Source organism: Halopseudomonas formosensis, assembly GCF_900115905.1.
Lineage (GTDB): Bacteria > Pseudomonadota > Gammaproteobacteria > Pseudomonadales > Pseudomonadaceae > Halopseudomonas > Halopseudomonas formosensis.
Genome location: NZ_FOYD01000004.1, coordinates 1 through 57671, shown reverse-complemented (window position 1 = coordinate 57671; position 57671 = coordinate 1). Strand labels below are relative to the sequence as shown.

General features: G+C 63.5%; 50 protein-coding genes, 5 tRNA genes and 1 pseudogene (1 of these 56 running past the window's edge). 17 read left to right on the top strand and 39 right to left on the bottom strand.

Translation table 11 applies throughout. The annotated features are described in order from the left end of the window. The 3 genes in view from BM046_RS07510 to BM046_RS07500 are tightly spaced (at most 32 nt apart) and all read right to left on the bottom strand, a layout consistent with a single transcriptional unit that may run on beyond the window. On the bottom strand, positions 1–882 hold the 5' portion of the coding sequence (locus BM046_RS07510) for a hypothetical protein (protein WP_090538483.1). Its footprint begins 111 nt before the window's first position; only the first 882 of its 993 coding nucleotides appear in the window; its start codon is at positions 880–882; its stop codon lies off the left edge, out of view. 32 nt (positions 883–914) lie between these two features. After that, positions 915–1349 (bottom strand): PaaI family thioesterase, encoded by a 435-nt coding sequence (locus tag BM046_RS07505; protein ID WP_090538482.1) that lies wholly within the window; start codon positions 1347–1349, stop codon positions 915–917. Beyond that, positions 1346–1804 carry a PaaI family thioesterase gene (locus tag BM046_RS07500; protein ID WP_090538481.1) on the bottom strand — a complete coding sequence of 153 codons (459 nt, stop codon included), beginning with the start codon at positions 1802–1804 and terminating at the stop codon, positions 1346–1348. The genes BM046_RS07505 and BM046_RS07500 overlap by 4 nt, the downstream gene beginning before the upstream one ends. 132 nt (positions 1805–1936) lie before the next feature. On the opposite strand from BM046_RS07500, the gene BM046_RS07495 reads away from it, so the two are divergent. After that, positions 1937–2293: a hypothetical protein gene (locus BM046_RS07495; protein ID WP_177197816.1), complete on the top strand. Its 357-nt coding sequence runs from the start codon at positions 1937–1939 to the stop codon at positions 2291–2293. Between the two features lie 85 nt (positions 2294–2378). Here the strand turns inward: BM046_RS07495 and BM046_RS07490 are convergent, their stop codons facing one another. The 11 genes from BM046_RS07490 to sdhC all read right to left on the bottom strand — a co-directional run bounded on the left by BM046_RS07490 (position 2379) and on the right by sdhC (position 16000). After that, on the bottom strand, positions 2379–3125 hold the full coding sequence (locus BM046_RS07490) for a DUF599 domain-containing protein (RefSeq protein ID WP_090538480.1): 747 nt from the start codon (positions 3123–3125) through the stop codon (positions 2379–2381). 11 nt (positions 3126–3136) lie between these two features. Next, positions 3137–4447, bottom strand: a complete 1311-nt coding sequence (gene brnQ, locus BM046_RS07485) for a branched-chain amino acid transport system II carrier protein (RefSeq protein WP_090538479.1) — start codon at positions 4445–4447, stop codon at positions 3137–3139. A gap of 156 nt (positions 4448–4603) precedes the next feature. Then, on the bottom strand, positions 4604–5485 hold the full coding sequence (gene sucD / locus BM046_RS07480) for a succinate--CoA ligase subunit alpha (RefSeq protein ID WP_090538478.1): 882 nt from the start codon (positions 5483–5485) through the stop codon (positions 4604–4606). After that, positions 5485–6651 (bottom strand): ADP-forming succinate--CoA ligase subunit beta, encoded by a 1167-nt coding sequence (sucC, locus tag BM046_RS07475; RefSeq protein WP_090538477.1) that lies wholly within the window; start codon positions 6649–6651, stop codon positions 5485–5487. Before sucC ends, sucD begins: the two co-directional genes overlap by 1 nt. A 173-nt stretch (positions 6652–6824) precedes the next feature. Further along, positions 6825–8261: a dihydrolipoyl dehydrogenase gene (gene lpdA, locus BM046_RS07470; RefSeq protein ID WP_090538476.1), complete on the bottom strand. Its 1437-nt coding sequence runs from the start codon at positions 8259–8261 to the stop codon at positions 6825–6827. Positions 8262–8353: 92 nt separating this feature from the next. Next, positions 8354–9583 carry a 2-oxoglutarate dehydrogenase complex dihydrolipoyllysine-residue succinyltransferase gene (odhB, locus tag BM046_RS07465; RefSeq protein WP_090538475.1) on the bottom strand — a complete coding sequence of 410 codons (1230 nt, stop codon included), beginning with the start codon at positions 9581–9583 and terminating at the stop codon, positions 8354–8356. Between the two features lie 34 nt (positions 9584–9617). Next, complete coding sequence (locus BM046_RS07460; protein ID WP_090538474.1) at positions 9618–12452, bottom strand: 2-oxoglutarate dehydrogenase E1 component; 2835 nt, start codon at positions 12450–12452, stop codon at positions 9618–9620. Positions 12453–12759: 307 nt separating this feature from the next. Further along, a complete protein-coding gene (locus BM046_RS07455; protein WP_090538473.1) occupies positions 12760–13464 on the bottom strand; it encodes a succinate dehydrogenase iron-sulfur subunit in 705 nt (234 codons plus the stop codon). Positions 13465–13475: 11 nt separating this feature from the next. After that, positions 13476–15248, bottom strand: a complete 1773-nt coding sequence (sdhA, locus tag BM046_RS07450; protein WP_090538472.1) for a succinate dehydrogenase flavoprotein subunit — start codon at positions 15246–15248, stop codon at positions 13476–13478. Between the two features lie 3 nt (positions 15249–15251). Continuing rightward, positions 15252–15620, bottom strand: a complete 369-nt coding sequence (sdhD, locus tag BM046_RS07445; RefSeq protein WP_090538471.1) for a succinate dehydrogenase, hydrophobic membrane anchor protein — start codon at positions 15618–15620, stop codon at positions 15252–15254. Beyond that, positions 15614–16000 (bottom strand): succinate dehydrogenase, cytochrome b556 subunit, encoded by a 387-nt coding sequence (gene sdhC, locus BM046_RS07440; RefSeq protein ID WP_090538470.1) that lies wholly within the window; start codon positions 15998–16000, stop codon positions 15614–15616. The genes sdhD and sdhC overlap by 7 nt, the downstream gene beginning before the upstream one ends. Before the next feature lie 361 nt (positions 16001–16361). Between sdhC and gltA the strand changes: the two genes are divergently transcribed. Further along, the gene (gene gltA, locus BM046_RS07435) at positions 16362–17636 is read left to right on the top strand and encodes a citrate synthase (protein ID WP_090538469.1); all 1275 of its coding nucleotides are present in this window, start codon (positions 16362–16364) and stop codon (positions 17634–17636) included. Between the two features lie 198 nt (positions 17637–17834). On the opposite strand, the gene BM046_RS07430 is transcribed toward gltA, so the two are convergent. Further along, entirely contained in the window at positions 17835–18089 is a 255-nt protein-coding gene (locus tag BM046_RS07430) for a YkgJ family cysteine cluster protein (protein ID WP_090538468.1), read from the bottom strand. Positions 18090–18171: 82 nt separating this feature from the next. Between BM046_RS07430 and BM046_RS07425 the strand changes: the two genes are divergently transcribed. Then, on the top strand, positions 18172–18513 hold the full coding sequence (locus tag BM046_RS07425) for a DMT family protein (protein WP_090538681.1): 342 nt from the start codon (positions 18172–18174) through the stop codon (positions 18511–18513). Here BM046_RS07425 and BM046_RS07420 read toward each other — a convergent pair. Next, positions 18497–19369, bottom strand: a complete 873-nt coding sequence (locus tag BM046_RS07420) for an NAD(P)-dependent oxidoreductase (RefSeq protein ID WP_090538467.1) — start codon at positions 19367–19369, stop codon at positions 18497–18499. The genes BM046_RS07425 and BM046_RS07420 overlap by 17 nt on opposite strands. A 124-nt stretch (positions 19370–19493) precedes the next feature. On the opposite strand from BM046_RS07420, the gene ppnP reads away from it, so the two are divergent. After that, positions 19494–19775 (top strand): pyrimidine/purine nucleoside phosphorylase, encoded by a 282-nt coding sequence (gene ppnP, locus BM046_RS07415; RefSeq protein WP_090538466.1) that lies wholly within the window; start codon positions 19494–19496, stop codon positions 19773–19775. Positions 19776–19870: 95 nt separating this feature from the next. On the opposite strand, the gene BM046_RS07410 is transcribed toward ppnP, so the two are convergent. Beyond that, entirely contained in the window at positions 19871–20308 is a 438-nt protein-coding gene (locus tag BM046_RS07410; protein ID WP_090538465.1) for an acyl-CoA thioesterase, read from the bottom strand. A 144-nt stretch (positions 20309–20452) separates the two neighbouring features. Between BM046_RS07410 and BM046_RS07405 the strand changes: the two genes are divergently transcribed. Next, a complete protein-coding gene (locus BM046_RS07405; protein ID WP_090538464.1) occupies positions 20453–22723 on the top strand; it encodes an Orn/Lys/Arg family decarboxylase in 2271 nt (756 codons plus the stop codon). A 12-nt stretch (positions 22724–22735) separates the two neighbouring features. On the opposite strand, the gene BM046_RS07400 is transcribed toward BM046_RS07405, so the two are convergent. After that, positions 22736–23623: a LysR family transcriptional regulator gene (locus BM046_RS07400; RefSeq protein WP_090538463.1), complete on the bottom strand. Its 888-nt coding sequence runs from the start codon at positions 23621–23623 to the stop codon at positions 22736–22738. A gap of 115 nt (positions 23624–23738) precedes the next feature. On the opposite strand from BM046_RS07400, the gene BM046_RS07395 reads away from it, so the two are divergent. Then, positions 23739–24365 (top strand): glutathione S-transferase family protein, encoded by a 627-nt coding sequence (locus tag BM046_RS07395; protein WP_090538462.1) that lies wholly within the window; start codon positions 23739–23741, stop codon positions 24363–24365. 5 nt (positions 24366–24370) lie between these two features. After that, complete coding sequence (locus tag BM046_RS07390) at positions 24371–24802, top strand: VOC family protein (RefSeq protein ID WP_090538461.1); 432 nt, start codon at positions 24371–24373, stop codon at positions 24800–24802. A gap of 157 nt (positions 24803–24959) precedes the next feature. Here the strand turns inward: BM046_RS07390 and BM046_RS07385 are convergent. Next, positions 24960–25211: pseudogene (locus BM046_RS07385) on the bottom strand (hypothetical protein); the annotation flags it as partial. 108 nt (positions 25212–25319) lie between these two features. Beyond that, a complete protein-coding gene (locus BM046_RS07380) occupies positions 25320–25820 on the bottom strand; it encodes a DoxX family protein (protein ID WP_218150014.1) in 501 nt (166 codons plus the stop codon). A gap of 60 nt (positions 25821–25880) precedes the next feature. Here BM046_RS07380 and BM046_RS07375 point away from each other — a divergent pair, with 60 nt between their 5' ends. Further along, on the top strand, positions 25881–26459 hold the full coding sequence (locus BM046_RS07375) for a TetR/AcrR family transcriptional regulator (protein ID WP_090538460.1): 579 nt from the start codon (positions 25881–25883) through the stop codon (positions 26457–26459). Between the two features lie 18 nt (positions 26460–26477). On the opposite strand, the gene BM046_RS07370 is transcribed toward BM046_RS07375, so the two are convergent. The 7 genes from BM046_RS07370 to BM046_RS07340 all read right to left on the bottom strand — a co-directional run bounded on the left by BM046_RS07370 (position 26478) and on the right by BM046_RS07340 (position 30853). After that, a complete protein-coding gene (locus BM046_RS07370; protein WP_090538459.1) occupies positions 26478–26963 on the bottom strand; it encodes a VOC family protein in 486 nt (161 codons plus the stop codon). Between the two features lie 87 nt (positions 26964–27050). Beyond that, positions 27051–27803 (bottom strand): SIR2 family NAD-dependent protein deacylase, encoded by a 753-nt coding sequence (locus BM046_RS07365; RefSeq protein WP_090538458.1) that lies wholly within the window; start codon positions 27801–27803, stop codon positions 27051–27053. Between the two features lie 63 nt (positions 27804–27866). Then, positions 27867–27942 (bottom strand) — tRNA-Ala (locus BM046_RS07360). Between the two features lie 40 nt (positions 27943–27982). Then, positions 27983–28058: transfer RNA gene (locus tag BM046_RS07355), tRNA-Glu, on the bottom strand. Between the two features lie 106 nt (positions 28059–28164). Continuing rightward, positions 28165–28240: transfer RNA gene (locus BM046_RS07350), tRNA-Ala, on the bottom strand. 173 nt (positions 28241–28413) lie between these two features. Next, positions 28414–29880: a glutamate--tRNA ligase gene (gene gltX, locus BM046_RS07345; RefSeq protein ID WP_090538457.1), complete on the bottom strand. Its 1467-nt coding sequence runs from the start codon at positions 29878–29880 to the stop codon at positions 28414–28416. Positions 29881–29923: 43 nt separating this feature from the next. Then, the gene (locus BM046_RS07340; protein ID WP_090538456.1) at positions 29924–30853 is read right to left on the bottom strand and encodes a LysR family transcriptional regulator; all 930 of its coding nucleotides are present in this window, start codon (positions 30851–30853) and stop codon (positions 29924–29926) included. 118 nt (positions 30854–30971) lie between these two features. On the opposite strand from BM046_RS07340, the gene BM046_RS07335 reads away from it, so the two are divergent. From BM046_RS07335 to BM046_RS07315, 5 genes are all read left to right on the top strand, one after another. Further along, entirely contained in the window at positions 30972–32003 is a 1032-nt protein-coding gene (locus BM046_RS07335) for an HlyD family secretion protein (protein ID WP_090538455.1), read from the top strand. Continuing rightward, positions 31996–33531 (top strand): DHA2 family efflux MFS transporter permease subunit, encoded by a 1536-nt coding sequence (locus tag BM046_RS07330; protein ID WP_235818595.1) that lies wholly within the window; start codon positions 31996–31998, stop codon positions 33529–33531. Before BM046_RS07335 ends, BM046_RS07330 begins: the two co-directional genes overlap by 8 nt. Positions 33532–33698: 167 nt before the next feature. Further along, a complete protein-coding gene (locus tag BM046_RS07325) occupies positions 33699–34982 on the top strand; it encodes an NAD(P)/FAD-dependent oxidoreductase (protein WP_090538453.1) in 1284 nt (427 codons plus the stop codon). A gap of 125 nt (positions 34983–35107) precedes the next feature. Then, positions 35108–35479, top strand: a complete 372-nt coding sequence (locus BM046_RS07320) for a PA2779 family protein (protein ID WP_235818607.1) — start codon at positions 35108–35110, stop codon at positions 35477–35479. Next, a complete protein-coding gene (locus tag BM046_RS07315) occupies positions 35480–36412 on the top strand; it encodes a PA2778 family cysteine peptidase (protein ID WP_218150013.1) in 933 nt (310 codons plus the stop codon). Positions 36413–36422: 10 nt separating this feature from the next. Here the strand turns inward: BM046_RS07315 and BM046_RS07310 are convergent, their stop codons facing one another. Together BM046_RS07310 and BM046_RS07305 are read right to left on the bottom strand one after the other, a co-directional pair. Continuing rightward, positions 36423–37079 (bottom strand): glutathione S-transferase family protein, encoded by a 657-nt coding sequence (locus tag BM046_RS07310; protein ID WP_090538451.1) that lies wholly within the window; start codon positions 37077–37079, stop codon positions 36423–36425. A 22-nt stretch (positions 37080–37101) separates the two neighbouring features. After that, positions 37102–37863, bottom strand: coding sequence for a hypothetical protein (locus BM046_RS07305; RefSeq protein ID WP_090538450.1), 762 nt, complete (start codon positions 37861–37863; stop codon positions 37102–37104). 324 nt (positions 37864–38187) lie between these two features. Here BM046_RS07305 and BM046_RS07300 point away from each other — a divergent pair. Continuing rightward, positions 38188–38263: transfer RNA gene (locus BM046_RS07300), tRNA-Glu, on the top strand. A gap of 16 nt (positions 38264–38279) precedes the next feature. Further along, positions 38280–38355, top strand: a tRNA-Gly gene (locus BM046_RS07295). 241 nt (positions 38356–38596) lie between these two features. Here the strand turns inward: BM046_RS07295 and BM046_RS07290 are convergent. From BM046_RS07290 to BM046_RS07245, 10 genes are all read right to left on the bottom strand, one after another. After that, positions 38597–39955 carry an MBL fold metallo-hydrolase RNA specificity domain-containing protein gene (locus BM046_RS07290; protein WP_456236158.1) on the bottom strand — a complete coding sequence of 453 codons (1359 nt, stop codon included), beginning with the start codon at positions 39953–39955 and terminating at the stop codon, positions 38597–38599. Positions 39956–39960: 5 nt separating this feature from the next. Beyond that, entirely contained in the window at positions 39961–42297 is a 2337-nt protein-coding gene (locus BM046_RS07285) for a phosphoketolase family protein (RefSeq protein ID WP_090538448.1), read from the bottom strand. Between the two features lie 291 nt (positions 42298–42588). Beyond that, positions 42589–43719: an ABC transporter permease gene (locus tag BM046_RS07280; RefSeq protein WP_090538447.1), complete on the bottom strand. Its 1131-nt coding sequence runs from the start codon at positions 43717–43719 to the stop codon at positions 42589–42591. Position 43720: 1 nt separating this feature from the next. After that, complete coding sequence (rbbA, locus tag BM046_RS07275; RefSeq protein WP_090538446.1) at positions 43721–46447, bottom strand: ribosome-associated ATPase/putative transporter RbbA; 2727 nt, start codon at positions 46445–46447, stop codon at positions 43721–43723. Next, complete coding sequence (locus BM046_RS07270) at positions 46440–47540, bottom strand: HlyD family secretion protein (protein ID WP_090538445.1); 1101 nt, start codon at positions 47538–47540, stop codon at positions 46440–46442. The genes rbbA and BM046_RS07270 overlap by 8 nt, the downstream gene beginning before the upstream one ends. Before the next feature lie 108 nt (positions 47541–47648). After that, complete coding sequence (gene arcC, locus BM046_RS07265) at positions 47649–48563, bottom strand: carbamate kinase (protein ID WP_090538444.1); 915 nt, start codon at positions 48561–48563, stop codon at positions 47649–47651. A 2-nt stretch (positions 48564–48565) separates the two neighbouring features. Beyond that, positions 48566–49567, bottom strand: a complete 1002-nt coding sequence (gene argF, locus BM046_RS07260) for an ornithine carbamoyltransferase (RefSeq protein WP_090538443.1) — start codon at positions 49565–49567, stop codon at positions 48566–48568. An 18-nt stretch (positions 49568–49585) separates the two neighbouring features. Next, positions 49586–50815, bottom strand: coding sequence for an arginine deiminase (locus BM046_RS07255; protein WP_090538442.1), 1230 nt, complete (start codon positions 50813–50815; stop codon positions 49586–49588). 10 nt (positions 50816–50825) lie between these two features. Continuing rightward, on the bottom strand, positions 50826–52271 hold the full coding sequence (locus BM046_RS07250; RefSeq protein ID WP_090538441.1) for a YfcC family protein: 1446 nt from the start codon (positions 52269–52271) through the stop codon (positions 50826–50828). 275 nt (positions 52272–52546) lie between these two features. Next, entirely contained in the window at positions 52547–55024 is a 2478-nt protein-coding gene (locus BM046_RS07245) for a heavy metal translocating P-type ATPase (protein ID WP_090538440.1), read from the bottom strand. 541 nt (positions 55025–55565) lie between these two features. On the opposite strand from BM046_RS07245, the gene BM046_RS07240 reads away from it, so the two are divergent. Together BM046_RS07240 and BM046_RS07230 are read left to right on the top strand one after the other, a co-directional pair. Further along, positions 55566–56588 (top strand): IS110 family RNA-guided transposase, encoded by a 1023-nt coding sequence (locus tag BM046_RS07240; protein WP_090538439.1) that lies wholly within the window; start codon positions 55566–55568, stop codon positions 56586–56588. Positions 56589–56967: 379 nt separating this feature from the next. Next, a complete protein-coding gene (locus BM046_RS07230; RefSeq protein WP_090538437.1) occupies positions 56968–57504 on the top strand; it encodes a methylated-DNA--[protein]-cysteine S-methyltransferase in 537 nt (178 codons plus the stop codon). The last annotated feature ends 167 nt before the right edge of the window (positions 57505–57671 follow it).

The window sequence follows — 57671 nt, the reverse complement described above, 5'->3', positions numbered from 1 at the left end:
CAGCTGCTTGAGCACACCCTCATGGGTACGCCCGGACCAGGTGGTCAGGCGCACCACAGAGCCACTGAACAGCTCCGGCTCGTCCAGCATGGCCAGCAGACTGAGCTCGCGCCAGGCAGGTACCGGTCGCACCGCCTGTGCGGACCGGGCAGCAGCCTCGACCCTGGGCTGAAGCACCAGGGTGTCGCTGCGGCTGCGTTCGGTCATCCACTGTGGCAGCGTGAGCGGCGGTATTTCCCCGGTCAGCCAGGTGCTGTGGATGGTCGGCAGGTGCAGATGGATACGGCCGGCAGTCTGGGCCTGCTGCCCTCCCCGGAAATCCAGACTGAGACTGTAGTTGTCGGTGATCCGGCGCAGACCCGGTTCGGACAGGGCGCCGGTATGCCACTGCAGCACCAGCTCCGGCCACAACCCCTCGTCACTGGGCAGCCGCTCGACGGAAGATTCCAGCAGCAGCTCCCGGGCATTGCCGAAACGGATGGTCAGGGAGCGTCGGACACGGTCCCCGGTCCCCTCCTCGAATACCAGATCATCACCGCGCCAGAGGATGCGATTGGGGCGGAAGGGTTGTCCCATGATGGTACCGCGCAGATCCTCCGCTACTCCCGGCTCATCCAGCCAGTGGCCGGCCAGTAGCTCCTGCACGCGGTCGGGATGTCGCTGCTGCAGCAGGGCGCCGCCGGCCACCATGGCGAGGATCCCGAACAGCATCAGCAGCCGCGGTCCCAGCGGGTACCCCATGCCGCGCAGCAGCAGGGTCAGCGGCGCGAAAAACAGGGCCAGCAGCATCTTGCTGACCGAGCGACGCATGGTGGCAACCACCAGCCACACCCAGCCCGCAACCAGAGCTCCTGCGCCAGCGAGTATCATCAAGGCTTCCATGTCCGCCCTCTCCCTGAGCTGACTGACGCCCGTCAGTCCAGCTTGAAATGTGCCCGGGCCGTGGCAACCGGCTCTTCCGAGCGCGTCTGCCAGGCAGTTATGGCTACGTTACCCACTCGGCGGCCCTGACGCCATACCTGACAGGTCGCATAGGTATCGCGGGACAACCCGGCACGCAGGTAATCCACGGAAAAATCGATGATCTTGGGAAAGGTCGGGCTGTTCATGCTGACCATCAGCTGCAACATGGCCCCCAGCTCCATGAACCCCGCCAGGACCCCGCCATGCAACGCCGGCAGTATGGGGTTACCGATGTTGTCCCTGTTCAGCGGCAGGTGAAAGATCATCTCCTCGCCCAGCCGCATCACACGGATGCCGATCAGCCGCGCATAGGGGATCTGCTCGATAAGAGCGTCGTAGTCCCCGGTCTGGTGGGCCAGATGCACCAGATGTTCGATGTCGGTCATGCCTTGCCCCCGAGTTTGAATGACTTCAGGCCGTCCGGCCCGGGGCCCATCCGCATGAAGGTGCCGACCACATGGGCCAGGGGCTCCTCCCGCCGCTCCTGATAGGCCACACCCCGGGTGAAGATGACCGCCGGCGTAACCCGGTAGCATTCGGCGAAACCATAGATGGGCTTGCCCGGCTCGGCCGGATGCATGTAGTCGATACGCAGATCCAGAGTCGGACAGACTTCCAGCTCCTCCAGATAGCACACGGTGGAGATGCCGCAGCAGGTATCCATCAGCGTGGTGATGGCGCCGCCATGCACCACGCCGGTGACCGGATTGCCCACGATCAGTTCGCTGTAGGGCAGCTTGATCACCAGGCCATTCTCGTCGGCCTGCTCCACTGTCATGCCAAGCACCTGACAATGGCGCAGCACCGAAAGAAAGGTTTGCGCACGCTGTTGGATCGTCATCGGATAACTCACCGGGAAAAGTGCAGATTTTAACAGACCTGGCTGAATCTACTACGCTTGTTCAAGCATAGCGGGAACTCGGATGCGTAATACGTGACTAACCTGACGATGGATCATCACTTGGAGAACGAGATGAAGAAACTTTGTGCAACAGCCATGCTCATGGCCAGCCTGGGTCTGCTGGCTGCCTGTCAGGACAGCCCGGAAGACAAGATGGAGTCGGCCCGGGAGTCCATGTCCGACGCCGCCGAAAACATCGGTGATGCGATGGAGGATACCGGCGACGCCATCGAGCAGCGCACCGACGAGGCCTTCGGCAACGAACCGACCACCACCGAGCGCATTCAGGACAACCTGGACGCCGCTGGCGACCGGATCGGCGAGGCCTATGAAGACTCCGCGGATTATCTGGAGGAGAAAGGCGAGCAGGCTCGTGAATCCGCCGCCGAGGCCCGCGATAATATCGAGGAGCGTCTGGACCGCGAATAGATCCGACGTCTTGCTGTATCCCACGACAACACCGGCCGCTATCGCGGCCGGTGTTGTTTCATGAGCACCCTGCCCTTCCTATTGCCTATTGCTGCTCCGGAGGCGGCTCGGGGAAATGCGCCGGTGTGGCCATCAGCACTCCCAGCACCTCCGACTTGAACTCCCGCCGGTACAGCACGTAGACCACGCCTGCGGTAATGGCCATGAACACCCAGGGGTTGATGAACCAGCTGAGCATGGCCAGCGCGAAGTAGTAGGAGCGCAGTCCCAGATTGAAGGAGTGCGCGGCCATCGACAACACCTTCGCCGCCCGGCTGGAAAAGGCCTTGCGCTCGATCTCGCTGACATGTTTCTCACCCACCAGCGGCGCGGAGCCGAACAGCACCGACGCGAAGTTGTACTGACGCATCGCCCAGGAGAACGTGAAGAACGCATAGACGAAGATACCCAGCATGATCAGCAGCTTGATCTCCGAGATCTCACGACTGACCTCCGCCACGAAGGGCAGATCGCGCAGCAGGTTCTGCGCCTGGTCGGTTGCCCCCATGACGGTGATCAGGCCCGCCACGATCAGCAGGGTGCTGGAGGCGAAGAAGGAGGTATTGCGCTCCAGGTTGCTGATCAGGCTGGCATCGGCGATCCGCTGCTCGCGCAACAGCAGCCGACTCATCCAGTCCTTGCGGTACAGGTGCAGCACGCTGGCCAGGCAGGCGGTATCCCTGCCCCGGTGCCAGGCGTACCGGGTGTATCCCACCCAGCAGAACATGAACCAGCAGAACGCGAACAGGTTCAGCCAGAGTGACTCGGCATTCAGAATGCTGCTTATGGTCATGACATCTGAGATCAAGCGTTACCCAACCTGCCAAAACGAACACGATCCACGGCCAGTGCCAGAGCGAGCATGATCAACGCCGGTACCAGCCACCCCAATCCCTGAGACGAGAAGGGCAATGCACTCAGCCAGGCAGTATCCCTGGCCATGAACCCCGCCGTCTTCAGACCATCGATGATACCGAAGGCAAGTGCAACCAGCATGACAGGTCGCATGATATTTTCCGGGCGGGCCAGGTTGCGCGAGAACAGTCCCAGGCACACCAGGACTATGGCCAGCGGATAGAGTCCCACCAGTACCGGAATGGAGATGCGGATCAGGCTGTCCAGCCCCTGGTTGGAGACCGCCATGCAGAAAATGGTAAAGACCCAGACCACCTGGGCATAGCTGACCGGAAACTCGCGACTGAAGAAGGAGCCACAGGCAGAGATCAGCCCTACCGCCGTTGTCAGGCAGGCCAGGGTGATGACCACTGCCAGCAGGAAGCTGCCGGCATCCCCGAAGCGGTGCAGAACGAAGGCTGCAAGAATCTGGCCGCCATTGGCACCCTCCCCGACCAGCGAGCTGCTGGTGGCGCCCAGCCGGAACAGCGCCAGATACACCAGTGCCAGAGCAACGGCCGCGATGATAGCGGCGAAGATGGTATACCGGGTGACGATGTGGGTTTCCTGCACCTGGCGGTCCTGAATGGCGCGGGTGATCACCACGCCGAACACCAGGGCGCCCAGCGCGTCCATGGTCAGATAGCCCTGCAGGATGCCTTCGATGACCGGTGCATCACGATAGGCCGGGGTCGCCAGCGCCGGTTCACCCGCCGGGAAGAGCACCGCGGAGATACCCAGCACCGCCAGGGCCAGCAGCAGCACCGGGGTGATGATCTTGCCGATATTGTCGATCAGTCGCCCCGGCTTGAGTGCCAATGCCAGCACTATGGCGAAGTAGACCAGGGAATAGCCGAGCAGCGCCTGCCAGCTGTCTCCCACCAGGCTGACGATTCCGATCTCGTAGGAAACGGTGGCAGTCCGCGGCGTGGCGAACAGCGGGCCAATGGCGAGGTAGACCAGAATGGCGAGGACCAGGCCGGGCAATCTGCCGAGCGGTGCGGTAAGTTCCTGGATACCGCCCCCTACGCGCGCCAGGGCGACCAGCGTCAGCAACGGCAGGCCGACGGCGGTGATCAGGAAGCCCATGGCAGTGGGCCAGAGGTTTTCACCGGCCTGAAGACCGGCATTGGGTGGAAAGATGATATTCCCGGCGCCCAGAAACAGGGCAAAGGTCATGAAACCGAGGGCCAGAATGTTGGCCGGCGAGAGTGTCTTCATTGATTTTCTTCAGTCTGGAACTGTCCGGTAGAGACAGTAGTGGCGGCATTATAAACAAGCAGGTGGGCAAAGGGGGCGTTAATGGCCGGCTCACTCGGCCCGGCTGAAAACACAGAACCCCGCCGAGGCGGGGTTCTGTGCAACATCAGGCAACCGTTACTTCATTGCCCAACCGGTCAGCTCGGACAGTGCCTTGCCGATATCGGCCAGCGAACGAACGGTCTTCACACCAGCGTCTTCCAGTGCAGCGAACTTCTCGTCGGCGGTGCCTTTGCCGCCGGAGATGATCGCACCGGCGTGACCCATGCGCTTGCCTGCCGGAGCAGTAACACCGGCGATGTAGGACACGACCGGCTTGGTCACGTTGGCCTTGATGTAGGCTGCGGCTTCTTCTTCAGCGCTGCCGCCGATCTCGCCGATCATGACGATGGCTTCGGTCTGCGGGTCGTTCTGGAACATTGCCAGGATGTCGATGAAGTTGGAGCCCGGGATCGGGTCACCGCCGATACCGACGCAGCTGGACTGACCGAAACCGGCATCAGTGGTCTGCTTGACCGCTTCGTAGGTCAGGGTGCCGGAACGGGACACGATGCCGACCTTGCCCGGCATGTGGATGTGACCGGGCATGATGCCGATCTTGCACTCGCCGGGGGTGATCACGCCCGGGCAGTTGGGCCCGATCAGGCGCACGCCCAGCTCGTCACACTTGACCTTGGCGTCCAGCATGTCGAGGGTCGGGATGCCTTCGGTGATGCACACGATCAGCTTGATGCCTGCATTGGCAGCCTCCAGGATGGAGTCCTTGCAGAAGGGAGCCGGAACGTAGATCACGGAAGCGTCGGCGCCAGTGGCTTCAACGGCTTCACGCACGGTGTTGAACACCGGCAGACCCAGGTGGGTGGTGCCGCCCTTGCCCGGGGTTACGCCGCCGACCATCTGGGTACCGTAGGCGATGGCCTGTTCGGTGTGGAAGGAGCCCTGGGAACCGGTGATGCCCTGGCAGATTACCTTGGTGTTCTTGTCGATCAGGATGCTCATTACTTGCCCTCCGCCGCTTTGACGACCTGTACTGCAGCGTCGGTCAGACTGGTTGCTGCGATGATGTTCAGACCACTTTCAGCCAGTACCTTGGCGCCCAGGTCGGCGTTGTTGCCTTCCAGACGGACCACGACCGGCACCTTGACGCCCACGTCCTTGACTGCGCCGATGATGCCCTCGGCAATCATGTCGCAACGGACGATACCGCCGAAGATGTTGACCAGAACGGCCTGTACGTTGCTGTCGGACAGGATGATCTTGAACGCTTCGGTAACACGTTCCTTGGTTGCACCGCCGCCCACGTCGAGGAAGTTGGCCGGCTTGCCACCGTGCAGGTTGACGATGTCCATGGTACCCATGGCCAGACCGGCACCGTTGACCATGCAGCCGATGTTGCCGTCCAGAGCCACGTAGTTCAGCTCGAACTTGGCAGCGTGGGCTTCACGCGGATCGTCCTGGGACGGGTCATGCATGGCGCGCAGCTTGGGCTGGCGGTACAGGGCGTTGCCGTCGATGTTGATCTTGGCGTCCAGGCAGTGCAGGTTGCCGTCCTTCTTGATCACCAGCGGGTTGATTTCCAGCAGAGCCAGATCGTAGTCGGCAAACAGCTTGCCCAGGCCAACGAAGATGTTGGTGAACTGCTTGATCTGGTCGCCCTTCAGGCCCAGCTGGAAGGCCAGATCACGGCCCTGATAGGGCTGCGGGCCTACCAGCGGATCGATGGTGGCCTTGAGGATCTTCTCGGGAGTTTCCTCGGCAACCTTCTCGATCTCGACACCGCCTTCGGTGGAAGCCATGAAAACGATACGACGGGTGGAACGGTCCACAACCGCGCCCAGGTACAGCTCCTGGTCGATATCAGTACAGGCTTCAACCAGGATCTTGGAAACCGGCTGACCATTGGCGTCAGTCTGATAGGTCACCAGACGCTTGCCCAGCCACTGCTCGGCGAAGGCCTTGGCATCTTCCCGGCTCTTGACCAGCTTCACACCACCGGCCTTGCCGCGGCCACCAGCGTGAACCTGAGCCTTGACCACCCACTCGGAACCGCCAATGGTGTCACAGGCCTCGGCAGCTGCTTCCGGAGTGTCGACAGCGATGCCCTTGGAGACAGGAAGGCCGTATTCAGCAAACAGCTGCTTCCCCTGATATTCGTGAAGGTTCATTCTCTTGTACCGTTATTCGTATGAGTTTCATAACAGTGACGGTACCCGCCACTGCCACCGATCAGGCTGCGGGATGCAACCCGTATTGGCCGGTCCTTCGGCCTTGCCTTGGATGTCGGCAACCGACCCGGCGGCACATCGCGCTGGATGCACCACCGAGTCAGGAGGACTGGTTAACGCTTCTTGCGGTTGGCGATGTGGATGGCCTGGCCATTCACTGCCAGCGCAGCTTCCTTCATCGCTTCCGACATGGTCGGGTGGGCGAAGACCATCATGCCCAGATCCTCGGCACTGGTGCCGAACTCCATGGCGATGGCGCCCTGCTGCACCAGCTCGGCAGCGCTCGGCCCGATCACATGCACGCCCAGCACGCGGTCGCTCTTGGCGCAGGCGATGATCTTGACGAAGCCGGAGGTGTCATTGGCGGCCATGGCACGGCCGCTGGCAGCGAAGGGGAACACGCCGACATTGATCTCGACGCCTTCGGCCTTGAGTTGCTGCTCGTTCTTGCCAACCCAGGCTGCTTCGGGGTGAGTGTAGATCACCGAAGGAATCAGGTCGTAGTTCATCTGGGCCTTGTGGCCGGCAATGCGCTCGGCGACGACGACGCCTTCCTCGGAGGCCTTGTGGGCCAGCATCAGACCACGTACCACGTCACCAATGGCGTAGACGCCCGGTACCGAGGTAGCGCAGTTGTCGTCGACATAGACATAGCCACGCTCATCCAGGGTAACGCCGGAGTCGGCGGCCAGCAGATCCGTGGTGACCGGACGACGACCAACCGCCACGATCAGACGGTCGAAGGTCATTTCCTGGTCGCCCTTGGCGTCGGTGAACTTGACGGTGACTTCGTCGCCCTTGACCTCGGTGCCGGTAACCCGGGCACCCAGCAGGATGTTCAGGCCCTGCTTGGTATAGATCTTCATGGCTTCCTTGGCCAGCTGCTCGTCAGCGGCGACCAGGAACTTGTCGAGGGCTTCGATCACGGTGACCTCGGCGCCCAGACGCGACCATACGGAGCCGAGCTCCAGACCGATGACGCCCGCACCGATCACGCCCAGACGCTTGGGCACGGACTGGAATTCCAGGGCGCCGGTGGAATCGACGATGACCTTCTGATCAACCGGAGCCGGGGGAATTTCCACCGGACGCGAGCCGGAGGCCAGAATGACGTTTTCCGCGGCCAGCACTTCGGTGCTGCCGTCGGTCTTGGTGACTTCGACCTGCTTGCCGGCCAGCAGCTTGCCGTGGCCTTCATAGACGGTCACACCGTTGGCCTTGAGCAGACCCGCAACACCGCCGGTCAGGTTCTTGACGATCTGGTCCTTGCGGCCAATCATCGCCGCGACGTCGATGCTGACCTCGCCGGTGCTGATGCCATGGACGGCAAAAGCGTCCTTGGCTTCGTGGTATTTCCAAGAGCTGTCCAGCAGGGCCTTGGAGGGAATGCACCCCACGTTCAGGCAGGTGCCGCCGAGAGCCAGCTTGCCGTCCTTGCCCTGGTACTTCTCGATACAGGCGGTCTTGAGGCCCAGTTGGGCCGCACGGATGGCAGCCACATAGCCACCGGGGCCGGCACCAATAACGACTACATCGAATTTATCGCTCATAACCTTTCCTCTGTGTTCAGCTGCGGGGTAGGCAACTGTGGAGCGGACGCCGCCGGGGTTGCCGGCAGCGACCTGTTTGATAGCGTGTGATATCAGATGTCCAGCAGCATGCGTGCCGGGTCTTCCAGCAGATCCTTGATGGCCACCAGGAAGCTGACTGCTTCCTTGCCGTCGATCAGACGGTGGTCATAGGACAGGGCCAGATACATCATCGGCAGGATGACCACCTGACCATCCACGGCCATCGGGCGCTCCTGGATCTTGTGCATACCCAGAATGGCGGCCTGGGGCGGGTTGACGATCGGCGAGGACAGCAGCGAACCGAATACGCCACCGTTGGAGATGGTGAAGGTACCGCCGGTCATCTCTTCCATGGACAGCTTGCCGTCACGCGCCTTGCGGCCGAACTCGGCGATGGTGCCCTCGATCTGGGCCAGGTTCATGAACTCGGTGTTACGCAGTACCGGAACCACCAGGCCACGATCACTGGATACGGCCACGCCGATATCCTGATAGCCGTGGTAGACGATGTCCTTGCCGTCGATCGAGGCGTTCACCTCGGGGAAACGCTTGAGCGCCTCGGTGGCGGCCTTGACGAAGAAGGACATGAAGCCCAGACGCACACCGTTGTGCTTCTTCTCGAACAGGTCCTTGTACTTCTTGCGCAGGTCCATGATCGGCTTCATGTTGACTTCATTATAGGTAGTCAGCATGGCCATGCTCGATTGGGCATCCACCAGGCGCTCGGCGATACGGGCGCGCAGACGGGTCATGGGCACGCGCTTCTCGATGCGATCACCCTCACCCAGTACCACGCTCGGGGCGCTGGGGGCAGCTGCGGGCTTGGCTGCCGGGGCAGCTGCCGGGGCGGCTTTCTTCGCTTCGATGGCGTTCAGCACGTCTTCCTTGGTGACGCGACCGCCCTTGCCGGTGCCCTTGATCTGGGCCGGATCCAGGCCGTTCTCCTCGGCCAGCTTGCGCGCGGCCGGGTTCAGCAGGGGTTCTTCCGCGCTGTCGGCTTGCGCAGCGGCGGCCGGAGCGGCAGCCGGAGCAGCAGCGGCTTCGGCCTTGGGCGCAGCGGTTGCGCCGGCGTTCAGGGTGCCCAGCAGCTCGGCGCTGAGGACGGTCTCCCCTTCACCCTTGATGATCTCGGCCAGAACGCCATCGGCCTCGGCCAGCACTTCCAGAACGACCTTGTCGGTCTCGATGTCGACCAGCAGCTCGTCACGCTTGACCGCGTCACCGGGTTGCTTGTGCCAGGTTGCCACAGTGCCGTCAGCAACCGACTCGGGGAATGTAGGAGCCTTGATTTCTATTGCCATTGTCGATCCTTAAATAACTGTGTTGTGCAGCGGCTCAAGCGTAGAGCGCATCCTGCAGGAGTTTGGCCTGTTCTTCTGCGTGAACGGAGGGGTAGCCACCCGCAGGGGCCGCCGATGCCTCCCGTCCAGCGTAGTCCAGATACAGATTGCTGACGCTGTGCTGGCTCAGTACCCGACGCATGTGGTGCTGGCTGCAGTACCAGGCGCCCTGGTTCATGGGCTCCTCCTGACACCACACCACCTTGCGGACATTGGTGTAGGGTGCCAGTACCTCGGACAGGTCGTCTTCCGGGAACGGATAGAGCTGTTCGATGCGCACTATGGCGACGTTGTCCAGGCCGTCGGCGCGGCGTTTCTCCAGCAGATCGTAGTACACCTTGCCGCTGCACATGATGACGCGATCCACCTTGGCCGGGTCGATCTGATCGATCTCCGGAATCACGGTCTGGAAGGAGCCCTCGGCCAGATCTTCCAGGGTGGATACGGCCAGCTTGTGACGCAGCAGCGATTTCGGACTGAGTACCACCAGCGGCTTGCGCAGCGGGCGGATCACCTGGCGGCGCAGCAGATGATAGATCTGTGCCGGTGTGGTGGGTACGCAGACCTGGATGTTCTGCTCTGCACACAGTTGCAGGAAGCGCTCCAGGCGGGCGGAGGAGTGCTCCGGTCCCTGCCCTTCATAACCATGGGGCAGCAGCATGGTCAGGCCGCACAGACGGCCCCACTTGTGTTCGCCGCTGGTGATGAACTGGTCGATAACCACCTGGGCGCCGTTGGCGAAATCGCCGAACTGGGCTTCCCAGATGACCAGGGCGTTCGGGGTGGTGGTGGCATAGCCGTACTCGAAGGCCAGCACCGCTTCTTCCGACAGCAGCGAATCGTAGATATCGAACCGCGGCTGACCTTCGTACAGGTTGGCCAGCGGAATGTAGGCGCCATCGCCCTTCTGGTTGTGCAGCACCGCGTGACGGTGGGAGAAAGTGCCGCGACCCACGTCCTGCCCGGTGATGCGCACCGGATGCCCCTCGTGCAGCAGGGTGGCGTAGGCCATGGTCTCGGCGAAGCCCCAGTTCAGGGCCAGGCCACCTGCGGCCATCTTCACCCGGTCCTCGATGATCTTGGCAACCTGACGCTGAAGGACCAGACCGTCGGGCAGGTTGGTCAGGCGGTTGGCCAGCTCCTGCAGGGTCTTCAGGTCGAAACGGGTGTCGTGGCGTGCCGTCCACTTGTGGCCCAGGTAGGGTTTCCAGTCGACGAAGGAGGTGGAATCCGGCTCCTTGACCAGGCTCTTGACAACGTGATCGCCATTGTCCAGGGCGGTGCGGTATTCCTCAATGTAAGCCTGAACATCCTCCTCGGTGACCAAGCCGGCCTCGATCAGACGCTTGGCGTAGATCTCGCGGGTGGTCGGGTGCTTGTTGATCACCGCATACATGCGCGGCTGGGTACCGGAGGGCTCGTCCGCTTCGTTGTGACCACGGCGGCGATAGCAGACCAGGTCGATGACCACGTCACGCTTGAACTGCATGCGGTAATCGACCGCCAGCTGGGTGACGAACAGCACCGCTTCCGGATCATCGCCATTGACGTGGAAGATCGGCGCCTGAATCATCTTGGCGATGTCGGTGCAGTATTCGGTGGAACGGGCGTCTTCCTGGCGGCTGGTGGTGAAGCCGACCTGGTTGTTGACCACGATGTGGACGGTGCCACCGGTTTTGTAGGCCCGCGTCTGGGACATCTGGAAGGTTTCCATGACCACACCCTGACCGGCGAAGGCGGCGTCGCCGTGGATGCTGATCGGCAGCACCTTGTCACCGGTCGGATCCTTGCGACGGTCCTGACGGGCACGCACCGAACCTTCCACCACCGGAGAGACGATCTCCAGGTGCGACGGGTTGAACGCCAGCGCCAGGTGGACCTCGCCACCGGACGTCATGACGTTGGACGAGAAGCCCTGGTGGTATTTCACGTCACCGGAGCCCAGATCGATCAGCTTCTTGCCTTCGAACTCGTCGAACAGGTCGCGCGGATTCTTGCCCAGGGTGTTGACCAGTACGTTGAGACGGCCGCGGTGGGCCATGCCCAGCACGATTTCGGCAACGCCATAGGAGCCCGAACGCTGGATGATCTCGTCGAGCATGGGAATCAGGCTCTCGCCCCCTTCGACCCCGAAACGCTTGGTGCCGGGGTATTTGGTGCCCAGGTACTTTTCCAGACCCTCAGCAGCGGTCAGCCGTTCGAGCAGATGACGACGACTTTCGGCGGAGTGCTGCGGCTTGCCGCGTACGCTTTCCAGGCGCTGCTGGAACCAGCGACGCTGTGCGGAATCGACAATATGCATGTACTCGGCGCCGATGGTGCCGCAGTAGGTCGATTTGAGCGCGTCGAGAATTTCACGCAGAGGGGCTTCTTCCTTGCCGATCTGCAGTTCACCGGTACGGAACACGGTGTCCAGATCAGCTTCGGTCAGACCATACTCGGCCAGTGTCAGATCAGCGATAGCTTCCCGCTGCCACAGTCCCAGGGGATCAAGATTGGAAGCCTGGTGGCCCCGCATCCGATAGGCTTGAATCAGTCGCAGCACGCCGACCTGCTTCTTGTCGCGTTCGCTGCTTACCTGGCCGCCGCTGACCGCCTGGGGCCGACGGGGATTCTTTGCGAGCGACAGAAAGTGCTCGCGGATAGTGGAGTGGGAAATGTCCGACCCGGTCCCGCTGGTCTGGGGCAGCTTGTCGAAGTAGCTGCGCCACTCTTCGGCGACACTGTTCGGATCGTGCAGATAGAGCTCGTACAGCTCTTCAACGTAGGAGGCATTCCCACCTGACAGGTGAGATGTACTCCACAGCTGCTGCATTTCGCTGTCTGGCATTCTTGGTCACCCTCTATAAGGGGGACACCACCTGGCGCAAAGACCATTAATTGGCAATGGAATTGCCCTCCGGGCAGAACAGTCAGGAGGGGTCGCGGCATTGTCCCTGCCAATCGCCCTGCTCTGTCTGATTCCACGAAACCGGAATATTGCCGGCCCCGACAGATAGTTCGGGTGTTACCCGTTGCCCCTGTTGGTTAAGCTTTCTATAAACCGACTGCCGCTTTGTGGGCAGCAGTCCGAATCAATTCTCTACTGGCACCCTATGCCGGCGCCAGTAGAGCTTGGTCTGATGAGCTGAGCTCGATCAGGTTCCGCTTTGCAGCAGCATGTTGCGGATATGTCCGATCGCCCGGGTCGGGTTGAGACCCTTCGGGCAGACATTCACGCAGTTCATGATGCCACGGCAGCGGAAGACACTGAACGGGTCGTCCAGTGCAGCCAGTCGGTTCTCGGTCTCGGTATCGCGGCTGTCGGCCAGGAAACGATAAGCCTGCAGCAGCGCTGCCGGGCCGAGGAACTTGTCCGGGTTCCACCAGAACGACGGGCAGGAAGTGGAGCAGCATGCACAGAGAATACACTCGTACAGGCCATCCAGCTTCTCGCGCTGCTCCGGCGACTGCAGGCGCTCGATAGCGGGCGCCGGCGTGTCGTTCTGCAGATACGGCTGAACCTTCTCATACTGCTTATAGAAGATGCTCATATCCACGACCAGGTCACGGATTACCGGCAGACCCGGCAGAGGACGCAGGACCAGCTTGTTGTTCTTCACCACGCTGGACAGCGGAGTGATACAGGCCAGACCGTTCTTGCCGTTGATGTTCATGCCGTCGGAACCGCAGACACCCTCGCGGCAGGAGCGACGGAAGCCCAGACCGGCATCCTGCTCCTTGGCCAGCTGCAGAACGTCGAGCACCATCAGGTCCTTGCCTTCGGTGTCGATCTGAAAGTCCTGCATGTAGGGAGCCTTGTCGGTCTCCGGGTTGTAACGATAGATACTGACTTGCAACATACCGGATCCCCTTAATATGTACGGACTTTGGGCTCAAACGCAGGCACAGTCTTCGGCTTGAAGTTCACCGAACGCTTGGTCAGCTGCTTGGTCTGCGGGTGGTAGATGCTGTGGCACAGCCAGTTCTCGTCGTCGCGCTCCTCGTAGTCCTCACGGGCGTGGGCGCCACGGCTTTCCTTGCGACCTTCGGCGGCGATGGCGGTAGCCTCGGCCACTTCCAGCAGGTTCTGCAGTTCCAGCGCTTCGATACGGGCGGTGTTGTAGGCGTTGCTCTTGTCGTCGATCTTGACGTTGGCAATGCGCTCGCGCAGATCTGCCAGCTCCTGGATACCCTTCTGCATGTACTCACCGGTGCGGAATACACCGAAGTAGTTCTGCATGCAGTTCTGCAGCGCCTTGCGCAGCGGAGCCACATCCTCACCCTTGGTGCGGGTATTCAGGCCGGACAGACGGGACAGAGACGCCTCGATGTCGGATTCGGAAGCGCCACGGTACTCGATGCCTTCCTTCAGCGCGCTTTCAAGATGCAGACCAGCAGCACGACCGAACACCACCAGGTCGAGCAGCGAGTTGCCGCCCAGACGGTTGGCACCGTGTACGGATACGCAGGCCACTTCACCAACTGCGAACAGGCCTTCGACGATGCGGTCGTTGCCATCCAGATCCGGAGCGATGGCCTGGCCATGAATGTTGGTGGCGATGCCGCCCATCATGTAGTGGCAGGTCGGAACGACCGGGATCGGCGCGGTAACCGGGTCAACGTGGGCGAAGGTCTTGGACAGCTCACAGATACCCGGCAGGCGGCTGTGCAGCACTTCCTCACCCAGGTGGTCGAGCTTCAGCATCACGTGATCGCCATCCGGACCACAGCCGTTGCCGGCGAGGATTTCCTTGACCATGGAACGGGCAACAACGTCACGACCGGCGAGGTCCTTGGCGTTGGGCGCGTAACGCTCCATGAAGCGCTCGCCATGCTTGTTGATCAGGTAGCCACCTTCACCACGGCAGCCTTCGGTAACCAGTACACCGGCACCGGCAATACCGGTGGGGTGGAACTGCCACATTTCCATGTCCTGCATCGGAACGCCGGCGCGCAGGGCCATGCCCACGCCGTCACCGGTGTTGATCAGGGCGTTGGTGGTGGAGGCATAGATGCGTCCGGCACCACCGGTGGCCAGCACGGTGGCCTTGGAGCGGATGTAGACGGTCTCGCCGGTTTCCAGACAGATGGCGATGATACCCACGACAGCACCGTCCTGGTTCTTCACCAGGTCCACGGCATACCATTCATTGAGGAAGGTGGTGTTGTGCTTGACGTTGTTCTGGTACAGGGTGTGCAGCAGCGCGTGACCGGTACGGTCGGCGGCGGCACAGGTACGGGCAGCCTGACCGCCCTCACCGTAGTTCTTGGACTGACCACCGAAGGGGCGCTGATAGATGCGGCCCTGCTCGGTGCGGGAGAACGGCAGACCCATGTGCTCCAGCTCGAACACGGCCTCCGGACCTACGGAGCACATGTATTCGATGGCATCCTGGTCACCGATGTAGTCAGAACCCTTGACGGTGTCATACATGTGCCAGCGCCAGTCGTCGTTCGGATCAGCCGAAGCGATGGCACAGGTGATGCCGCCCTGGGCGGAAACGGTGTGCGAACGGGTCGGGAACACCTTGGTAACTACGGCAGTCTTGTGACCACCCTGAGCCAGCTGCAGCGCCGCGCGCATACCGGCACCACCACCACCGACGATGATGGCGTCAAAAGTCAAAGTACGAATATTAGCCATTGATCAAATACCCCACAGGATCTGTACACCCCAGACGAACAGCACGAACATCAGCAGACCGCACACCACCTGAAACAGGAAGCGCAGCACGGTTGCGAATCGGCCGAAAGCCATGGGGGTGAGGTAGTCGGTAGAAATAGTCCACATACCGACCCAGGAATGCACAGCCAGCGCCACCAGCGTCAGCAGACTGAAGATGCGCATGGCATTGTTGCTGTACAGGGCCTGCCACTGCTCGTAGCTCAGTCCCGGATTGAGGATCAGGTAGCCCAGCAGGAAGATGGTGTAGGCTGCCAGCAGTACGGCGGAAACGCGCTGCGCCATCCAGTCATACAGGCCGCTACGCGACAGGTTGGTGACGTTGGTTACCATATCCATACCCCCAGCAGAACAATCAGAACGGCGGCAACGACAATCAGCACCTGGGCGCCCAGTCGGCCACTCTCCAGCCCTTCACCAACTCCAGCGTCCATCAGCAGGTGACGGATACCGGCAACCAGGTGGTACAGCAGCGCGGACAGCACGCCCCACAACACCAGCTTGGCGATCGGATTTTCAAAACAGGCCTTTACTTGCTCGAAGCCGCTTTCGGAACTCAGAGACGTGTCCAGCATCCAAAGCAGGCCTGCAATGGCGATGAACAGAATGACTCCCGAGATGCGGTGAGCGATAGACGTATAGGCTGTGACAGGAAGTTTGATTGTCCTGAGATCCAGGTTGACAGGTCTTTTGCTATTCACGGCTATATTCACACTCGTTACCCTGTGGACAGGGCGGGATTATAGGAAGGCGCTTCACGCACCCAAATGACGCGCGGCATAGCTTCGAGGAAGAAGCCGAAAGGTCATTTTGCCGGCCAAGGAGTATAGTGACTCAGTCGTCAGATTACAACGCGACAAAGCCTTCCCATCGGCCTTTCCCGGCTTCTGCAACATTCCCACTGCGTCAAAAGCGCGCACGCCCTTTTTTCCATAAAACCTTTGCATGATTGCGATCAGAAATCTCTATAGACAGACTAAATCGCAGAATTGACAAACGGGTTTTTGACTTTATAGTGATGCGGGCCCTGCGTGGGGGGTCACACTTTCGATACAGCAAAACAGGAGGCCATCAATGGCTGACAAAAAAGCGCAGTTGATCATCGAGGGCGCTGCCCCCATCGAGCTGCCTGTCTATTCCGGCACTATGGGCCCGGACGTGATTGATGTTCGCAGCCTCACCAGCGAGGGTGTTTTCACTTTCGATCCCGGCTTCATGTCAACCGCGTCCTGCGAATCCAAGATCACGTACATCGACGGCGACAAGGGCGTCCTGCTGCATCGCGGCTATCCGATCGAGCAACTGGCCGAGAAATCCGACTTCCTTGAAGTGTGCTATCTGCTGCTCAAGGGCGAACTGCCCAGCGCCGAGGAAAAGGCCAAATTCACCGGCACCATCCAGGCTCACACCATGGTGCATGAGCAGCTCAAGAGCTTCCTCAACGGCTTCCGCCGTGACGCCCACCCGATGGCGATCATGTGCGGCATGGTCGGCGCGCTGTCTGCCTTCTATCACGATTCCCTGGACATCAACGATCCGATGCATCGTGAAATCTCCGCAATCCGCCTGATTGCCAAGATTCCTACCATTGCTGCGATGGTTTACAAGTACTCGGTCGGCCAGCCGGCAATGTACCCGCGGAACGATCTGAGCTACTCGGAAAACTTCCTGCACATGATGTTCAACTCCCCGGCCGGCAGCCGCGAGATCAGCCCTGTTCTGGCCCGCGCCATGGACCGCATCTTCGTCCTGCACGCCGATCACGAACAGAATGCTTCCACCTCCACCGTGCGTCTGGCCGGCTCCTCCGGTGCCAACCCGTTCGCCTGTATCGCAGCCGGTATTGCCGCCCTCTGGGGACCGGCACATGGCGGCGCGAACGAAGCCGTTCTGCGCATGCTGGATGAGATCGGCGACGTTTCCAACATCGACAAGTTCATCGCCAAGGCCAAGGACAAGGATGATCCGTTCAAGTTGATGGGCTTCGGTCACCGGGTCTACAAGAACTTCGATCCGCGCGCCAAGGTCATGAAGCAGACCTGCGACGAGGTGCTGGGCGAGCTGGGTATCAACGATCCGCAACTGGAACTGGCCATGAAGCTGGAAGAGATCGCCCTGAGCGACCCCTACTTCGTGGAACGCAACCTGTACCCGAACGTGGACTTCTACTCCGGCATCATCCTCAAGGCCCTGGGCATCCCCACCGAGATGTTCACCGTGATCTTCGCCACCGGCCGCACCCCGGGCTGGATCGCACACTGGCACGAGATGATCAGCAACCCGTACAAGATCGGTCGCCCGCGTCAGCTGTACACCGGCCACACCCAGCGCGATTACCCGAACCGGTAATCTGTCTGAGCATTAAAAAACCCGCTTCGGCGGGTTTTTTAATGCTCCCCAGGCAGGTGGCACATGAAATAGTAGGAGCATCGCCCTCGGTGCGAACCGGGCGGACATCATTCGCACCCGGGGCGGGGTGCTCCTACCGGGGGAGCGGGGGTGGCGCATGCGATTGCAGGAGCACCGCCCTCGGGGCGAACGGACTGCTCAGCACGCAGTCGCCTGCTCCCACCAGCTCAGTATCTGTATCGCCTGTTCGGCGCTGTCACCACACACCTCGGGATCCGCCATGAACCGGGAACACACGCTGGGGCGCTCGGGTTTGCCGAACAGGGCGCAGCGCTTGTCGGCGGTCAGATGGATACAGGCCACGCCTGCAGGTTTGCCCTGCGGCATGCCGGGAATCGGGGTAGTGATCGAGGGCGCCACGCAGCAGGCGCCACAACCTTCTCGACATTCCATATAGAAGCTAGAATCCTCGCTTTGCACAGGGCCCCTGGCGGCCCACCCTTCGCCTACTCCTACCGGGATCCAGACCATGCAGATACCCATCTGGGCACAGACCGCCCTGTTGTTGAGCCTGTCCAACATCTTCATGACCTTCGCCTGGTACGGACATCTGCGCACGCTGAACAGCAAGCCCTGGATCATCGCAGCGCTGGTCAGCTGGGGCATCGCCCTGTTCGAATACATGCTGATGGTGCCGGCCAACCGCATCGGCTATACCGAGCTGTCGGTGGCGCAGCTGAAGATAATGCAGGAAGTGATCACCCTGTGCGTGTTCGTGCCCTTTGCGGTGCTCTTCCTGCATCAACCCCTGAAGCTGGACTATCTCTGGGCCGGGCTCTGTCTGCTCGGCGCGGTGTATTTTATTTTCCGGGCTTGAGCCTGGCAATCAGACTGGAGGTATCCCACCGCCCTCCCCCCAGCTTCTGCACCTCGGCGTAGAACTGGTCGACCAGGGCGGTGACCGGCAGCTGGGCGCCGTTGCTGCGCGCCTCATCCAGCACTATGGCCAGATCCTTGCGCATCCAGTCCACTGCGAAACCGAAGTCGAACTCCCCGGCCAGCATGGTCTTGTGGCGGTTTTCCAGCTGCCAGGACTGGGCCGCGCCCTTGCTGATCACCGCCATGGCCGCTTCCCCGTCCAGCCCCGCGCACTGGGCGAAATGCAGCGCCTCGGCCAGACCCTGGACCAGACCGGCAATGCAGATCTGGTTCACCATCTTGGTCAGCTGCCCGTTACCCACCGGCCCCATCAGCTTGACCATGCGCGCATAACTGTTGATCACCGGGCGCGCCAGATCGAAGACCGCCTCCTCGCCGCCCACCATCACCGTCAGCTGACCGTGCTCGGCACCGGCCTGACCGCCGGACACCGGCGCATCGAGAAAACCTACTCCCTGCTCCCCGGCCAGACCGGCCAGCCGTCGGGCCACCTCGGCCGAGGCAGTGGTGTGGTCGACGATGACCGCGCCGCTGCGGGCGCCGGCCAGCACACCTTCGGGACCACTGATAACGTCGGTCAGATCATTGTCGTTGCCGACACAGATCATGATGAAATCCTGCTCGGTTGCCGCCTCGGCCGGGGTCGGACAGCTGCGACCGCCGTGCTCGGCAACCCATTGGCGGGCCTTTTCAGCGGTCCGGTTGTACACCGTAACCTCATGCCCGGCACGCGCCAGATGACCCGCCATCGGGTACCCCATGACGCCCAGACCGATAAACGCAACGCTAGCCATAGTTACTCCTGAATGGGTGTTCATTGATTTGCACGGGCAGAATGATAGCAGGCGAAGCCCCCTGTTCGGCGAATCCGGCCGCAGGCATAATTGGCGCCCATTTACTCACATCCGGAGTTCCGCCATGTTCAGCACCAACCAGTATTTCGACGGCAAGGTTGCATCCATCGCCTTCAGCCAGCCCGAAGGCCGCGCCACTGTGGGCGTCATGGCTCCCGGCGAATATGAATTCGGCACCAACGAACTGGAGATCATGCACGTGATCAGCGGCAAGCTGACCGTGAAACTGCCCGGCAGCGAACAGTGGCAGGACTTTGTCGCCGGCAGCCAGTTCACTGTCCCCGGCAACAGCCGCTTTCAACTGAAGGTCGAGCAGGATACTGCCTACCTCTGCGAATACCGCTGAGACAGACCCGTATTCCGGAAGGGCCGAATTCCATTCGGCCCATGGGTTCCCGCCCCTGTTGTGGGAGCCCCGCAGCCGGGGCGACTGCCAAGTCCCTACTTTTCGCCCACGATCGCCTTGCCATAACCATCCAGAAATTCCGCCGGCATGCGCCGCGGCCGCCCCGTACTCAGCTCCACACAGGCAAAGGTGGTATAGGCCCGCAACAGGGTGACGCCGTCGCCGGGGCGCAGCAGCTGGAAGCGCCGTGTCATGCGCAGCTTGCTGTCCCAGCTGACGATCCAGGTGCCCATCTGCAGCTCTTCGCCCTCGTAGGCGGAGGCCAGGTAATCAATCTCGTGGCGCAGCACCACCATGGCGCGGTTCAACTGCTGGTATTCATCCAGCCCCAGCCCCAGCGACCGGGAGTGCTGCCAGGCGCAGCGCTCCAGCCAGCGCACATAGGATGCATTGTTGGCGTGGCCCAGCTCGTCGATATCCTCCGGCTGTACCTGTACCTGCTCGATAAAGGGGGCTTCTAGATCCCAGCTCACGTTCGTCTCCCGGCCCGGCAGTGTTGGAAAGCGGAGAAGCATACCATTGCCGGCCCCGGCAAATCGCCCCGCAGCGCGTCAGCCGACTTGCCATCAACGCCGGCCCGCACGACACTGGGGGCACGAGCCGTTACAGGAGCTGGCATGTTCAAGCATCTGCACTTCCCGATTCTGGTCATCAATTCCGATATCGATCGCAACAACGTCGCCGGCCAGCAACTGGCTGAACTGTTCAAGGCTCTGGAGCAGGAGGGCTTCGAGGTGCTGGCCACCGCCTCCCTGGAAGAAGGCCGGCTGGTGGCCGAGGCCCACCGGGGGCTGTCGTGCATCCTGTTCACCCCCGAGAATCACCCGGACGGCGATCTGGGCCCGGAACGGCGCCTGTTCGATGCAGCCCATTCCCGCTCCCCCGAACTGCCGATCATGGCCCTGAGTACCACCCAGGCACTGGATACCCAGCTGCTCGGGCGACTGCGCGACCTGCACCAGCTGCGCGGCATCATCTATCTGTTCGAGGACACCATGCCCTTCATCGCCGGGCAGATCGCGCGCACCGCCCGGACCTATCTGTCCCAGCTGCTGCCGCCCTTCTTCAAGGCCCTGCTGACCTATACCGGTCGTGCCAGCTATTCCTGGCACTCCCCGGGCCACGGCGGCGGCGTGGCCTTTCGCAAGAGCCCGGTAGGCCGTGCCTTCCACGACTTCTTCGGCGAGAACACCCTGCGTTCGGATCTGTCGGTATCGGTGCCGGGGCTGGGCTCGCTGCTCGATCACAATGGCCCCATTGCCGAAGCCGAGGCCAATACCGCCCGCACCTTCGGCGCCGACCACAGCTTCTATGTGATCAACGGCACCTCTACCGCCAACAAGATCATCTGGCACGCCTTCGTTACCCGGGATGATGTGGTGCTGGTGGACCGCAATTGCCACAAGTCGATACTGCATGCGATCACCATGACCGGCGCCATCCCCGTGTACCTCACCGGCTCGCGCAACGACTACGGCATCATCGGCCCCATCAGCCTGGACTCCTTCTCCCCGCAGAGCCTGCGCCAGCGCCTGGCCGAGCACCCGCTGCTGCAGGGACGTACACCACGCATCCGCCTGGCGGTGCTGACCAACTCCACCTACGACGGCCTGTGCTACAACGCCGAGCTGATCAAGGACGAGCTGGAGGATGCGGTGGACATCCTGCATTTCGACGAAGCCTGGTACGGCTACGCCGCCTTCCACGAGTTCTATGCCGGCCGCCACGGCATGGGCAGCAAGCGTGGCTTCGAGCGGGCCAGGCACCCCCTGGTATTCGCCACCCAGTCGCCGCACAAGGTGCTGGCCGCCCTGTCCCAGGCCTCGATCATCCTGGCCGAGAACAGCGTTGAGCAGCAGCTGGATGTGGGCCGCTTCAACGAAGCCTTCATGATGCACACCTCCACCTCGCCGCATTACGGCATCATCGCCTCGATCGACGTAGCCACCGGCATGATGGCCGGCGAGCCGGGCCGCTCGCTGGTGCAGGAGACCCTGGACGAGGCCCTGTCCTTCCGCCGCGCCATGCAGCAGACCGCCGAGCGCCTGGATGAGGACGAATGGTGGTTCGATGTCTGGGAACCGGAGCAGGCGCTGGACAGCGAGCAGCTGGTCGCCAGCGACTGGACTCTGGACAGCGGCGCCGACTGGCACGGTTTCGGTGACACCGCCGACGACTATGCCCTGCTCGATCCGATCAAGGTCACCCTGCTGACGCCGGGGGTGGAAGAACAGGGCCGCCTGGGCCGCACCGGCATACCCGCCGCCATTGTCACCCGCTTTCTGGCCGAGCGCGGCCTGGTGGTGGAGAAGACCGGCCTGTATTCCTTCCTGATCCTGTTCTCCCTGGGCATCACCAAGGGCAAGTGGAGCACCCTGGTGGCCGAGCTGCAGGAGTTCAAGCGCCTGTACGACAGCAACGCGCCGCTGGAGCTGACCCTGCCGGTCATCGCCCGTACCGGACACTACCCGGACATGGGCCTGCGTGACCTGTGCAATCAGTTGCACCACTTCTACAAGCAGCAGCACATGGTGCGCATACTGCGGCAGATCTATACCCAGCTGCCGGAGATCGTCCTGCGCCCCGCAGACGCCTACCAGAAGATGGTGCGCGGCCAGGTGGAAATGGTGCCCATCGACCAGCTGGGCGGACGCATCAGCGCGGTCATGCTGGTGCCCTACCCGCCGGGCATTCCGGTGATCATGCCCGGCGAGCGCTTCTCCCAGGATAACAGTGCCATCGCCGACTACCTGAAGATCGCCCTGGATCAGGACCGGCAGTTCCCCGGCTTCGAGAGTGACATCCATGGACTGCGCCCGGTGGTGCAGGAGGATGGCAGCGTGCGGCTGTTTGTTGACTGCCTGGTGGAGCCGAACGCGGGCAGCTGAGGTCCGCCAGCCCTACAGTGTCCGCGTGCGCAGGTGCTGCCGGACCGCGTCGATGAAAGCCCGCACATTGGGGTGATTGCGGCGGCCGCCCTGGAACAGCAGGGACACCGGCAACCGGGGTGCATTGTCCTCGGCCAGCAGCAGCTCCAGCTGCCCGCTGGCAAGCTGCTCTGTTACCTGATAGGACAATGTACGGATCACCCCGAGACCCGCCACTGCCGCTGCCACCGCCGCCTCGGTATTGTTCACCGAGAACCTGGGGGCATGACCGGAACGGCGGACCTCGTCCAGCCCCCAGCCACGGTGCGGACCGAGCTCATCCTCCACCCAGATCAGCTGATGCTGGGCCAGCTCTGCCAGTGACGTCGGCCGGCCATAGACAGCCAGATATGCCGGACTGGCAGTGAATACCCGGCGGACCTCCCCGACCCGGGTCATGTGCAACGCACTGTCAGGCAGTTCGGCGATACGCACGGCGACATCCACGCCTTCCTCCACCAGGCTCACCACCCGATCCAGCAACAGCAGCCGTACCCGCAGCTCGGGAAAGCTGGCCAGCAGCTGAGTGACGGCCGGCTGGATATGCAGGCGACCGAACAGGACCGGGGCGGTCACCGTCAGCAGTCCGCTCGGCGCGGAGCGGCGCCCCTGCAGAACATCGTAGGCCTGTTCAATTTCGGAAATACCGGCCCGGCAGTGGTCGAGAAACAACGCCCCTTCCTCGGTCAGGCTGACACTGCGGGTGGTTCGTCGCAGCAGCTGGACACCCAGACTGGTTTCAAGCGCAGCAATGGTGCGTGACACCGTCGTCGGTGACAGGCTCAGCCGACGACCGGCTTCGGCAAAACTGCGATGCTCGGCAACGCTGATGAAGGTACGCAGTGTGCGCAGCCGGTCCATGAATTCGACCTCGATTGGTATCGTTTTTCGCAATAGTGAAGTGCCAGACTGGCTGATTCTCTCACCGCTCCGCAATGGACAGAATGACCGTACCCCATTCAGGAGATCAACGGTCATGAAACTCTATCACTATGCCCTGTCCGGGCACGCCCACCGGGCCGCCCTCTTCCTCTCCCTCAGTGGCCTGCCCCACGAACTGATCGACGTGGATCTTGCTGCCGGGCAACACCGACGGCCGGAATTTCTCGCGCTCAATGCCTTCGGCGAGGTGCCGGTGCTGGAGGACAGCGGCATCATCATTGCCGATTCGCTGGCCATTCTCCTGTATGTCGCGCGCCGAATCGGCCCTTCGCATTGGTTACCCGGCGAGCCCGCTGTGGAGGCCGAGATTCAGCGCTGGCTCGCCGTAGCCGCCGGCAAGGTCGCCTATGGTTTGTGCGCCGCGCGCCTGATCACGGTATTCGGAGCCCACTTCGATCCCCGGGAAGTCATGCAACGAGCCCATGCGACCCTGGCAGTGATGGAGCACACCCTGGAGCGCTGGCAGTGGCTGGCCCGCACGGTGCAGCCCAGCATCGCCGATGTCGCCCTGTACAGCTATACCGCGAGCGCCCCTGAAGGCAATGTGGACCTTGCACCTTACCCGCATGTCCGCCGCTGGCTTAGTTGCATCGAGCAGCTGCCGGGGTTTGTCCCCTTCCAGCAGACAAGCACCGGCCTGCGTGCCGCTGTCGAGGAGTAGCCACCATGAACTTCACCAACCTGCGTCTTGATCACATCGGTATCCGGGTAACCGATCTGGCGATGGCCGAAGCCTTCTACGCCAGGCTCGGCTTCCAGCGCGATCCGGAGGAGTTTGCGCCGGCCGCCAGGGCCTGTGGTCTGAAACACCCGACCGGCCTGCGCATCCATCTGATCTATAACGGCGAGGCGGCACAGGCAGGCAACGTGCTGCTGGACGCCCCGGTGAAATACCCGGGTTACACCCACGCTGCCTTCATCATCGACAGCATGGATGAGCTGGTAGCCTGGCTCCACCGGGAGCAGATTCCGATCAGTGAGGGCCCGCTGGTAATGGGACATGGACGACGCAATGTGTGCTTCATCCGGGACCCGGACCGCAATGTGCTGGAGTTCAACGAGATTCTCGACAGGGCAGCCACATCCGCCGGAGTCTGAGCCAGCCAGCGGTGAATCTTTCCATCAGGGTCTCCCGTGCATATGGCCCCGTCATGGTTCAGTAATAGACGCTGCCCGGGGACACGCCAAGGGGCATCAGCCCAGCTGGATGATCAGGGCAAAGCCTCCCAGCACCATCCAGAAGCCACCGAACAGCCAGGGCGAGCAGCGCGGGCACCACCAGAGTGAACAGGGGGCCCCAGTCCGGGTTGGTATTGCCCATGGAGGAGGCGTAGGCGATCACCAGGAAGGACTGCGCCGTGAGGAAGGTATTGGTGCGCCCGGACAGATTGCTGATTTCATGGTGGATCTCACGCCGGTAGAACGCCAGTCGATCCCTTGGTGAACCAAAGATGGACACATCCGGCTCGAGGTGCGGCGGATCCGGGTTGTCAGGAGAGATGATCATGGTCGATGGAACCGATTGCAGGGACTGTACCCCTTTCGAGGCCCCAGCCCCTGCCCGGTTCCCCCTCTGCGCCCGCAGGCCCTGGTCCCCCGCTCCGTTCCATTGATCTCAGGAATGGGCCGCCGTCCCAGTTGCAGTGGCCGGTCGATGGTGCCGGGGCCAGTCGATCAGGCCGCTACAGAACAGCGCCCACCAGACCGCCAGCGGTTGGAATCCCAGCCGCACCCAGTAGTACCAGTCGCTGGCAGGCAGTCCCTGCACATTCAATCCCTGCAGGGCGTTATGCACATTGGCCGGGAACACGGCGATGAAATACACACCCAGCGCGGCGCCCGCTGCACGGCGCAGACGCGGGATCAGCAGACCCAGACCACCGGCAATCTCGCACAGGCCGGTCAGCCCCACCACCAGTTCCGCGTGGGGCAGCCAGCTCTCGATCATCGGCAGGTAGCGCTCCGGTACCAGCAGGTGATCCGCTCCGAAGAACATCAGCGCCAGCGCCAGGGCCAGCCGCATGCAGGCCCGCCCCTGCCGCAGCGAAACCACACCCAGCCACCCCGCAAGCCAGGCCAGAACGGTAAGAACAAGCAATGCAAGGAAGAAAATCATGGTGACCTCCTGTAATGTAGGCACTATAAACATTGGACCTCAAAGTAGGCACTGTCAACATTGAAAACCAGAGAATCGGATTATCACCACGGGGATCTGCGCCAGGCGCTGTTACAGGCCGCGCGGCAAACACTGGAACAGAACGGGCCCAGCTCGCTGAGCCTGCGTGAACTGGCCCGCCGGGTCGGCGTTTCCCACGCCGCGCCCTACCGGCACTTCACCAGTCGCGAGGAGCTGCTGATCGCGCTGGCCACGGACGGATTCGACGAGCTGACCTCACGCTTGCGCGCCGCCGAAAAAGCCACCGGCACCCTGCAGGGCATGGGCCAGGCCTATGTCGGCTTTGCTGTGGAGAATCCGTCTTTGTACAAACTGATGTTCAGCCCGGAGCTGGACCGCCGGCGGCCGGAACTGCTGGCAGAGGCGGCCGCGGCAGCCTTCGGTCTGCTGCGCGAGCAGACGACAGCGGATGACGGGGAACGGAGCGGGACCCTGGCAGCCTGGGCCCTGGTTCACGGGCTGTCACAACTGCTGATCGATCGCCTGCTGTCGGAAGAGCTGCTGGCAGCCGACCGCTTGCCAGCGCTGGTCACCGCGGTACTGGGTCACCTCCGGGTGGAGCCACCCGGCAATCCTTGAATATCAGGGCCGGGGCACTCAGCGCTCGTCCCTGATCGCCGCTTCGATCGCCGCTACCTCGATCTTGCGCATGGTCATCATGGCTTCGAATGCCCGCTTGCCCACCGCCGGGTCCGGATGCGCCAGGGCTTCCGAGAGCACCCGCGGGGTGATCTGCCGGGACAGCCCCCACCTGTCCTTGCACCAGCCGCATTCGCTTTCCTGACCGCCGTTGTCCACTATGGCGTGCCACAGCCGATCGTTTTCCGCCTGATCCTCAGTGGCGATCTGGAACGAGAAGGCTTCGCTGTGGTGGAAAGCCGGTCCGCCGTTCAATCCCAGGCAGGGAATGCCGGCGACGGTGAAGTCCACTGTCAGAACATCCCCGGCGCTGCCGGCGGGGTAGTCGGTGGGTGCGCGGAAGACGTTGCCCACATGACTGTCGGGGAAGGTCCGGGCGTAGAAGGTGGGCGCCTCCAGCGCGGCCCCGTCATACCAGAGACAGACGCGATTTCGGGTGATCATATCGATTGCTCCGCAGTGACGAATGATCTTCGCAGTCTAATCGCAGCGCCGTGCGCTCCGGGGTGATTTCGTCGACTGGCGCGCCACTCATCCGAAAGCGGCGGTCAGCAGGCGCGGCAGCACCTGTCCAGCCTTGCCGGTCAGCGCCAGCTCCCCGGGAGCATGGGTACTTACTGGCTCGGGATTGACATGGATGACCCTGGCGCCCTGCTCCAGCGCGCGCCGGGGCAGCCCGGCAGCGGGATAGACGGCGCCGGAGGTACCCACCGAGAGCAACAGGTCACAGGTCGACACCGCCTCCCAGGCAGCCTCCCAGGCCTGCTGCGGCAGGCTTTCACCGAACCACACCACCCCCGGACGGGCCAGGCCGTTACACAGCGGGCAACGGGGCGGAGCCAGACGCTGGCCATTCTCCATGACCTCGGCTACCGGAATGGCCATGGGGCGGGCGCAATCGAAGCAGCGGGGTTGCTGGATGCTGCCGTGCAGGTGGATCACTGAGCGGCTGCCGGCCCGCTCGTGCAGATCATCCACGTTCTGGGTAACCACCTGCAGCTGCGCCACCTGCCCGGCCAGCTCGGCGATGGCCTGATGGGCCGGGTTGGGCGAGACCTGCGCCAGCCGCGCACGACGCCATTCGTACCAGCCCCATACCAGCTCGGGATCAGCCAGAAAGGCCTCAGGGGTGGCCAGGCGCTGGGGATCGAAGCGGGCCCAGAGCCCGGTCTGGGCATCACGGAAGGTGGCAATACCACTCTCGGCGGAGACACCGGCTCCGGTGAACACCACTACCCGGCTGGCCTGTGCAAGGCAGGCTGCCGCCCGGTCCAGATCGGCCATGAGCTTCCCCTTTTTCGGACACGAAAAAAAAGGGCCGACAACGAGTGTCGGCCCTTGAGAAATTGGTGGAGCTATGCGGGATCGAACCGCAGACCTCTTGCATGCCATGCAAGCGCTCTCCCAGCTGAGCTATAGCCCCTATGGTCTTTCGACCCCGACACCGAAGTGTCGGTAAAAAGTGGCGTCCCCTAGGGGACTCGAACCCCTGTTACCGCCGTGAAAGGGCGGTGTCCTAGGCCACTAGACGAAGGGGACGCAAACCCTTCTCGAAACGATTGCTGGTATCGTTTCTTCACCAGATATGCAGTAAAGCATACCGGCTAGTGTAAAACAGGTCACCGCCAGGCGATGACCAAAAATTTGGTGGAGCTACGCGGGATCGAACCGCGGACCTCTTGCATGCCATGCAAGCGCTCTCCCAGCTGAGCTATAGCCCCGTCGTTCTGGACGGGGCGCATATTAGGGCGCCCACCAACTTCTGTCAACAAATAAATTCAATAAAACAGCGACTTAAGGGCAAAGGGCCGATTTTCCGCGGCCTGCGGGCCAGAGCGGTTCCGGCGGCAGGCGTTCCGGCGGCAGGCGCGAATGGCCCTTTCCCCGTCCGGGCCTAGATCAGCTTCTCCCAGGCCTTGACCTCCTTCTTCGAGGCGCCGCCGAGCAGCTCCAGGGCCTGACGCAGGCGATAGCGGGTCAGGTCCGGTCCGAGGTGGGCCATGGCGTCCAGCACCGAGACCGAACTGGCCTGCCCGGTGATGGCAACAAACAGCAGCGGCATCAGATCGCGCAGCTTCAGCTCCAGCACCTCGGCCACCTGCTGGATGTTGGCAGTAATGCCGTCCTTGTCCCACTGGCGCAGGGCCTCGAGCTTCCACAGCAGCAGCTGCAGCGCCTTGCGCACCTCGTCCTGGGACAGCTTCTTGTGGGCGAACTGCTCGATCTGCAGCTCGACCCGACCGGTCAGGAAGAAGCCGGCCAGAGGCACCAGTTCACTGAAGGTTTCCACCCGGCTCTGCACCAGGGGTACCAGCGGGCGCAGGTAGTCGCTGTTCAGCGCCCATGTCTGCACCGCGTCGACAAAGTCCTGCTCCGACAGATCTCGGATCCACTGGCCGTTCAACCAGGCCAGCTTCTCCACGTCGAAGATCGGCCCGCCGAGCGATACCCGCTGGATGTCAAAGTGCTCGACCATCTCGCTCAGGGAGAACTTCTCGCGCTCATCGGGCATGGACCAGCCCATGCGCCCCAGATAGTTGAGCAGCGCCTGGGGCAGATAGCCCATGCGCTGGTAGAAAATGATGCTGGTCGGGTTCTTGCGCTTGGACAGCTTGCTCTTGTCCGGGTTGCGCAGCAGCGGCATGTGACACAACTGCGGCATGTCCCAGCCGAAATAGCGGTACAGCAGGATGTGCTTGGGTGCGGAGTTGATCCACTCCTCGCCGCGCAGTACGTGCGTGATCTGCATCAGGTGGTCGTCAACCACGTTGGCCAGGTGGTAGGTGGGCAGACCGTCGGCCTTCATCAGCACCTGCATGTCCACCTGCTCCCAGGGAATCTCGATCTCCCCGCGCAGCATGTCATTGACCACGCAGACACCGTGCTCGGGCACCTTCATGCGCACCACGTGGGGCTCGCCGGCGGCGACCCGGCGGTTCACCTCGTCTTCGCTCAGATGCAGGCAGTGACCGTCGTAGCCCGGGGTCTGCTTGTTGGCCATCTGCTCGGCGCGCAGCTGATCCAGACGCTCGGCGGTGCAGAAGCAGCGGAAGGCGTGGCCCTTGCTGATCAGCAGCTCGCTGTGTTCACGGTAGATCTCGCTGCGCTCGCTCTGGCGGTAGGGGCCGTGGGGACCGCCAACATCCGGGCCCTCGTCCCAATCCAGCCCCAGCCAGCGCAGGGAGTCGAGGATCTGCTTTTCCGATTCGGCGCTGGAGCGCACCTGGTCGGTGTCCTCGATACGCAGGATGAACTGACCGCCGTGCTGGCGAGCGAAGCACTGGTTGAACAGGGCGATGTAGGCAGTGCCTACGTGGGGGTCTCCGGTCGGCGACGGAGCAATACGGGTACGCACGGTCATGGAATATCTCGATAACGACGGCCTGAAAGGCCGGATGGGTAATTCAGGTGGTCGGCAATTTTACCAGCGGATCATCGGTGGTCTCTACCCTGTCCTTGACCCGCTGCTCCAGCTTCTCCAGAAGATAGTCGATGAAGGTCTTGACCTTCATCGACTGGAAACGACGGGAGGGGTACAGGGCATAGAGCTGGGTGGATGGCAGCACGCAGTCTGCCAGCACCCGGCACAGCCTTCCCTCTTCCACCAGCGGCTGGGCGATGAAGGACGGCACGTTGATGATTCCGCCGCCGGCTGCGGCCGCCTCCCGGGCGAAGGTGATGTTGTTCACCGTAACCGCATGGGGTACCGGAACGTTCACGCAGGGTTCGACAAACTGCCACTTGCGGCCCTCGTCGATCAGGGTCTGAATGCAGCGATGGCGGCTCAGATCCTCCGGCCGCTTCGGCTCGCCGAACTCCGCCAGATAGGCGGGACTGGCGAACAGCTGTCGCGGACTGAGCAGCAGCGGCCGCGCCACCAGGCTGGAATCCTGTGGCCGCCCCAGCTGGATGGCGATATCCACGCCCTCCTCCACCGGGTCGATATGGCGACTGGTGAGCTCCACATCCACCTGCAGGTTGGGATAGCGGCCCACGAACTCGCCAACCACGGCACCGAGCAGCAGCTGGCCGAATTCGATGGTCGAGGTGATCCGCAGCAATCCGGTGGGTTCGCTCTGCAGCTGCATGATCGCCTCTTCGGCTTCGGCGAATTCCTGCATGATCTGCCGGCAGCGCTCATAATAGGCCTCCCCCACCTCGGTCAGCCGCAGCTTGCGGGTGGTCCGGTTGAGCAGGCGCACACCAAGCCGCTCCTCCAGCTGCGCTATGCGGCGACTGACCGTGGACTTCTGCATGCCCAGCATCAGCGCGGCATTGGTAAAACTGTGGCATTCCACCACTCGGGTAAAGATCAGGGCGTCGTCCAGTCCCACGTCACTGTTCCTGTGATGCAACAAAGTTTCCAGATTCTAGCGCCGATAGGAGACGGGGGAACAGTGGTAGAGTGCAGAACAGGGTACCGCATGAAAAGAATAATCAGGGAAATCCACAATGCCGGCACGTGTTCGCCAACGACTGTTCCTCTTTCTGTTCCTGGTAGCCGTGGTGGCTGCCGCCCTGTTCGCCCATTGGTGGCTGGTCGGCCGCCATTACCAGAGCACTGACAACGCCTATGTTCAGGGTGATATCACCCGTATCTCAAGCCAGCTGGCTGCCCAGGTCACCGAGGTGCTGGTAACCGACAACCAGAGCGTGACCGCCGGCGAGTTGCTGGTGCGCCTGGATGACCGCGACTTCACTACCCTGCTGGCCCGCGCCCGCGCCAATCTGGCCACCCGCCGGGCCGAGCATCAGCAGGCCCGCGCGCAGCTCGCCCGTCAGGACAGCGTGATCGAAGCTGCCAGAGCGGCTCTGCAGGCACGCCAGGCCGAACAGCGGCGGATCGAGCTGGATATCCAGCGCATATTGCCCCTGCGCCAGTCCGGTTACGCCTCCGAGGAGCAACTGAGCAACTTCCGCGCCCAGCTGGATGTGGCCAAGGCCCAGGTCCGCGGTGCCCAGGCCGAGCTGCAGAGTCAGATACTCGGCAAGGACACCCTCAGCGCGGATATCGAGCGCCTGGCAGCCCTGGTCCAGGCAGCGGAAAGCGACGTCGCCGCCGCCGAGATCGACCTCTCCCGCACCGAGATTCGCGCCCCGGTGGCAGGCCGGGTCGGACAGCGCAGCGTCCGCCCGGGGCAGAACGTGCAGCCCGGCGCGCATCTGCTGTCCCTGGTACCGGACAGGGACCTGTGGGTCCAGGCCAATTTCAAGGAAACCCAGATCAAGCGCATGCACAAGGGCCAGCGCGCCACCCTGATCTTCGACGCCTTCGACGATCAGCCGGTAGAGGGCTACATCGACAGCCTGTTCCCGGCCTCCGGCGCCCAGTTCAGCCTGTTGCCGCCGGACAACGCCACCGGCAACTTCACCAAGGTGGTACAGCGCATTCCGATCAAGGTAGTGCTGGCCGACGAGCATCCGCTGGCACAGTTGATCCGTCCCGGCATGTCCGTCAGCGTGAAGGTCGATCTGCGTGACTGACACCCTGGCCCCCGGCTATATACCGCCACCCACGAGGCGAGACTGGATTGCCATTCTCAGCGCCATCCTCGGCGCCTTCATGGCGATTCTGGACATCCAGATCATCAACTCCTCGCTGAAGGATATCCAGGGCGCATTGTCGGCCACCATCGAGGAAGGCTCCTGGATATCCACCTCCTATCTGGTCGCGGAGATCATCATCATTCCGCTGGCGGCCTGGCTGGCCATGGTGCTGTCACCACGGCGTTTTGCGGTCAGCATCTCGGTGCTCTTTGTCATCGCCTCCCTGCTCTGCTCCATGGCCTGGAGCCTGCAGAGCATGATCGTGTTTCGGGTACTGCAGGGACTGGCCGGGGGCGCCCTTATCCCCTTCGCCTTCTCCCTGGTGCTGACCAAGCTGCCGCTGGACATACGCCCCAAGGGCATGGCGCTGTTCGCCATCACCGCCACCTTCGCCCCCTCCATCGGCCCGACCATCGGCGGCTGGCTGACCGAAAACTTCGGCTGGGAATGGATCTTCTACATCAACGTGGTCCCCGGCGCACTCATGACCCTGGGGCTGCTCTACGGGCTGGACCGCAGCCCCCCGCGCTGGGAGCTGCTGCGCAAGGGTGACTATGCCGGCATAGTCACCATGGCGATCGGTCTGGGCTGCCTGCAGGTGTGTCTCGAGGAAGGCCATCGGGAGGACTGGCTGGAATCGAGCTACATAATCACCCTCGGCAGCATCGCGCTGATCAGTCTGGCGTGCTTCGTCATCCTGCAGCTGTCGCGGGACAACCATCTGGTCAACCTGCGGCTGCTGACCCAGCGCAACTTCCTGCTCGGCAGTCTGGCCAACATAGGGCTGGGGGTCGGACTCTACGGGACGGTATTCGTGTTGCCGGTGTACCTGGCACAGATCCAGGGCTACAACGCCCTGCAGATCGGCCAGGTGATCATGTGGCTGGGCCTGCCGCAGCTGCTGCTGATTCCGCTGGTGCCGGTGCTGATGCGGCACATTCCGCCACGCTTCATCTGCGCGACCGGCTTTCTGCTGTTTGCCACCGGCAGTTTCCTCAGCGGATCCCTGAATCCGGATTTTGCCGGGGATCAGTTCATTGCCATCCAGATATTGCGTGCCATGGGCCAGCCCCTGGTGCTGGTGCCCCTGTCGATCATCGCCACCGCGATGATTCCGCCATCCCAGGCGGGCTCCGCCTCCAGTCTCTACAACATCCTGCGCAATCTGGGTGGTGCCATGGGCATTGCCATGCTGGCCACGGTGCTGGACAGCCGGGCGGCCTACTACTTCGACATCCTGCGCAGCCACGTGACCCCGGGCAACCCCGCCGCCGCCGAGCGCCTGACGCTGCTGACCGAGCATCTGGGCAGTGCTGAAGCGGCCCTGCGTCTGCTGGATGGCCAGGTACGTCAGCAGGCGCAGATCATGGCCTACAACGATGCCTTCCACGCCATCGCCATCATGCTCGGCTTGTCCCTGCTGTGCATCATCATGACCCGCGGCCTGCCCAAGGCCGCACGCTGATCAGGCCCCCGGGGACGGGCTTGCACCAGCACGTTCCCGTGCCCGGTCGCACTCGGGGCTCGTGCGCGACATTCCCGGCAGGCTTGCCCTGCACTCGCCTCTGGCGCTGCCGTGCGCCCCGCGGTAGCATGCATGCAATGTAAAAAATAACGAACGAGGTGCGTTGCATGCGTCACACACCCTATCCACATTCCTATTACGCCGCCTCAGCCAGCCCCGCCCCGGAGCGCCCTGCCCTGCAGGGTGCCCATGAAACCGACGTCTGCGTGATCGGAGCGGGCTACACCGGCATCTCGACCGCGTTGTTCCTGCTGGAGCAGGGCTTCCGGGTAACAGTGCTGGAAGCGGCCAGGGTGGGATTCGGGGCGTCCGGGCGCAACGGCGGGCAGATAGTCAACAGCTACAGCCGCGATCTGGACGTGGTGGAGAAGCAGGTGGGGCCGAGGCAGGCGCGCCTGCTGGGGGAAATGGCCTTCGAAGGCGGGCAGATAATCCGCGACCGGGTGCGCCGCTACGCCATCGATTGCGACCTCAAGGACGGCGGGGTGTTTGCCGCCGTGAACCACCGTCAGCTCAAGGCGCTGGAGGAGCAGCAGGCGCTGTGGCGGCGCTACGGCTACGACAGGGTCGAGTTGCTGGACGCGTCGGGGATACGCGGAGTGGTCAATACCGACCTTTATGTCGGCGGTTCGCTGGACATGGGCGGCGGTCATATCCACCCCCTGAATCTGGTGCTCGGCGAGGCGGCGGCAGTGGAGTCCCTTGGCGGCATCATTCACGAGCAGTCGGCCGTGATGCGCGTGCAGCCTGGCGAGCGCCCTGTTGCATATACCGAACACGGGCAGGTCACCGCCCGCTTCCTGGTGGTAGCCGGTAACGCCTACCTGGGCGACCTGCTGCCGTCATTGGCGGCGAAATCCATGCCCTGCGGCACCCAGGTGGTGGCCACCGAGCCCCTCGGCGAGGAGCTGGCCCACTCCCTGCTGCCCCAGGATTACTGCGTGGAGGACTGCAATTATCTGCTGGATTATTACCGGCTGTCCGCAGACAAGCGGCTGATCTTTGGCGGCGGCGTGGTCTACGGGGCCCGTGATCCGGCGGATATCGAGGCACTGGTACGACCGAACCTGGTGCGCACCTTCCCGCAGCTGAGGAATGTGAAGATCGATTACGCCTGGACCGGCAACTTCCTCCTGACCCTGTCACGGCTGCCGCAGATGGGCCGCCTGGGCAGCAATATCTACTACTCGCAGGGTTGCAGCGGGCACGGTGTGACCTTTACCCACGTCGCCGGCAGGGTACTGGCAGAAGCCATACGTGGTCAGGCCGAGCGCTTCGACGCCTTCGCCGCCCTGCCCCACTATCCCTTCCCCGGCGGCCGTCTGCTGCGTGTTCCCCTGACTGCACTGGGCGCCTGGTACTACCAATTGCGAGATCGCATCGGATGGTGATTGAACCGCCTCGGTCAACCCGTGGTCACAGGAATGTCACCGTCGTAGACAAAACAACATCAATTCGACTCAGGAGTACCATCATGAAGCATACATCCGCAGTACGGCGTTACCTGTCCATCTTCATGGCTGCGCTGTTCATGTTCACCAGCATGGTGAGCCTGCACGCCCAGGCAACCCAGGCCGCCATGACCTCCACCCATGAGGTGATTGCCGAGCAGCAACTGAGTGTCGACCGCGACCAGCTCAAGGCCATGCTTGACGACCAGGCCGTGCAGGACAAGCTGGCCAGCATGGGGGTATCTCCCGAGCAGGTCGAACAGCGAATCAACAGTCTGACCGCCGACGAGCTCGCCTACTTCAATGCCCAGCTCGACGAAGCACCTGCCGGTGCCGGTATTCTCGGTGTGATCGTGCTGTTCCTGGTGATCTTCATCATCACCGACATGCTCTGCGCCACCAACATCTTCCGCTTCGTGAACTGCATCAATCGCTAAGTGCTGAAGATCCTCAAACCCCTCGCCCTGCTCGGCCTGACGGTACTGCTGTCTGCCTGCGCAGGGCGCTCACCGATGGTCATGCCTGAGGCGACCGAACTGGCCCATCTGCCCGATCGGATACTGCTGCAGGATGTCCCCTTCCATGCCCAGGACGCGTACCAGTGCGGTCCCGCGTCCCTGGCCATGGTCCTCAATCACCGTGGCGTCGCCGCCACCCCTGACTCGCTGAAGGACCGTGTCTATCTGCCCGAACGCAAGGGCACGCTGCAGGTGGAAATGATCTCCGCCGCGCGAGAGCGGGACCTGCTGGTCTACCCGCTGGACAAGGATCTGCAGGCCATCCTGACCGAGCTCGCCGCTGGCAATCCCGTACTGGTGATGCAGAATCTCGCCTTCAACTGGTATCCGCAATGGCACTACGCCGTTGTGGTGGGGTATGACCTGAACGCCCGCGAGATGCTGGTACACAGCGGCCTCAACAAGGCCCAGCGCGAACCCTTCCATGTCTTCATGCGGACCTGGAGCCGCGCGGACTACTGGGCCCGGGTAATGTTGCCGCCCGGTCAGCTGCCGGCCACAGCCCGTCCCCTGACCTATCTCAGAGCCGCCAGTGATCTGGAACAGACCGGTCGCCTGCACAGCGCCGAAGCGGCCTATCGCAGCGCCGTGGAGCAGTGGCCTGACCAGCCCACCGCCCGCTTCGGTCTGGGCAACACGCTCTGGGCCGGGGACAAACGCCCCGCTGCGCTGGAGCAGTTCCAGCAACTGGTCAACGACTTCCCCGACTTCCAGCCCGGCTGGAACAATCTGGCAACCGGCCTGGAGCTCAGCGGGTGTGCATCAGCTGCGGCGGCGGCAAGGCAGTGCAGCCAGCAGGTGCCGAAGTCCGACACCTGCGCCCAGCTCAGCTGCACGCCTGACGGGCAGTAATCGCGGCGGGCTAGGCTCGACCGGTAAGCCTGGCGACCAGCTGATGTTCCTCCGGCAGCAGGCTGCTCACGCTGCTGCGTGAGGTCAGCCGGCTGAGCAGGGAGGACAGACCCGGCCAGCGCATCTCGTCGATCAGCTCACCGGCATGGGCCAGATTGATCAGCTGACTGCACACGGCAATGTCCGCCATGCTCAGCTGCTCACCGAGGAAGTAGTGCTGATCGCCCAGCTGTGCTTCCAGATAGTCGAACAGCGCCGGCAACTGCTCGAGGGCCGCCGCCACGGCAGTTTCATCACATTGCCCGCCCATCACCGGCTTGAGAATGCGATTGATGTAGATCACCTGGGTGGCGAGCCGCCCCAGCTCATAGTCGGCATACTTTTCCAGCCAGCGCACCCGGGCCGCCTGCTCCGGTGATGAGCCGAACAGCGGCTTGCCACCCCGGGTTTCCTGCAGGTACTGGGCGATCACCGAGGAGTCGGCCAGCCCCAGCTCTCCATCCTTCAGCGCAGGGATCCGGCCCAGCGGACTGATATCGAAGAACCAGTCCGGCTGGTTGAAGGGTGTCTGGGGTACCAGTTCATGTTCGATCTGCTGTTCCGCGAGCTGGATACGGATCTTGCGTACGTACGGCGACAGGATGGCGCCGTAAAGGGTCAGGGACATCGGAGGGCTCCGTCAGTGGATTTCAGTCATCGTACAGGGCTTTCTTGCGCCACGCCTGATCATCCTCCTCCAGCGCCTGCACCCCTTCACTCAGGGCCGTACCCGGCGCTGCCCGCTCCATCTGGGCAGCCGCCTGCTCGGCCTGAATGAGCAGATGACGGAAGACGGCCAGTTGATCGGCCGGGGCGTTCGCGCCCTGCTTGCTCAGATAGGCGACCGCTCTCTCATATTGCAGCTTGGCCACCCGTGGTTTGCCGGCCTGCATGGCGGCCTCGGCCAGGGCACGGAGCATGTTGAGGGTCACCTCGGTGCGCTGCCGGCGGATCTTCTGCGACCAGCGAAGCAGCGTTCCATCATCGATCAGTCCATCCTGGCGAGCCAGCTCCAGAACACGCAGCAGCTCGCCCAGCTGCTGGCGTACTTTCTGCGCCGCCGTCTCATCGCTGATGTTCATCTCGGGGTTGCCTGCCGAGGCACCTGCGCCGGCCAGCTGTTCACGCACCTTGGCCAGCCTGCCAGCGGCTTCGTGACGCGGATCGTGACTGAGCAGACGCTCCAGCAGCGCGGCTTCCACTGTCAGCAGCAGTTTCTTCAGGTCGGGGCTCATGAATTGCCCGGGCAGTGCGGCATTGATCCCGTTGCAGTGATTCCACCGTGCATGCAGCTCCGCCACCGCCCGGGCCTTCTCGAGACGGGCGCGCTCCACCGCCTGGCTGAAGAAGCCGATGGCGATGACTATGGCAAGGCCGCCGACAACCAGGGCGACAATCAGCGTGGTAGACAAAATCTCTCTCCATCGACGGGGGTGGATATCGTTATGCCACAGTCGGCAGGGCAACTCAATCGAAGCAGATCCGCTTGAGCATGGCGACAATGGGGCGCAACGGCAAGGCTGTCCGGGGATCCCGAGGCCCCGGAAAATATCCATCCGGGCCGCCAGCCCAGAGAATTCGCGGAAATAGAAAAAAACCTGAAAAAATATTGGCTTGAGGGGTTGACGCCCCCTCGGGCCATGCCTAAAATGCGCGCCACTTGCAGCGAACAACGCACAGCGAAGAACGCCGCAGGTAGCCAGGGTTAACACCTCGGCACTGTGAAGTCCGGATACGTCCCCTTCGTCTAGTGGCCTAGGACACCGCCCTTTCACGGCGGTAACAGGGGTTCGAGTCCCCTAGGGGACGCCACTTCGGCGTCAGATTTGCGGGAATAGCTCAGTTGGTAGAGCACAACCTTGCCAAGGTTGGGGTCGCGAGTTCGAGTCTCGTTTCCCGCTCCAGATCCTCTTCAGGCAGCCCTGCTGTACTGAAGAACAGAAAAGAGCCTCAGGGCTCTTTTTTTGTGCCTGCGCTTTGCAGGTATTGGCAACAAGGCTCACTGCCGCTGGACGAGCTGGTGCTCGTCCCTCCCGGGAGCCCCCTTCTTTCGGCGACGCCAAGCGCCAGCAGAAACGTCGAGTACCGGCAGGAACGAGCACCAGCTCGATGAAACGGGGCGAGCCTGCTCGTCCCGCCCAACGCCTAGTACAACTCCAGCACCTGATCCTGCAGCGGCACCGTGGCGTCCCAGCCCAGCTCGCGGATGATGCGCTCGCGCAGTGCTTCGGAGGCCTCCGGCTCGCCATGCACTATGAATACCCGCCGCGGTGGACGCTGGAAGCCGGACAGCCAGCGCATCAGTTCATCACTGTCAGCATGGGCCGAGAGCATGGGCAGCTCGGTGACCTCGGCGTTGACCGGCATCCAGTGTCCGTAGATCTTCACCTCCCGGGCACCTTCCAGCAGCTTGCGACCACGGGTACCTGCGGCCTGGAAGCCGGAGAACAGCAGGGTATTGCGGTGGTCGCCGCCGAAGGCGGCAATGTGGTGCAATACCCGGCCGCCGGTGGCCATGCCGCTGGCGGAGATGATCACCTTGGGGTAGCGGTTGGCCGACAGCGCCTTGGATTCCTCCACGTCACGGATGTAGTTCACCGCTCCGCAGGCTGCCGCACACTCGTCGGCGGTGAGCTTGTGATCGACATTGTGCCGGCACAGCAGCTCGGTGGCGCTGGTCGCCATGGGGCTGTCGAGGTAGATGGGGACATTCTTCAGCCGCCCCGCCTGCTTCAGGCGCCACAACTGGTAGATGAGACTCTGCGCCCGGCCCACGGCAAAGGCTGGAATGACCACGGTACCGCCCCGGGACACGGTTCGCTCGATCACCTGGGCCAGGGCCTCCTGCGGGTCGGCGGCGTCATGCCGGCGGTTGCCGTAGGTGGATTCGACCACGATATAGTCCGCCTCGGTCACCGGCTCGGGGTCATGCATGACCGGATCGCGGTAGCGCCCCAGATCCCCGGAGAACACTATCCGCTTGCCGGCGATATCGATCTGCAGGGTCGCCGCGCCGAGGATATGCCCGGCCCGGCGCATCAGCATCCGGGCATTGCCGGGCAGCTCGATTTCCTTGTGCCAGGCGACGGTGCGGAACTGCCGCATGGTCCGTTCGGCATCCACCACCCGGTACAGCGGCAGTGCCGGCTTGTGCTTGGTAAAACCCTTGCGGTTGGCAAACTCGGCGTCCTTTTCCTGCAGCCAGGCGCTGTCCAGCAGGATCAGCTCGGCCACATCCCGGGTGGCCCTGCTGGCATAGATTTCGCCCTCGAAGCCATCCAGCAGCAGCCTGGGCAGATAGCCACAGTGGTCCAGGTGGGCGTGGGTGAGCACCACCGCATCGACGCTGTGGGGGTTGATCGGCAGGCGTCGCCAGTTCAGCTCACGCAGGTTCTTCAGCCCCTGGAACAGGCCGCAATCGATCATGATGCGGGTGTCATCGTGGGTCAGCAGGTGTTTCGAGCCGGTTACGGTTCCGGCGCCACCAAGACAGGTCAGTGTCAGCATCGTCAGTTATCCAGGGCTTGGTCTTGTTCATCCGGCTCGGACAGGGCCCAGCCGGTCACCAGGGCAGTGGCGCGCAGGGCGTCCAGCCAGGTACAGCGGTTGGCCCGCAGCATGCCGGCCACATCCAGGGTGCCGCCACGGCTGATATAACCCAGCGCCCAGGTCTTCTGGGGGCCGCTGTCGATCCGCCGCAGGATGCCGAGCATGGGTTCAGGGCGGGTGTGGGTGAGGATCACCCGGGGCATACCCGGCGGGAACAGCGCCTGCAGCCTGGCATCATCCAGCACAAAGCTCGCTTCCAGTTCATCCCGCGGGCTGCGCAGGCGACCCGGCTCGATGATCACGGTCACGCAGGCGGCCCGTCCCTGCTGCGCCAGCGCCGCCTGGGCCCGCAGCGCCTCCTCCAGCTGATAGGCGCCGATGGCGATCAGTTGCACATCGGCGCTGGCCGGGTCGCCCACCACATGGGCCGCGCCCTGCTCTACCAGTGCCTCGGCCCGGGCGCCATCCAGATACTGTTTCACCTCGCGCTTGGAGACCACCACACAGGCGAGCTGGCCGCGACCGGCATAGACCGAGCGCATGGCCGCCACCGTGGTGTTGCCTCCGACCGGGAACAGCACCCGCACGGTGTCCGACATCTCCCCCAGCAGCGCTTCGCCGATGGTCGGGTCCTGGTGCGACTGCTCGTTCTTGGAGTTCTCCCAGGTATGGGAAGTGACGATCAGGGGCACCGGCAGCCAGCCAGGCCGCTGGCCCAGCTCCTTCTGCCGGCGGACGAAGATTGCCTCCTGGCGCATCAGGCCGAGCATCTTCACCGCAAAGGCCTCGTAGCTGACGATCAGGTTCAGCCCTGCCTTGTTGGCCAGCGCGGCAGCGGCCACGGCCTCCTCGTTGAGTGCGGTGATGACCGAGCCGTGCAGATCCTCCGGAACACCCGGCTCCGGCTCGTTGACCCGGTGCTTGAGCAGCGCCAGGGTCTCGCCCATCTTGTTGCTGGCCAGCTCGTCGGGGTTGCCGACCCGCACCCGCAACTGCGGGTTGGCCTTGACCAGCTCGACAAACCAGCGATCCAGCGCCGTCATGGCGCTGTCCTCCAGCCCCGGCGCCTGCCATTGCGGAGTCGGCAGGACCGGCGCTGCCGGCTCGCGATGGACCAGCGGGTTGCGGCTTTCCAGCGGGCGGTTCTGCCTGTCGTGGTTAGCCAGGGTGGCCACTGCCTGCTGCAGCTCCGGCAGCGGCACATGCAGGGCCCGGGCGCTGCTGTTGAACAGCTCGCGCGCCACCGCATCCCGGTGCGGATTGCTCACCAGCGGCAGGTTGTGTGCGGCGTTGGTGCCGGCACCGGGGAAGCCGAAGCCCTTTTCGGTCTCGGCAATCACATAGGGCAAGGGCGCCGGATAGCGCCGCTGCGGATCGGCGGAAAAGGCCTCAAGCCGGTCCTCGGCCATCAGGATGGCCCAGGCAAAGGCCGCCGGGTCGCGACCATCGATGATCACCGGATCGAAACCATTGTGCCGCTGATCCTCGAGCAGCCATTCGGGGCCACCCTCCTGGATGATCTGGGTACGCTGCTCGATACGGCGTCCGTTGAGGATCATCACCGGGATGGCGATGCCGCAGTCCTCGGCGCGCCACCAGCGCGGGGCCCAGTCCGAACCCCGCTGCTCCTCGAAGGCACCATCACTGAGGAAGGCCACCAGGCTTTCCCCCGGCAGCGGCATATGAATGTACTGCAGTTCGGCAAAGCCCAGGTAACCACCTTCGGAGATGGCTCCGGCGGTGTTCGGTCCGGCGTGACTGCCAAGGGGTGCCGAGGGCATGCCGCCGGCATCGGTCTGGTAGGAATAGAAGTCCTGGCACAGGCGCGCCAGTCCGGCTTCGCTCAGTTCATAACGGCCCTGCTGGGCCGGGGACAGGTCACCGGTCAGGGTGTTGATCGCTTCTATCGCGGCGACGCAGTGGCCCTGGCCCATCAGCCAGGCCCGGGTCCGTCCGCTGAGGGCGTTGGCCAGCAGATAGCCGACGAAGGCCGGCACCATGTTCAGGGAACCACCGGTGTGCCCTTCGGGCACCGGCTTGAAATCCTCGGCGGCCAGCGGCTGGCCATCCAGATCCAACCGCCTGGCATAGGTCATGTGGGCGACCACATTCATCCCGGCGCAGGTCAGCCGGTCAGCGGCGACAAGCATGGCATAGAACTGGTCCTCGTCCTCCACCCGCCCCCTGGCGACCAGTTGGCTGGCCAGCGCGGTGATGCGCTCGCGGGTCTGCTCGCTGTGGCGCAGGGGGCCATATCCGGCCTGCCACAGATTGTGGGGGTCGGTGTCAGTGCTCATGGGTGGTACTCCTTGTAGTCATTGTTTGGTGTTTCCTTTGTTCGCCCGGGAATATCGCGCCGCTGGGAACGTCGAGCACCAGCTCGATGAGCGGCCTGGCTCAAGCCTCTGTGCTGGCCAGCAGCCTCGCTGGACGAGCTGGTGCTCGTCCTTCCCAGGCCCGTGCCCGGTCGTGCTTCCCTCCTGGGAACGTCGAGCACCAGCTCGATGGGCGGCCTGGTTCAAGCCTCTGTGCTGGCCAGCAGCCTCGCTGGACGAGCTGGTGCTCGTCCCTCCCAGGGTAACGCCAGACTACGCCATCCGCGTGATTGCCTTTCGAAAGCGTAGCAATGAACCGGCGAACATCACAGCGCCGATCAGGGCCAGGGCGAGGAAAGGTTTCCAGACGGTTTCCAGCCCGGCGCCACGGTAGAGAATGGCCTGACCGAGCTCGACGAAATGGGTGGTGGGGGCTGCCAGCATGATGTTCTGCACCAGCTCGGGCATGCTTTCCCGCGGTGTCGAACCGCCCGAAAGCAACTGCAGCGGAATGATGGTCAGCATCATCAGCATACCGAACTGCGGCATGTTGCGCGCCAGGGTGGCGAGGAAGATGCCCATGGAGGTGGTAGCGAACAGACTGAGCGCGGCGCCGGTAAAGAACAGCGGCAGCGAGCCCTCCACCGGCACCCCGAGGATGCCGCGCACCACCAGGTTCAGCGATACGGCCGCCGCCACCAGCACCACCAGCCCCATCGACCAGATCTTGGCCAGCATGATCTCGGTGGGGGTGACCGGCATCACCAGCAGGTGCTCGATGGTGCCGTGCTCGCGCTCGCGGATCAGCGCTGCGCCGGTCAGTACGATCGACAGCATGGTGATGTAGTTGATCACCTGCATCAGGCTGCCGAACCAGGCCTTCTCCAGGGACGGGTTGAAGCGTGCGCGTACTACCAGGTCCACCGGCGGCGGGCTGGCAACCCGTTCACGCTGCAGAAACTCGTTGATCTCGGCCTGGATGATCTGCTGCACCGCGCCGCTGCCGGTAAACGCCTGGCTCATGCGGGTGGCATCGACGTTGAGCTGCAGATCCGGGCTGCGGTTGGCCAGCACGTCGCGCTGGAAGCCCTGGGGGATGTACAGGGCGAAGGTGTAACGCCCGGCGTCCATGCCCTCGTCCATCTGCGCCATGCTGATCATCTGCGGCTCGGTGAAGTACGGTGGGTAGAAGGCCGAGATGATCTGCCGGGACAGTGCCGAGTCGTCCTCGTCGACCACCGCGATGGGTGCCCGGTTGAGGGTTTCCGGCATGGCGTTGGCGGCGGTGTACACGGCCACGGTGAACACATAGATGATGAGTACCAGCATCATCGGGTCGCGCCACAGGCTCCACAATTCCTTGACCCCGAGGCGGTAGATATTGGCCAGCGTTCGACGGTTCATGTCAGCGCTCCTGCTTCTTCAACAGCATCACCGCCAGGCCCATGATCACCGGCACCGACAGCAGCATGGCCCAGAAGGCGCCACTGAGCTCGGCCAGCCCCAGCGCCTTGCTGAACACGCCGCGGCTGATGGTGACCATGTGCGTGGCCGGATAAACCTGTCCGATCAGTTGCCCGGCCCCTTCCAGCGAGGATACCGGGTCGATCAGTCCGGAGAACTGGGTGGCAGGCACCATGGTGCCGATCATGGCGAAGAACATGGCGGCGATCTGGCTGCGGGTGATCGACGAGGCCAGCAGGCCCATGCCGGTGGCGACGAAGCTGAACACCAGCGCCGCCAGCGCCAAAGCGGCGAAGCTGCCGGTGATCGGCACACCGAACACGGTCACCGCCAGCAGACTCATCAGCAGGAAGTTGACCATCGCCAGCGCCACATAGGGCAGTTGCTTGCCGAGCAGAAACTCGCTGCGGGTGACCGGGGTGACGTAGAAGTTGGTGATCGAGCCGGTTTCCTTTTCCCGCACCACCGCCAGCGCGGTGAGCATGGCCGGGATCATCAGCAGCAACAACGGGATTACCGCTGGCACCATGGCCGGCAGGCTCTGCACTTCCGGGTTGTAGCGGAAGCGGGTCTGGATCTCGGCACCGGTCGGCAGCGCACCCCCGCGCTGGCTGAGCTGGGTCACCAGCCAGTGCTGGTGCATGCCCTGCACATAGCCCTTGAGGGTTTCCGCGCGCTGGGGCATGGCCCCATCGACCCAGGCGCCGATCTCCACCGGCCGCCCGGCCAGTGCATCGCGGGCAAAGCCGTGGGGTATCTCGATGGCCAGCGACACCTCGCCGCTGCGCATGCGCCGATCCAGTTCCTGATAATCACTGAGCGGCGGCTGTTCGATGAAGTAGCGCGAGCCCGACAGTTGCAGGGCATAGTCGCGGCTGAGGCTGGTGTCGTCCCGATCCAGCACCGCGTAGCGCAGATCCTCCACATCCAGACTGATGCCGAAGCCGATCACGAACATCAGCATGATCGACCCGGCCAGCGCCAGGGTGGCGCGGATCGGGTCACGCTGCAGCTCCAGAGCTTCGCGCCACAGGTAGCTGAGCATGCGTTGCAGGCTGAAGCGCTGGCGGCGTGGTGCAACGGCTTCCCCCTGCTCCACCAGCGGTGCGGCGGACAGCTCCTGCTGCGGCTGATCGGTTCCGGCCCCGGCCTCCAGCAAGTAGCCGATAAAGGCCTCCTCCAGATCCGCAGCACCGCGTTTTTCCACCAGCTTTGCCGGCTCATCGCTGTCCAACACGACGCCGGCGTGCATCATCGACATGCGGTCGCAACGCTCCGCCTCGTTCATGAAGTGGGTCGAGAGGAAGATGGTCACACCGTCCTTGCGCGACAGTTCAATCAGCAGCCGCCAGAAGGCATCCCGGGCCACCGGATCAACCCCCGAGGTGGGCTCATCGAGGATCAGCAACTCGGGTTTGTGCACCATGGCCACCGCCAGCGACAGGCGCTGACGCATGCCCAGCGGCATGTTCGAGGGCAGACTGTCGACCGCATCGGCCAGACCGAAACGCTGGATCATCTCCTCGACACGAGCCGGAATCTGCTCCTCGGGCACGGCAAACAGCCGGGCATGCAGCACCAGGTTCTGGCGCACGGTAAGCTCGCTGTACAGGGAAAACGCCTGGGTCATGTAACCGACCCGGCGGCGGGTCTCGATATCCTTCGGGCTGACTTCGCTGCCGAACAGCCAGGCCTGCCCTTCGCTGGCTGGCAGCAGGCCGGTGAGCATCTTCATGGTGGTGGTCTTGCCGCAGCCATTGGAGCCGAGAAAACCGAAGATCTCGCCCCGGCGGATGCGGAAACTGACATCCTTGACCGCGACGAAGTCGCCGAAGCGCAGCACCAGATTCTTCGCTTCGATGGCGATGTCGTTCTCGTCGACGTCCAGCGGCGGAATGACCACCGGGGCGTGACCGCGCTTGCGCTCTTCCGGCAGCAACGCAACGAAGGCCTGCTCCAGCGAGGTACTGCCGGTCTGCTCCAGCAGCTCGGCGGGGGTACCAGTGGCGAGGATGCGCCCGGCGTCCATGGCCACCAGCCAGTCAAAACCCTGGGCTTCGTCCATATAGGCGGTGGCCACCACTACGCTCATCTGCGGACGTTGCCGACGGATACTCTCGATCAGCTCCCAGAACTGGGCCCGCGCCAGCGGGTCAACCCCGGTGGTCGGCTCGTCGAGGATCAGCAGATCAGGATCGTGGATCAGTGCGCAGCACAGCCCCAGCTTCTGCTTCATGCCGCCGGACAGTTTGCCCGCCGGACGCGCCAGAAAGTCGTGCAGACCGGTGGCAATGGTCAGCTCGTCGATGCGCCGACGGCGCTCCGCCGCATCATGGCCGAACAGCCGGGCAAAGAACTGCAGGTTCTCCTCCACCGACAGGGTCGGGTAGAGGTTGCGCCCCAGGCCCTGGGGCATATAGGCGATACGCGGGCATACCCGGTTGCGGTGGCCCCATTCGGCCATGTCGCCGCCGAGCACCTGCACTCTGCCCTGCTGTATGCGCCGGGAACCGGAAATCAGCGCCAGCAGGCTGGACTTGCCGACCCCGTCCGGGCCGATCAGGCCGACCATGCAGCCGGCCGGCACCGTCAGGTCAATGCCATCCAGTGCCCGGGTCTTGCCATAGTCCAGACGCACGCCCTGCAAGCGGGCGACAGAGTCACTCATCGGCCAGCAGCTTCAACAGCTCATCGGATACCGCCAGCTCCGGCGGCCAGGGCGCATCGGCATCCAGCTTCAGCCAGGCCACACCCGGCACCCCGGTCTTGACCTGTTCCAGGTAGCGTTCGAGCAGCGCCGGCGGAATCTGGGCGCGCACCCGGAACATCAGTTTCTGTCGCTCACTGGCGGTCTCGACGGTCTTGGGGGTGAACTGGGCCTGGCTGGCAACGAAGGAGACGCGAGCCGGAATCACGTGATCCGGCACGGCATCCAGCACCAGACGGGCTTCGCTGCCAAGCGCCAGACGGCCGGCCACCACCTCCGGGACGAAAAAGGTCATGTAGACGTCGGCCAGGTCCAGCAGATTCAGCACCCGCCCACCGGCCCCCAGCACCTCGCCCGGCTGGGCCACGCGCACCTGTACCCGGCCGTTGCGCGGCGCCTTGAGTTCACTGTCGGTCAGTTCGACCTGAATGCGGTTGATGGTTGCCTGAGTGGCGGCTACCCGGGACTCGGCCCCGCTCTGCTGCGCCCTGGCGGCTTCGACCGCTGCCTGGGCCGCCAGTACCTGGGCCCTGGCCGCTGCCACCGCAGCCTCGGCACTGCGCGCCCGGGCGCGGTCGTCATCCAGTTGCTGGCGGGATACCGAGCCGTCCCGGGCCAGCACCTCGGTACGCGCACTGCGCTGGGAGGCGGCCTGGTGTTCGGCCTCACGCTGTGCCACCAGCGCCTGCGCCGCGGCCACGTCGCTTTCCCGCAGACTGATCTGCGCCCTGGCGGCGGCCACCGCCTGAATGGCTTCCTGGTGGGCGGCCTGGGCCTCCTCCAGCTGGGCCTGCAGGCTGTCGATCTGCATCCGCGCCAGCACCTCCCCGGCCTGCACGAAGTCGCCCTCGCGCACCAGAATTTCCTCGACCCGGCCCGCCAGCTTGGTGGCGATGTCTATCTCGGTGGCCTCGATGCGACCGTTGCCGCTGATAAAGCCCTCCCCCGGGCCCTGATGCACATACTGGGACCAGGTGTACCAGCCCAGCAGCGTCAGAATGCCAATGACCAGAAGAGCCAGCATGCGTTTACCGGAGAGCACAGAAGAAGCCATGGATAATCCTCGGTGGTTGCCTGTCAGCCAACTCTAAGCCAAACCCGGGCCCGGCTGAATGCCCTGGGTCAACTCGCTGCACGATAGCGGCAGAAAATACCAGCCGCGCTACTCAGGCTGGCGCGCCACCCTGGTACCGGCACGGCCCTGAAGAATATCCAGCGCATCTTCCAGCCGCCCGATCGCACTGAAACCACCCTGCTCGGCAAAGTCAGCGGCAGCGGCCACCTTCGGGCCCATGGATCCCGCGGGCAGATCCATGGCCCTGGCCTGCTCCACCGTCAACCGGCGGATGGGGGCGGCCTGGTCTGTACCGAAGTTCCGGTAGATGGCATCCACATCGGTCAGCAGCAAGAGAGCATCGGCATTGAGCTGTCGGGCCAGCAGCGCGCTGGCGGCGTCCTTGTCGATGACCGCCTCGACCCCCAGGCTGCTGCCATCGTCCCGGCGGATGATGGGAATGCCGCCGCCACCGGCGCAGATCACCACCACCCCCTGCTCCAGCAGCAATCGGATGACGCGGATATCGGGGATGTCCAGCGGTGTCGGTGAGGGCACCACACGCCGCCACTTGTCGCCATCCCGGGCGATATGCCAGCCTAGCGCATCAGCCCGGGCCTGCGCTTCGTCCCGCTCATACACCGGGCCGATGAACTTGGTGGGGTTGGCAAAGGCGGGGTCGTGCTGATCGACCACCACCTGGGTCAGCAGGGTCGCCACAGCCGGCTCATGGCCCAGCGCGTTCTCCAGTTCCTGCTCGATGACATAGCCGATCATGCCTTCGGTTTCGGCCCCCAGCATGTCCAGCGGGTAGGGCTCGTCCGGCTTGTAGGCCGCCGTGCGCAGGGCCAGCAGGCCGACCTGGGGGCCGTTGCCATGGGTGATCACCAACTGATGACCGGCGCGGATGATCGCCGCCAGCCCCTCGGCGGCAATCTGCACGTTGGCGCGCTGGGTGCGCGCAGTCAGGGGTTCGCCCCGTTTCAACAGGGCGTTACCGCCCAGGGCTGCAACAACCAGCATGGTCAACCTCCCAGGGTGGCCACCAGTACCGCCTTGATGGTGTGCATGCGGTTTTCCGCCTGGTCGAAAACGATCGAGGCGGGGCTTTCGAATACCTCGTCGGTGACTTCCATGGCGCAAATGCCGAACTTCTGCTCGATCTCCCGGCCGATCGAGGTCTCGGTGTTATGGAAGGCCGGCAGACAGTGCATGAAACGCACCCGGGGATTGCCGGTTCTGGCCATCAGCTGCGCGTTGACCTGATAGGGCAGCAGCAGCTTGATACGCTCGGCCCACTTTTCCTCCGGCTCTCCCATGGACAGCCAGACGTCGGTGTAGACGAAATCCACCCCCGCCACGGCGCGGTCGATGTCCTCGCTGATCAGGATGCGCGCGCCGGTGGTACTGGCAATCTGCTCAGCCTGCCGGCGGATCCCGGCGTCAGGCCAGCAGCCGGGTGGCGCGCACAGGCGTACATCCATGCCCATCTTGGCGCCGCCGATCAGCAGGCTGTCGCCCATGTTGTTGGCCGCATCGCCGATGAACACATAGGAGATGTCCCGCAGCGGTTTCTGCGCATGCTCCTGCATGGTCAGGAAGTCCGCCAGCACCTGGGTGGGGTGAAATTCATCGGTCAGGCCGTTGTAGACGGGTACCCCGGCATATTCGGCCAGCTCCTCGACAACGGCCTGGCCGTAGCCGCGGTATTCGATGGCGTCGTACATCCGACCAAGCACCCGCGCGGTGTCCCTGACCGACTCCTTGTGCCCCAGGTGGGTGCCGCTCGGCCCCAGGTAGGTGACATGGGCGCCCTGATCATAAGCCGCCACCTCGAAGCCGACCCGGGTACGTGTGGAGTCCTTCTCGAAAATCAGGGCGATCTCCTTGCCGAGCAGTTGCGGCACTTCGGTACCGGCATACCTGGCGGCCTTGAGGTCGGCGGCCAGTTTCAGCAGAAAGCCGATCTCAGCCGGGGTGAAGTCCTTCAGGGTGAGGAAGCTGCGGTTCTTCAGATTGAAAGCCATGGATCAGCACCTGTCAGGTCAGAGGGCATCGCGGATGGTCGGGCAGCTCATGCAGCGCCCGCCGCCGCGGCCCCGGCCAAGCTCGGCACCAGGAACCTGCAGCACCTGGATCCCGGCGGCCTCCAGCGCGGCGTTGGTGTCGTCATTGCGGTCGTAGCCGATGACCACCCCGGGGCTGAGCGCCAGCACGTTGTTGCCGTCGTTCCACTGCTCGCGTTCACGCTCGGCGGGGGTGTCCCCACCGGTGGGCACCACCACCAGCGATTCGCAACCCAGCATATCGGCGACCACATCGAACATCGGCCGCGGATCACGGCTGAAGGAAATATGCTTGCCGCCCTTGCCGGGACGGATGTCATAGCAGAGGATCTGGTCGGTCACTTCACGGAAGGCGGTGACCACATTGCCGCCACAGAAGGTGAACACCGTATCCAGGTGCATGGACGCGCGACTGCTGGGCATCTGGCAGGCCACAACCCGGTTGACTGTACCCCGCTCGAACAGGGCGTTGGCCAGTTGGCCGATCGCCTGCGGCGAGGTGCGCTCGCCCATGCCGATGAGCACGCTGCCGTTGCCGACCGGCATGATGTCGCCGCCCTCCAGCGTCGCCAGTCCGTAGTCCCTGAGCGGGTCGCCCCACACTGTTTCCACCTTGCCGGCGAATTTGGGATGGAAGCGGTAGATCGCTGCCATCAGCAGGGTCTCCGGCTGGCGTGCGGCCCAGTACATCGGGTTCAGCGACACGGCGTCATGGATCCAGGCACTGGTATCGCGGGTGAACAGGAAGTTGGGCAGCGGCGGCAGGATGAAGCCAAAGGGCCCCAGGTGGTTGCCGAACAGGCCACTGGGGTTGAACGGCAGGTCGCTGACCTGCAGGCCGCCGATCAGGAACTCCGCCAGCCGCTCGCCCGGCAGCGCGTCCATCCAGGCTCGCAGGTCGGACACCATGCCCACACCCACATGGTTCCAGGTGATGCGGTTATCCAGAATCCAGGCCCGCGCCTCGTCGATATCCAGCGTCTGCGCCAGCAGCTCGTTGACATCCAGAACCTCCACCCCGCGCGAGCGCATCAGGGATACGAACACATCGTGGTCCTTCTGCGCCTGCTTGACCCAGAACACGTCGTCGAACAGCAAGGTGTCGCAGTTGCTCGGGGTCAGGCGACGGTGGGCCAGTCCGGGGCGGCAGACGATCGCCTGCCGCAGGATGCCGGTTTCCGAATGAACACCCAGTCTGTACTCGGTCATGCCTCAACCCTCACAGGAAAGTGCCCAGGCTGATCACCAGAGTGATGAACAGGGAAAGAATCAGCAGCAGCGGCCAGATGAAGACCAGCCAGCGATCATAGGACACCCGGGCAATGGCCAGGCCTCCAATCACCACCGCGAAGGTCGGGTTGATCAGGTTCACCAATCCGTTGGCGGACTGGTAGGCGGTCACCACCAGATCCCGATCGACGCTGGCAAAGTCCGCCAGCGGCGCCAGAATGGGCATCGACAGTACCGCCAGTCCGGAGGACGAGGGTACGAAGAAGCTCATGCCGATCTCGATCCAGAACATGAGATTGATGAAGGCCAGCTCCGACAGGCCGCCGAGGCTGTTCTCGGCGCTGTGCAATATGGTGTCGGCGATCATGCCCTGCTCCATGATCACCACGATCCCGCGGGCCAGACCGACCACCAGCGCCACGCCGAGCAGGTCCCGTGCGCCATCGACAAAGCTGCCGGTCAGCCGCTTCTCGCCCAGCCGACCAACCAGGCCGATGACGATGGCGGCACCCAGAAACAGCGCGCCCATATTGGCCATCCACCAGCCCTGGGAGGAGACGCCCCAGATCATGACCACGAAGGTCAGGGCAAAGATGACCAGCACTATCTTCTGGGTCATGGTCAGGCGCACCGCTTCCAGGTCGTCATGACCGCTGAGAAACAGCTGACGATGGGCTTCGAGCTGCCTGGCCACCGCCGAACGGGACGGGTCAGCCTTGACCCGCGCGGCATAGCGCATGACATAGGCAATGCAGATGGCGAGCCCGCCGATCAGCAGCACCATGCGCAGCATCATGCCGTCGGTAAAGGGGATGTTCGCTGCGTTGGAGGCAATGACGGTGGCGAAGGGGTTGATGGTGGAACCCAGCACACCTACGCCGGAACCGATCAGGATGATGGCGACCCCGGTGACCGCATCATAACCGGCGGCGATGATGATCGGGATGAGGATGATGTAGAAGGCCAGGGTTTCCTCGGCCATGCCGTAGGTGGTACCGCCTATTGCAAACAGTACCATGAGGATGGGGATCATCCATATCTCCCGGCCCTTGAGACGCTGCATGACGCTCTTGACGCCGGTGTCTATGGCGCCGGTGGCGTTGACCACCCCGAGAAAACCACCGAGAAAGAGCACGAACAGGGCCACATCGATGGCGTTGGCGGCATAGCTGTCGGGGTCGTAGAAACCGGCGGTGGGTGCCAGCATGACGTCGACAAAGCCCTGGGGGCTGGGCTCGACCAGCTGGTAGGTACCGGGGATCGCCACCTCGCGCTCGATCTCCTCGTTCATCACCCGCTCGTACTGGCCGGCGGGAATGACCCAGGTCAGCGCCGCGACAACGGCGATCAGCAGAAACAGGACGGTGTAGGCTGTCGGAAATCGGCTTGCCAGCACATCTTCCGTATCCTGTTGTTTTACTTGTCCTTCATTCATTGTCATTTCTCCTTGCCCTTGGGCCTCACCGAAGACTGCCTGCGACTGCAAAGCCGGGATATATCGGTCAGCCAGCGCGACCTGGCTGGGAGTTCTTTATCCCCAGCATAGACCTGGCTGGCGGGAACACCATGACATGGGTCAATAAAAGCGGAGTCCTGCGCAGGCCCCGATGGGACTGGCCTCGGGAAGAATCCGGCCCGGATGGGCAGCGACGCCGCGCCCCGGAACGTCGAGCAGCAGCTTGATGGGGGGATGGGCGTAGCGCAGGCGCGCTACGCCACTGTGAGCTGCCCGCTCTTTCCAAAGCGCCGCAGGCGCAGGGCGTTGCCGAGCACGAAGACACTGGACAGGGCCATGGCGCCGGCGGCGAACATGGGGGACAGCAGTAGACCGAAGGCGGGATAGAGCACTCCGGCGGCTACGGGGATGAGTGCCGTGTTGTAGGCAAAGGCCCAGAACAGGTTCTGGCGGATATTGCCTATGGTGGCCCGGGACAGGGCAATGGCGGTGGGTACGCCGCGCAGGTCGCCGGACATCAGCACCACATCCGCCGCCTCCATGGCCACGTCGGTGCCCGTGCCTATGGCCAGCCCCACATCCGCCTCGGCCAGTGCCGGGGCGTCGTTGATGCCGTCGCCGACAAAGGCCAGCCGGCCATGCTCGGCCTTGAGCCGACGCACCGCCTCGACCTTGCCCTCGGGCAGCACCTCGGCAATCACCTCGTCGATGCCCAACCGGTCGGCGATGGCGCGGGCGGTGATCTGGTTGTCGCCGGTGATCATCGCCACCCTGAGCCCGAGCCGGTGCAGCGCCCCGATCGCCTCCGGGGTGCCGGACTTGATCGGGTCAGCCACGGCGAGGATGGCCGCCAGATGCCCGTCCACTGCCGCATACAGCGGCGACTTGCCCTCGCGGCCCAGGCGCCCGGCGGTATCGGCAAACACCGCCACATCCAGCCCCAGCTCACGCATGTAGCGGTCAGCGCCAACCTGCACCTGCCGCCCCTGCGCACGGGCGCGCACGCCCATGCCGGTCACCGATTCGAAATCCGTCAATTCCGGCAGGCTGAGCCCCTCCTCCACGGCGGCCTCGACTATCGCCCGGGCAATGGGGTGTTCCGAGCGCGACTCCACCGCCGCGACCAGCGCCAATACTGCCGCCCGGTCAAATCCCTCGGCCAGCTCCAGATCGGTGAGCACCGGATGCCCTTGGGTCAGGGTGCCGGTCTTGTCCACCGCCACCACAGCGGCATCCCTGAGCAGTTGCAGTGCCTCGCCCTTGCGGAACAGCACACCCAGCTCGGCGCCCCGCCCGGTGCCGACCATGATCGAGGTCGGCGTGGCCAAGCCCATGGCGCAGGGACAGGCGATGATCAGCACCGCCACCGCATTGACCAGCGCAAAGGTCAGCGCCGGCTGCGGACCGACCAGCAGCCAGACCAGAAAGGTCAACAGGGCCGCCCCCATCACCGCCGGCACGAACCACATGGTGACCCTGTCGACCACCGCCTGGATCGGCAGCTTGGAGCCCTGGGCCTGCTCTACCAGACGGATGATCTGCGCCAGCACCGTCTGCCCACCCACGGCAGTGGCGCGCAGGATGAAGGCCCCGGTCTGGTTCACGGTGCCGCCGACCAGCTGGCTGCCCGGGGTCTTTTCCACCGGCACCGGCTCGCCGGTGATCATCGACTCGTCCACATAGCTGCGGCCATCAAGCAGCTCACCGTCCACCGGGATACGTTCCCCCGGTCTGACCTCGAGCAGATCGCCGGTCTGCACCTCGGTCACCGGCACATCGACCAGCTGCCCATCCCGCTGCACATGGGCCACCCTGGGCTGCAGCCCGACCAGCCGCTGGATCGCCTCGGAGGTACGCCCCCGTGCGCGGGCCTCCAGATAGCGGCCCAGCAGGATCAGGGTGATGATGACCGCCGCCGCTTCGTAATAGACGTTGACCGTCCCGGAGGGCAGCAGCGCCGGCAGGAAGGTCGCCACCAGCGAGTAGCCATAGGCCGCCGCCGTGCCCACCGCCACCAGCGAGTTCATGTCCGGAGCCAGGCGCAGCAGCGCCGGTATGCCCTGCTGGTAGAAGCGCCGCCCCGGCAGGATGAGCAGCAGACTGGTCAGCACGAACTGCAGGTACCAGCTGTTCTGCATGCCGATGGTGCGGTCCACCAGGTGATGCATGCCGGGAATCAGGTGCGAGCCCATTTCAATGACGAACACCGGCAGGGTCAGTACTGCGGCAGTCAGCAGGTCACGCCACAGCGCCCGGCGCTCGCCCTCCCTGCGGGCGGCATCGACTTCAGCGCTCGCCTCACCCAGCAACTGCCCGGGATAGCCGGCCCGGCTGATGGCATCCAGCAGCGCCTGTTCACTGGCCACACCCTGGACGCTGGCCCGCTCGGTGGCCAGATTCACCGCCACCCCGGTCACCCCGGGCACCGCCCTGAGCACCCGCTCGACCCGGCCGACACAGGAGGCGCAGCTCATGTTCCGTACTGCCAGCTCGGTTGTGGCAGCCGGTACCCGGTAGCCGGCCTTCTCCACCGCCTGCACCAGTGCGGTGGTATCCAGCGCCGCGGCGGCACGGATGTCCGCCCGCTCGGTCGCCAGATTCACCGCCACCGACTCGACACCTTCGACCCCGGCCAGCGCCTTCTCCACCCGGCGCACGCAGGAGGCGCAGGTCATGCCCTCGATCGGCAGGCTGAGGCTGGCGGATTGCATGCGGCTGGCGGAGAGAGTCATCGGGCACCCTGTTGTGGAACTGACGATGGGGAAAGAGTAGACCTTGCCATGATGTCAGGGTCAATTGAAGTGCGGCTTTCGGACGCGTCGAGTATCAGCTCGATGTGAGTGTTGGTGTGGCACAGGGGTGCTGCACCCCGTGGACGAGCTGGTGCTCGTCCTTCCCAGGGCGCTGTGGCGGCGATGTCGCTCCCGGGGACGTCACCTCCGGGAACGTCGTTCCTGGGAACGTCGAGTACCAGCTCGATGTGAGTGGTGGTGTGGCGCAGGGGTGCTGCACCCCGTGGACGAGCTGGTGCTCGTCCTTCCCAGGGCGCTGTGGCGGCGATGTCGCTCCCGGGGACGTCACCTCCGGGAACGTCGTTCCTGGGAACGTCGAGCACCAGCTCGATGAGAGTGTTGGCGTGGCACAGGGGTGCTGCACCCGTGGACGAGCTGGTGCTTGATGAGATGGTCTCCTCCCTCTCCCTTCTACGGCGTCGATGCGCCAAGAGATAGATGCTATGCATCTACTGGAACCGAACGGAGACAGGAGGAGACCATGAACCAATCTATGACAATTGGCATCGACCTGGCAAAGCACGTTTTCTTCGTTGCCGCCCTTGATGGCTCTGGCAAACCACCTCGGCGCAAGAAGCTTCGCCGCCATGAGGTGCTGTCATTTCTGGCCAATCATCCGGGGGCTGTCGTTGGCATGGAGGCTTGCTCCGGCGCGCACCACTGGGCCAGGGAGATACGCGCGTTGGGTCATGGTGTGCAGCTGTTGCCAGCACAGCATGTCAAAGCCTACCTGCGTGGCCAGAAGAACGATCACAACGACGCGCTTGCCATTGCTGAGGCGGTTCAGCATGGCCGTATTCGTTGCGTTGAGATCAAGACGGTCGATCAGCAGCTGGACCAGAGCCTGCATCGTCTGCGCCAAGCGCTGGTGACTGAACAGACGGGGTTGATCAACCGGACTCGAGCCTTGCTCGCAGAGCACGGCGTGGATCTGCCTGAGGGTAAGCACCGCTTCAGGCAGGCGGTCATCGCACAGTTGGAAGATGCGCAGAACGGCCAGCCATGGCGCCTGCGGGGCCTGCTGGGCCGACAGTATCAGCTGTTCATCGCGCTGGAGCAGGAGCTCGCTTGGTACGAACGCGAAATCAAAACCAAGGCCGCAGAAAACGAAGCCTGTCAGCGCTTGATGAGCGTGCCGGGCTACGGCCCTATCGTCAGCAGCGCCTTCTATGGCCGGCTAGGGAGTGGCCAGCAGTTCCGTTGCGGTCGTGATGTGGCTGCGGCTCTCGGGCTGGTACCCAAGCAGTACAGCACTGGCGGTAAGACTGTGCTCGGCGGTATCAGCAAGCGTGGGGATAGACACCTCAGGGCGCTGCTAGTGCATGGCGCCAGAGCCGTTGCCCGTTACGCCAAAGAGCGTGACGACAGACCAAGTCGCTGGGTTTGCAGCCTGATCGAGCGACGAGGCTACAACAAGGCAGTCGTGGCACTGGCCAACAAGCTGGCACGCATCGGCTGGGCAGTAGTGGTTCGAGGGCAACCATACCAAGCCATTGCGGCCTGAAGCGCAGCAGCCACACACTCGATCTAACCAAGAGGTAACGCACTCCCCCAGGTTGCGAAGGCAATCAGCAGATGGTGGTAATACAGGTCAAACCGATGTATCGAAAACCTGAGGAGGGTCATGGTCATACAGGCCGCGAGCTCGATAAGGACGATACGTGGCGACTGCTCATCGAGGCCCGCAGCACTGTGCTGCACACTGAGGCCGGATATACGACAGACAACCTGCTCTTGCCATCAAAGCTGATGCCTTGCAATGAGGGAGGAGACCATATACGTCCCTCCCAGGGCTCTGCGGCGGCGATGTCGCTCCCTCCCGGGGCTGGTCGTCGCTATCCCATGGCCCTACACTGGTCGGAGATCATTTTCCCGGAGCTGCCATGAAAACCCTGCCCGAGCATCTGCGTTTTACCACCGGCCATTGCCGCTTCGGCGGGTTGCTGCTGGCGGTCTCCGATGATGGGGTAGCGGCCATTCTGCTGGGGGATGAGGACGCCGCCATGGTCGCAGACCTGCAGCAGCGTTTTCCAAGCACAACGCTGAAGCAGGACAGTAAAGATCTGGAACAGGACATGCAGGCCCTGCTGGCCTATGTGGATCACCCGCTGGGCCGGCTGCAACTGCAACGCCCGCTGGCGGCCCGCGGCAGTGAATTCCAGAAGAGGGTCTGGGCGGAGCTGTCACGCATCCCGGCCGGTCAGACCATCACCTATACCGAGCTGGCCAGACGGGTCGGCAACCCCGCCGCAGTACGCGCCGTGGCCGGCGCCTGCGCGGCCAACCCGCTGGCCATGGTCGTACCCTGCCACCGGGTGCTGCGCAGCGATGGAGGCATTTCGGGCTATCGCTGGGGTGTGGACAGAAAGCTCAGGCTGATCGAGCTGGAGCGGGAGCTGGCGGCAGGAAGCGGCGCCTAGCGCCGCTGCACTGCAACCCCCTCATCGAGCTGGTGCTCGACGTTCCCGGGAAAGACGTCGCCGCCGGAGTGCCTGGGAGGGACGTATATGGTCTCCTCCCTCATTGCAAGGCATTCAACAGTCAATGACAAGAGCAGGTTGTCTGTCGTATATCCGGCCTCCATGTG

Excerpts from the sequence above, each read along its gene's own strand:
- BM046_RS07505 (WP_090538482.1), bottom strand. The coding sequence starts at position 1,349 with ATGACCGACATCGAACATCTGGTGCATCTGGCCCACCAGACCGGGGAC.
- BM046_RS07500 (WP_090538481.1), bottom strand. The coding sequence starts at position 1,804 with ATGACGATCCAACAGCGTGCGCAAACCTTTCTTTCGGTGCTGCGCCAT.
- BM046_RS07495 (WP_177197816.1), top strand. The coding sequence starts at position 1,937 with ATGAAGAAACTTTGTGCAACAGCCATGCTCATGGCCAGCCTGGGTCTG.
- BM046_RS07490 (WP_090538480.1), bottom strand. The coding sequence starts at position 3,125 with ATGACCATAAGCAGCATTCTGAATGCCGAGTCACTCTGGCTGAACCTG.
- brnQ (WP_090538479.1), bottom strand. The coding sequence starts at position 4,447 with ATGAAGACACTCTCGCCGGCCAACATTCTGGCCCTCGGTTTCATGACC.
- sucD (WP_090538478.1), bottom strand. The coding sequence starts at position 5,485 with ATGAGCATCCTGATCGACAAGAACACCAAGGTAATCTGCCAGGGCATC.
- sucC (WP_090538477.1), bottom strand. The coding sequence starts at position 6,651 with ATGAACCTTCACGAATATCAGGGGAAGCAGCTGTTTGCTGAATACGGC.
- lpdA (WP_090538476.1), bottom strand. The coding sequence starts at position 8,261 with ATGAGCGATAAATTCGATGTAGTCGTTATTGGTGCCGGCCCCGGTGGC.
- odhB (WP_090538475.1), bottom strand. The coding sequence starts at position 9,583 with ATGGCAATAGAAATCAAGGCTCCTACATTCCCCGAGTCGGTTGCTGAC.
- BM046_RS07460 (WP_090538474.1), bottom strand. The coding sequence starts at position 12,452 with ATGCCAGACAGCGAAATGCAGCAGCTGTGGAGTACATCTCACCTGTCA.
- BM046_RS07455 (WP_090538473.1), bottom strand. The coding sequence starts at position 13,464 with ATGTTGCAAGTCAGTATCTATCGTTACAACCCGGAGACCGACAAGGCT.
- sdhA (WP_090538472.1), bottom strand. The coding sequence starts at position 15,248 with ATGGCTAATATTCGTACTTTGACTTTTGACGCCATCATCGTCGGTGGT.
- sdhD (WP_090538471.1), bottom strand. The coding sequence starts at position 15,620 with ATGGTAACCAACGTCACCAACCTGTCGCGTAGCGGCCTGTATGACTGG.
- gltA (WP_090538469.1), top strand. The coding sequence starts at position 16,362 with ATGGCTGACAAAAAAGCGCAGTTGATCATCGAGGGCGCTGCCCCCATC.
- BM046_RS07430 (WP_090538468.1), bottom strand. The coding sequence starts at position 18,089 with ATGGAATGTCGAGAAGGTTGTGGCGCCTGCTGCGTGGCGCCCTCGATC.
- BM046_RS07420 (WP_090538467.1), bottom strand. The coding sequence starts at position 19,369 with ATGGCTAGCGTTGCGTTTATCGGTCTGGGCGTCATGGGGTACCCGATG.
- ppnP (WP_090538466.1), top strand. The coding sequence starts at position 19,494 with ATGTTCAGCACCAACCAGTATTTCGACGGCAAGGTTGCATCCATCGCC.
- BM046_RS07405 (WP_090538464.1), top strand. The coding sequence starts at position 20,453 with ATGTTCAAGCATCTGCACTTCCCGATTCTGGTCATCAATTCCGATATC.
- BM046_RS07400 (WP_090538463.1), bottom strand. The coding sequence starts at position 23,623 with ATGGACCGGCTGCGCACACTGCGTACCTTCATCAGCGTTGCCGAGCAT.
- BM046_RS07395 (WP_090538462.1), top strand. The coding sequence starts at position 23,739 with ATGAAACTCTATCACTATGCCCTGTCCGGGCACGCCCACCGGGCCGCC.
- BM046_RS07390 (WP_090538461.1), top strand. The coding sequence starts at position 24,371 with ATGAACTTCACCAACCTGCGTCTTGATCACATCGGTATCCGGGTAACC.
- BM046_RS07380 (WP_218150014.1), bottom strand. The coding sequence starts at position 25,820 with ATGATTTTCTTCCTTGCATTGCTTGTTCTTACCGTTCTGGCCTGGCTT.
- BM046_RS07370 (WP_090538459.1), bottom strand. The coding sequence starts at position 26,963 with ATGATCACCCGAAATCGCGTCTGTCTCTGGTATGACGGGGCCGCGCTG.
- BM046_RS07365 (WP_090538458.1), bottom strand. The coding sequence starts at position 27,803 with ATGGCCGATCTGGACCGGGCGGCAGCCTGCCTTGCACAGGCCAGCCGG.
- gltX (WP_090538457.1), bottom strand. The coding sequence starts at position 29,880 with ATGACCGTGCGTACCCGTATTGCTCCGTCGCCGACCGGAGACCCCCAC.
- BM046_RS07335 (WP_090538455.1), top strand. The coding sequence starts at position 30,972 with ATGCCGGCACGTGTTCGCCAACGACTGTTCCTCTTTCTGTTCCTGGTA.
- BM046_RS07325 (WP_090538453.1), top strand. The coding sequence starts at position 33,699 with ATGCGTCACACACCCTATCCACATTCCTATTACGCCGCCTCAGCCAGC.
- BM046_RS07320 (WP_235818607.1), top strand. The coding sequence starts at position 35,108 with ATGGCTGCGCTGTTCATGTTCACCAGCATGGTGAGCCTGCACGCCCAG.
- BM046_RS07310 (WP_090538451.1), bottom strand. The coding sequence starts at position 37,079 with ATGTCCCTGACCCTTTACGGCGCCATCCTGTCGCCGTACGTACGCAAG.
- BM046_RS07285 (WP_090538448.1), bottom strand. The coding sequence starts at position 42,297 with ATGAGCACTGACACCGACCCCCACAATCTGTGGCAGGCCGGATATGGC.
- BM046_RS07280 (WP_090538447.1), bottom strand. The coding sequence starts at position 43,719 with ATGAACCGTCGAACGCTGGCCAATATCTACCGCCTCGGGGTCAAGGAA.
- rbbA (WP_090538446.1), bottom strand. The coding sequence starts at position 46,447 with ATGAGTGACTCTGTCGCCCGCTTGCAGGGCGTGCGTCTGGACTATGGC.
- BM046_RS07270 (WP_090538445.1), bottom strand. The coding sequence starts at position 47,540 with ATGGCTTCTTCTGTGCTCTCCGGTAAACGCATGCTGGCTCTTCTGGTC.
- arcC (WP_090538444.1), bottom strand. The coding sequence starts at position 48,563 with ATGCTGGTTGTTGCAGCCCTGGGCGGTAACGCCCTGTTGAAACGGGGC.
- argF (WP_090538443.1), bottom strand. The coding sequence starts at position 49,567 with ATGGCTTTCAATCTGAAGAACCGCAGCTTCCTCACCCTGAAGGACTTC.
- BM046_RS07255 (WP_090538442.1), bottom strand. The coding sequence starts at position 50,815 with ATGACCGAGTACAGACTGGGTGTTCATTCGGAAACCGGCATCCTGCGG.
- BM046_RS07250 (WP_090538441.1), bottom strand. The coding sequence starts at position 52,271 with ATGAATGAAGGACAAGTAAAACAACAGGATACGGAAGATGTGCTGGCA.
- BM046_RS07245 (WP_090538440.1), bottom strand. The coding sequence starts at position 55,024 with ATGACTCTCTCCGCCAGCCGCATGCAATCCGCCAGCCTCAGCCTGCCG.
- BM046_RS07240 (WP_090538439.1), top strand. The coding sequence starts at position 55,566 with ATGAACCAATCTATGACAATTGGCATCGACCTGGCAAAGCACGTTTTC.
- BM046_RS07230 (WP_090538437.1), top strand. The coding sequence starts at position 56,968 with ATGAAAACCCTGCCCGAGCATCTGCGTTTTACCACCGGCCATTGCCGC.